Origin of the sequence: Pseudomonas viridiflava, from assembly GCF_001642795.1 — a bacterium.
Classification (GTDB): Bacteria; Pseudomonadota; Gammaproteobacteria; order Pseudomonadales; family Pseudomonadaceae; genus Aquipseudomonas; species Aquipseudomonas viridiflava.
Map to the genome: position 1 here is coordinate 84,260 of NZ_LKEH01000021.1, position 56,949 is coordinate 141,208.

The window sequence follows — 56,949 nt, forward strand, 5'->3', positions numbered from 1 at the left end:
TGCGTGGGAATGCCGCTCAGGACGCTCCGCGTCCGCGCTCGAATGTGGCGCAGATGCGTGGACAAGCTCCAGCGTTATCCACGTCATGCGCTCGGCTCACTGAGTCCGNTGTGCCCTTTGTGACGCTCTGCGTCACATCGAGAGCGAACGTGGAGCGGGAACGATCATTGGGCTGTGTTCTGCAATCCGGCCAGCAGCAGCCTTTGATACAGCTCTTCGCGCAATCCCTGTGGCTGATCAAGCTGCATGCGCTGCAGATGTTCCCTGTACGCATCCGGCTCCGGCGCATCGAGCGTGGCTTTGCCCAGTTCCAGAATCTCGGTGATCTTGAATTTGCCCTTGAGCCAATTCAACGCTCTCAGCAGGTCGCGCTCCTGGGGGGTGAAGTCGCAGCCCAGCGGGTATTCGGTGAACAGCGCGGGATAGCGTGACGCAATGTCCTGCAGGCGCTCCGGCGTGTTCTGCGTAAAGCGCGGATCCAGGCTGAAATTCTTCGGCAGTTTGCCGGCCTTTTGTGCCTGTTCGATCAGGCCTCCCTGAAAGCGCGAATCGCTGATGTTCAACAGCCGCTCGATGACAGTCGCATCCGTCTGACCGCGCAAGTCGGCGATGCCGTATTCAGTCACGACGATGTCGCGCAGGTGCCGGGGAATGGTCGTGTGGCCGTATTCCCAGACAATATTGGAGGTGGTCTCGCCACCCGACTCTCGCCAGCTGCGCAGCATCAGAATCGAGCGAGCGTCTTCCAGCGCGTGGGCCTGGGCCACGAAGTTGTATTGCCCGCCTACACCACTGAGCACACGTCCATCTTCAAGCTGATCGGCCACTGCCGCGCCCATCAGCGTGACGGTGAACGCACTGTTGATGAACCGCGCATCGCGGCGCTGCAAGCGCTTGAGTTCTTCATGGCCATACAGTTCGTTGATGTAGCTGATGGCGGTCATGTTGAATTGCGCCAGCCGCTCGGCAGGCAGCTCGCGCAGTCGCTCGTAGAAGCTGGTCGGGCCGAGGAAGAAGCCACCGTGCACCACGACGCCATCGGGATGGGCGTTTTCATCCAGCGTGCCCATATTGGCCAGCCGCTGCAGCTCGGCGTCGGGGTACACCTTGCGCCGGATGATCCCGGCATCGGCCAGCACCAGCAGACCGTTGACGAACATTTCGCTGCAACCGTACAGACCGCTGGCAAAGGGCTGCATCCCGCCTTCACGGTCAATCAGGGTCTGCCAGTTGCTCATGTTCAACTCGGCCAGCAAGGCGCGCCAGGTTTCGTTGTCAGCCTGACGGGCCAGCAATGCGCCGGTCAGCGCATCGCCCATCGAGCCGATGCCGATCTGCAGCGTGCCGCCGTCACGCACCAGGGTGCTGGCATGCAGGCCGATCAGATGGTCCTGATAGCCCACCGGCATGTTCGGGGTGGAGAACAGCGTGCTGCGCTCCTCTTCCTCCAGCAGCAGGTCGAACGCTACGCTATCCAGTTCCGAGTCGCCGGGCATGTAGGGCAAATCCGCGTGCACCTGCCCAAGTATCAGAATGGTCTCGCCCGCCATCCGGCGCTTGGCGATCATCGGCAGCAGGTCCAGGGTAACGTCCGGGTTGCAGCTGAGGCTCAGCTTGCCGGGCCGTTGATCGTCACGCGCCACCAGCTGCGCGACAAGGTTCAGGCCACAGGCATTGATGTCGCGGGCGGCGTGGCTGTAATTGCTGCTGACATAGTCCTGCTGGGCGGACTCGCTGTTGAGCAGGCTGCCTGGCTGCATGAAAAACTGCTGAACACGGATATTGTCTGGCAGGCTGTCGCGGCGCAGTGCAGCCAGAAAATCGAGTTCGGGATAATCACCGAAGGTGCGTTCCAGAAACGGCTCAAGAAAGCGCGCCTGCAAGCCTTCGCCCGGTGTCGGGCGGCCCAGGCTCAACGCCGTGTAGATGGTCAGCCGCCGCTCGGGCAATTCACTGATCCGTTGATACAGCGCGTTGACGAAACGGTTGGGCTTGCCTAACCCCAGCGGCATGCCGAGATGAATGTGCTCGGGCAACTGCGAAAGAACATGATCAACGGCTTGCTCAATGGAACAGGACTGCGGCATCCCAGCTCTCCTGATGTGTTATTGGATGCAGCTTGGACAGGTGCGGGCGGGAAAGTGCTGCGTGGGGTGTGTGATTTGATCGTGTCATGTTCTGCGCCCGCTCCAGAACCAAAATCAACAATGGCTGACTGAATAGATCTCCCACGGTCCGGTGTTTGCTGCGCGACAGCGCTACGTCGAAGACGTGGTGGCGCCTCCCACAATCCGGTATCTGCTGCGGAACTTGTGTTAACCGACAAGCACGGAATATGAGTGCTATCAGCAGCCAAAAATGATTACTTCAACCCGGACATCTTCTGAATCGCAGCCTTGAGTTCTTCATCAGAGCAATCGCCACAGGTGCCCTTGGGCGGCATGGCGTTGATGCCGGTGATGGCCTTGGCCAGCAGGCCGTCAAGGCCGCCTTCTTTCTGGGAACGCTCGGTCCAGGCCGCCGTGTCGCCGATTTTCGGCGCATTGGGCATGACGCCGCTGTGGCAAACGGTGCAGTGCTTGGCGATCACATCGTCCGCCGACCGTGCACCACCGCCTCCAGCCGAGCCGACAACCTGCACTCCCGGACATTCCTTGCCCTGGATACAGACCTGCCCAACCGGTTCGAGGCGCCTGGCGATCTCTTCATTGCTCGCCGCCTGAGCGTTGAGTGCCCAGAACGCCAGTGCCGCGGCGACGGCCAGAAGCTTGTTTGTCAGGTTCACGCTAACGCCCTCAAGGTGACTGGATCACACCTGCGGAACGGGCTGGCAGGCTGAAAAAGTATAGCGGTCTGCGGGCGGAGCCGAAATGTGCCCGCAGTCGGAAAGATGCGTTCGGCGACGAACACAATCCGCCGCCACAACGCTGCAAAGCGCCTGAAAACGGGGCCTGCGGATCAACGGCGGTCAGAAGTTGGCAGGGGTGGCTGCGCTGATTAGTCGCGCCGGGGCGTCGAACGGATTGCGGAAACGGTGCGGACGGGTGCTTTCAAAGTAATAGCTGTCGCCGACTTCAAGGATGTAAGTGTCCAGACCGACCACGAGCTCCAGGCGCCCTTCGACAATGATCCCGGTTTCCTCACCCTCATGAACCAGCATTTCCTCGCCCGTGTCGGCACCTGGCGGGTAGGTCTCGGTGAGAAAGGCGATGGCACGGCCCTGATGTGATTTGCCGACCAGCTTCATGGTCACCGCACCGTCCGAGATATCGATCAGTTCGCTGGCCTTGTAAACCACCTGAGTCGGGTTCTCGGCTTCGATTTCTTCGGAAAAGAATTCGACCATCGACATGGGAATACCGCCCAGCACCTTGCGCAGGGAGCTGATCGACGGGCTGACGCTGTTTTTCTCGATCATGGAAATGGTGCTGTTGGTCACGCCTGCGCGCTTGGCGAGTTCACGCTGGGACAGGCCCTTGAGCTTGCGGATCGATTGCAGTCGTTCACCCACGTCCAATGCGGTATTCCCCCGGATTCAGTCAGGTCAGGTTGTTATGAACGCCATGATGGCACAGCGTTCGATATTTACAACACTCGACCGGCGACCGGAACCCTCGGGTTATCGGCGCAGGGCAGCCGTCACGGCAAATGCTCAGCCTTCGGAATAGACTCGCGGCACTCGGCGCAGATTGCAGAAGATCTGATAGGGAATGGTGCCCGCGTGCGCGGCTACGTCGCTGGCCAGCACGTTCTTGCCCCAAAGTTCGACGCGACTGCCCAGACCTGCCTGAGGCAGACCGGTCAGGTCGACGCCGAGCATGTCCATAGACACCCGGCCCACAAGTCTCGAGAGCTGGCCATCGATGAATACCGGTGTTCCGGTCGGCGCCTGACGCGGGTAACCGTCGGCGTAACCCATGGCCACAACGCCAATGCGCGAAGGACGATCCGTCACGAAGGTAGCGCCGTAACCCACAGGCTCACCTGCAGCCAGCTCGCGGACGCTGATGATCTTCGATTCCAGCGTCATGACCGGCTGCAGGCGATCCGCCAGCGGCTGCGACTCGCTGAACGGCGTGGCGCCATAGAGCATAATCCCGGGCCGCACCCAGTCGCTGTGAATGGTCGGCCAGCCCAGCACGGCGGGCGAGTTTTTCAGGCTGGTCTCCGCAGCGAGACCTTCGCGGGCCGCCTCAAACACCGCGACCTGTTCATCGCTGGTCGAGCAGTTCAGCTCGTCTGCACGAGAAAAGTGGCTCATCAGCACGATCCTGGCCACCTTGCCGGTTGCCAGCAGACGCTGATACGCGTTGCGATACTCCGAAGGATGCAGGCCCACCCGGTGCATGCCGGTGTCCAGCTTGAGCCACACCGTAATGGGTTTGCCAGGACGCGCCTGCTCGACCGCTTCCAGTTGCCACATCGAATGGACGACCGTCCACAGGTCATGTTGAGCAATCAGCGCCAGCTCATCAGCCTCGAAAAAGCCTTCCAGCAGCAGAATCGGTGCGGTGATACCGGCGGCACGCAGTTCCAGCGCCTCTTCGATGCAGGCCACTGCAAACCCGTCCGCCATCGCTTCCAGCGCCTGCGCGACACGCACGGCACCATGGCCATAGGCATCGGCCTTGATCACGGCGAGCGCTTTCGCACCGGCGCTTTCGCGGGCCAACTGGTAGTTGTGACGCAGGGCTTGAAGATCGACAAGGGCGCGGGCTGGACGCATGAGAAAGGTATTGCCTGAAGAGGTTGTAAAAAAGCCCGACGCCGAGGGTGCGTCGCCGGGCCAGGAAAAACGTTACGGCAGTGCAGCGACCACCGACAGCTCGACCAGAATTTCCGGTTCGCACAGCTTGGCTTCGACGGTAGCGCGGGCCGGGGCGACGCCTTTTGGCAGCCACTTGTCCCACACGCTGTTCATGCCGGCGAAGTCGGCATCAATGTCTTTCAGGTAAATGGTCACGGACAGGATACGGGTCTTGTCGGTGCCTGCCAGATCAAGCAGACGCTCGATGCTGTCCAGCGTCTCCTGGGTCTGTTTCTCGACACCGGCGGTCATGTCATCACCCACCTGCCCCGACAAATAGACGGTGCCGTTGTGGACGACGATCTGACTCATGCGCTCATTGGTGANCTGATCTGGGGTGTCTTGCGGGCCATGAGATCGGCGAGCAAGCGGCCGGAACCGCACGCCATCGTCCAGCCCAACGTGCCGTGGCCGGTGTTGAGGAACAGGTTGCGGAACGGCGTGGCACCCACGATCGGCGTGCCATCCGGCGTGGTGGGACGCAGCCCGGTCCAGAAACTGGCCTGGGTCAGGTCGCCGCCCTGAGGATAGAGGTCACCGACGATCATCTCCAGTGTTTCGCGCCGACGCGGGTTGAGCGACAGGTCAAAACCGGCGATTTCAGCCATGCCGCCGACCCGGATGCGGTTGTCGAAACGGGTGATCGCGACCTTGTAGGTCTCGTCGAGAATGGTCGAGGTCGGGGCCATGGCCGCATTGGTGATCGGGATGGTCAGCGAGTAGCCCTTGAGCGGATAGACCGGAGCCTTGATGCCCAGCGGCTTGAGCAGCTTCGGCGAGTAGCTGCCCAGCGCAAGCACATAGCGGTCAGCGGTTTCCAGCTTGCCGTCGATCCACACACCATTGATGCGGTCACCGGCAAAATCCAGACGCTCGATGCTCTGCCCGTAACGGAACTCGACGCCCAGTTTCTCGGCCATTTCGGCCAGACGCGTGGTAAACAGCTGGCAATCGCCGGTCTGGTCGTTGGGCAGGCGCAGCGCACCGCTGAGTATTCCGGTCACGCCCGCCAGAGCAGGTTCGACGCGGGCGATGCCTTCGCGGTCGAGCAACTCGTAAGGCACGCCGGACTGCTCAAGCACGGCAATGTCCTTGGCGGCATTGTCCAACTGCGCCTGGGTACGGAACAACTGGGTGGTGCCCAGGCTGCGGCCTTCGTAAGCGATGCCGGTTTCCAGACGCAGCTCGTCGAGACAGTCGCGGCTGTACTCGGACAGCCGCACCATGCGCTCCTTGTTCACGGCATACCGGCTGGCCGTGCAGTTGCGCAGCATCTGCGCCATCCACAGGTATTGATCGATATCGGCCGTGGCCTTGATCGCCAGCGGGGCGTGGCGTTGCAGCAGCCACTTGATGGCCTTGAGCGGCACACCCGGCGCGGCCCACGGCGAGGCGTAGCCCGGCGAGACCTGACCGGCGTTGGCAAAACTGGTTTCCATGGCGGCAGCTGGCTGACGATCAACCACTGTGACCTGAAAGCCTGACCGCGCCAGATAATAGGCACTGGTTATACCGATCACACCACTACCAAGGACCAGAACGCGCATGTCGATGACCTCATCGCGGATATCCGCTGACGTTTTGAAGTTTTAAGCAAGGATGTGGCCAGTATATTGAGCATCGAGCAGTGCTTTTAACTGTATAAATGCCTATATTCGGAGGTAATCCACGGCAAAGATCGCTTTCGTAGAGGGGATATCAACCTTGCGCACCCAACACCAGTCAAAACGTGAGCTGGACAAGATTGATCGCAATATCCTGCGAATCCTGCAGGCGGATGGACGCATCTCGTTCACCGAACTGGGCGAGCGGGTCGGCCTGTCGACCACACCCTGCACCGAACGGGTCCGCAGGCTGGAGCGCGAAGGCATCATCATGGGCTACAACGCCCGGCTGAACCCGCAAAGCCTCAAGGCCAGTCTGCTGGTATTCGTGGAGATCAGCCTGGATTACAAGTCTGGCGACACGTTCGAGGAGTTCCGCCGCGCGGTGCTGAAATTGCCCCACGTGCTGGAGTGTCATCTGGTGTCGGGCGACTTCGACTATCTGGTGAAAGCGCGTATTTCCGAGATGGCGTCCTACCGGAAACTGCTGGGCGACATCCTGCTCAAACTGCCGCATGTGCGCGAATCCAAGAGCTACATCGTGATGGAAGAAGTGAAAGAGAGCCTGAACCTGCCGATTGCCGACTGAACCGTACGCTTACACCAGCACCTGCCGGGTCGAAGCGATATAAGTGTGGATCTGCTTTTCGACCCGGGGATGAATCAGCTCGACAGGACGGCGGCCGTTGGGGCATGGCAACGTTTCGGTAGTGCCGAACAGGCGACAGATCAGCGGACGTTCGTCGTACACCGTGCAGCCCTGAGGCCCGAGGTGCACGCAGTTCAGCTCGTTCAATGCCGCTTCCTGCTCGGCGGCAGTCTTGCGCGGCAGGCGGGCCATTTCTTCGGACGAGGTGGTGACCGGACCGCAGCAGTCGTGGCAGCCAGGCACGCACTCGAACGAGGGAATCTGGCGGCGCAGCTCGCGGACTTTCTGAAGGTTGCAGCTCATTGAAACGATCACCCGGACACAATGCAGGGATTTTGCCTGAGTTGGCAGGTCCATGACAGCAGCTTATCCTGCCGAGACTTCACAGCGCCGCCAACAGGACATGTCCATGAACGCCCGCGTTCAGCACCCTACCCATCAAGACTCGCACACCGCTTCGTACTACGCCGCCAGCAGCCATCCGCAGCCGGATCACCCGGCATTGCAAGGCGAGGTGAAGGTCGATGTGTGCGTGGTCGGCGGCGGGTTCTCCGGGCTCAACACGGCGATTGAACTGGCTGAGCGCGGTCTGAGCGTGGCCTTGCTGGAAGCCCGCAGGATCGGCTGGGGTGCCAGCGGGCGCAACGGCGGTCAGTTGATTCGCGGCGTCGGCCATGGCGTCGAGCAATTCGCCAATGTCATCGGTAACGACGGCGTGCGTCAGCTCAAGCTGATGGGCATCGAAGCGGTCGAAATCGTGCGCCAGCGGGTTGAAAGGCATGGCATCGATTGCGCGCTGAAGTGGGGTTACTGCGACCTGGCCAACAAACCGCGTGACATGACTCATCTGGCCGAGGACGCCGAAGAACTGCGCAGCCTGGGATATCGGCATGAGCTGAAACTGGTGCCGCCTGACCAGATGCGCAGCGTGGTCGGCTCGGATCGTTATGTCGGAGGCCTGATCGACATGGGCTCGGGGCATTTGCATCCCTTGAATCTGGCGTTGGGCGAAGCTGCGGTGGCGCAGTCACTGGGCGTGCAGTTGTTCGAACATTCCGAGGTGACGCGCATCGACTACGGCCCGCAGGTTAAGGTGCACACCGCGCAGGGCTCGGTGCTGGCCAAGACTCTGGTGCTGGGTTGCAACGCTTACCTGAAGGACCTCAACCCGGAGATCAGCGGCAAGGTACTGCCCGCAGGCAGCTACATCATCGCGACCGAACCCTTGAGCGAGGCGCAAGCCAATGAACTGTTGCCGCAGGACATGGCGGTCTGCGACCAGCGCGTGACGGTGGATTACTACCGGCTTTCCGCTGACCGGCGTCTGCTGTTCGGCGGTGCCTGTCATTATTCGGGCCGTGACCCGCAGGACATTGCCGCTTACATGCGACCGAAAATGCTGGAGGTGTTCCCGCAACTGGCTGGCGTGAAGATCAATTATCAGTGGGGCGGCATGATCGGCATCGGGGCCAACCGCCTGCCGCAGATCGGGCGGCTAAGGGATCAGCCAAACGTGTACTACGCCCAGGCCTATTCCGGCCACGGCGTGAACGCCACGCACCTGGCGGGCCGCCTGTTGGCCGAAGCCATCGCCGGACAGCACAGCGATGGCTTCGAACTGTTCGCGAAGGTCCCGCACATGACCTTTCCCGGCGGCAAGCACCTGCGCTCGCCGCTGCTGGCGCTGGGCATGCTCTGGCACCGTTTGAAAGCGCTGCGTTGACCCGCGCTATTCCCTCCAGAAAGACTTCATTGCCTCGACTCTGGCCTGCCGAAAGTCGATGCCGATATCGCGAAGCTGGTCATCCGTCAGTTCCAGCAGTGCGCGGCGGGATATCCAGCGATGACGATACAGCGCCCAGCGGCTCATGCCCGTCGGCACGCAGACGCGATTGTTCTGAACGGCCTTGAACATCACTGGCTGGCTCTCGTTCAGTTCCTGGCTGTGAAACGCTAATCGTACGTCGCTGAACCCGTTCATTTCCGGTTCCTCCATCGGGGTGGGTTTCCATCGCTCAACACACGCCAGCCTTTACACCGATCGTTCCAAACGCCCCGCGTTATGCATGCGTCCAGAAGACGCGAAAAACGAGACCAGAACGAAAGAGCCTGACTACATCCATACCCCGTGGGAGGCGGCTTGCCGGCGATACGCTTTCTGAAGCGATAAATCAGCGACTGAACTGACGCCATCGCCGGCAAGCCGCCTCCCACGGTCCGTTGATTGCAGCAAAACGTGTGTAAGACGCTGGGTGGTGAGCGTGAATCCATGATGACGGGGATTGCCAAACCAATACAGATTCAAAATCCTCTTATATTTTCCATACAGAAGATTCAAAACGATCTCTGAATGCTGTATTTTCGCGCCATCTGTATGGTTCTCAAATCAGCACTCAACCGAGAGTACGCCATGACCCTGTACGTCAACCTTGCCGAAATGCTGGGCTCGCGGATCGAAAAGGGGTTCTATCGCCCCGGCGACCGCCTGCCTTCCGTGCGCGCGCTCAGCGTCGAACATGGTGTCAGCCTGAGTACGGTGCAGCAGGCATACAGGGTGCTGGAGGACAGTGGACTGGCGTCACCGAAACCCAAATCAGGCTATTTCGTTTCGGCTTCTCGCCAGGCTCCGGCGCTTCCCGTGGTGGGGCGTCCGGTGCAGCGGCCTGTGGATATCTCACAGTGGGATCAGGTGCTGGACCTGATCCGGGTATCGCCCCGTGAGGCGGTCACCCAACTGGGGCGCGGGATGCCGGACGTGTCCAGCCCGACCCTGAAACCGCTGATGCGCGCGCTGGGCCAGTTGAGTCGCCATCAGGACATGCCCGGTCTGTATTACGACAACATCCACGGCGTGCATACACTTCGCGAACAGATCGCCCGCCTGTTGCTCGACTCCGGCTGCAACCTGACCGCCAATGACCTGATCATTACCTCGGGCTGTCACGAAGCGCTGTCGGCGAGCATCCGCGCTGTCTGCTCGCCCGGTGACATCGTGGCGGTGGATTCGCCGAGCTTTTTCGGCGCCATGCAGACCCTCAAGGGCCTGGGCATGAAGGCGCTGGAAATCCCCACTGACCCGCTGACCGGCATCAGCCTTGAAGCACTGGAACTGGCACTGGAGCAATGGCCGATCAAGGCGATTCAGTTGACGCCCAGCTGCAACAATCCATTGGGCTACGTGATGCCGGAAGAGCGCAAGCGAGCCCTGCTGATGCTGGCGCAGCGCTTCGACGTGGCAATCATCGAAGACGATGTGTACGGCGATCTGTCCTTCTCATACCCGCGCCCGCGTACCATCAAGTCTTTCGACGAAGACGGTCGCGTGCTGCTGTGCAGTTCGTTTTCCAAGACCCTCGCGCCGGGTTTGCGCATCGGCTGGGTCGCGCCGGGCCGTTATCTGGAGCGGGTGCTGCACATGAAATACATCGGCACCGGTTCGACCGCGCCGCAGCCGCAACTGGCGATAGCCGATTTCATCGAAGGCGGGCATTACGAACCACACCTGCGCCGCATGCGCACGCAGTACCAGCGCAGCCGCGACGTAATGATCGATTGGGTCATGCGCTATTTTCCGCAGGGCACGCGGGTCAGCCGTCCGCAGGGCAGCTTCATGCTGTGGGTGGAACTGGCCGAGGACTTCGACACCGTGCGCCTCAATCGCGCGCTGCTGAGCAAGAACGTACAGATCGCGGTGGGCAGTATCTTTTCCGCCTCGGGCAAGTACCGCAATTGCCTGCGCATGAACTACGCTGCCAAGCCGACACCGAAAATCGAGAGCGCAGTACGCATCGTTGGCGAGACGATCTCGCAGCTGATTGCGCAAAATGACTGACGTTGGCAAATTTTTCCCGCTTTTGCCGGTCTTATCGCCAAGTCGAGCCAAGCCTGGTTGTGGATATCAATTTGAAGAACTCATGGGCCTTGCCCTTTTCACTGCTGGTTGCGCTGTGCGTCAGCGGTTGCGCACATCAAGCACCGCTCGGTGAGCCAAGTCAGGCCATTGCGTCTTCAGACTCAGCCTTCGGCCGGTCGATCCAGGCGATGGCGCAGCCTCACGAAGGGCGCTCGGGCTTTCGCCTGCTGCCCGACAGCAGTGACGCGTTCAAGGCACGTGCCGAGCTGATCCGCAATGCCAAAAGCAGCCTTGATCTGCAGTACTACATCGTCCATGACGGCCTGAGCACCCGGGCGCTGATCGACGAACTGCTCAACGCCGCCGACCGTGGCGTGCGCGTGCGCATCCTGCTGGACGACACCACCAGCGACGGCCTGGATCAGGCTATCGCCACCCTCGCCGCGCACCCGAATATTCAGATCCGCCTGTTCAATCCGCAGAACCTGGGACGCGAGACGGGCATCACCCGCAGCCTCGGCAGACTGATGAATCTCTCGCGCCAGCATCGACGCATGCACAACAAGCTGTGGCTGGCGGACAACAGCGTGGCTATCGTCGGCGGGCGCAACCTGGGTGACGAGTATTTCGACGCCGAGCCCAACCTGAATTTCACCGACATCGACATGCTCAGCGTCGGGCCGGTCGCCGAACAGCTCGGACACAGCTTCGATCAGTACTGGAACAGCACGCTGAGCAAGCCGATCGATGACTTCATGTATTTCCTGCCGGACACCAAGGACCTGGCCAAGGCCAGAAAACGGTTGGCGGCCTCGCTGGAGGAGGCGCATCAGCAGCACAGGGCGCTGTACGAACGCCTGATGGCCTACAAGACCGAGCCGCGTATGAAGACCTGGCTCAACGAACTGGTCTGGGCCTGGAACCAGGCGCTTTGGGACGCGCCGACCAAGGTGCTCGCGCAGGGCGAGCCCGACCCGCATCTGCTGCTGACCACCCAACTGGCCCCGGAACTGCTCAATACCCGCAAGGAACTGATGCTGATCTCGGCCTACTTCGTGCCGGGTCAGGAAGGCCTGCTGTACCTCACCGGCCGCGCCGATGCGGGTGTGGACGTCAGCCTGCTGACCAACTCGCTGGAAGCCACCGATGTACCCGCCGTGCACGGAGGTTATGCACCCTATCGCAAGGCGCTGTTGGAACATGGCGTCAAGCTGTTCGAACTGCGCCGCCAGCCGGGCGATGTCGAAACCATGCGCGGCAGCGGTCCGCACCTGTTCAGGAAAAGCCAGTCGCTGGTCAGCTCCGAATCCAGCCTGCACAGCAAGGCGATGATTTTCGATCGCCGCAAGGTGTTCGTCGGCTCGTTCAATTTCGACCCGCGTTCGGTGCTGTGGAACACAGAGGTCGGTGTGCTGGTCGACAGCCCGGAGCTGGCAGAAGAGCTGCGTGAACTGACGCTGCAGGGTATGGCGCCTTCACTCACTTACCAGGCGAAGCTGGAAGATGGCAAGGTGGTCTGGGTGACCGAGGACAATGGCGTCATCCACACGCTGTACACCGAGCCCGGCGACTGGTGGCGCCGCTTCAACGCCTGGATGAGCAAGGCAATCGGCCTGGAGCGGATGCTCTAGGCCTGCGCAGCGCTCGCACCGAACGCCCCGCGCCTCATGGTCAGGACCAGCAGGCCGAACGCCCCTGCCGCCATCAACAGCGGCAAGGCATCGATGCTGATCCACTGACTGCCCGCGCCTGCGGCCAGAGGCCCGAGCAGACAACCGATCCCCCAGAGCTGAGCCACATGCGCGTTGGCCCGCACCAGCGCATCGTCGCGATAGCGTTCGCCGATCAGAATCAACGACAGCGTGAACAGTCCGCCAGCGCTGGCACCGAACAGCACCCACAGCGGCCAGATCACCACGGTGTTGACCAGCAACGGAATGGCCAGACTGGACAGCATCAACGCGCTCGCGCAGCCGGTGAACAGCGTGCGGCGAGAGATCTTGTCTGCCAGCAGACCAATCGGCAGTTGCAGCGCCGCGTCGCCGACCACGACAGCGCTGACCATCATCAAGGCGATTTCAGGTGTGAAGCCATGCCGGATGCAGTAGATCGGCAGCAGCGTCAGGATCAGCGCCTCGAACGCTGCAAACAGCGCAACCGCGCCCGCGATGGCCGGCATGCCGCGACAGAACCCGAGCAGGTCGGCAAAGGTCACGCTGGCTGACTCTGTGGAAGGTGCGCCGGTTCGGCCCAACAGGAGCAACGGGGAGCATGTCATCAGCAGCACGCCAATCCAGAAACCGTAATCGGCCTCGGTGCCGATGACGCCCAGCAACAGCGGGCCTGCCAACTGACTGAGTGCGTAAGTGCTGCCATACAGCGCGACCAGTCGTCCGCGCAGGCGCTCGATCACCAACTGGTTGATCCAGCTTTCACCCAGCACGAAAACGATGGTCAGGATCATGCCCAGCATCAGGCGCAGGACCAGCCAGACCGGGTAGTACGGCAATAAGGCCAGAGCCCCGACCGACACCGCCCCGCTCCACAGACACAGCCGCATCAGGTTGGCCGTCCCGAACCGCGAGGCCAGCGCACTGGCGACGCCTGCGCCAACCAACACACCGACCGCAGGCATCGCCGCCATCACGCCGATGGCAAACGTGCCGTATCCCCAGTCCGCGAGCCTCAGCGAAACCAGCGGCATGCTGACGCCGATGGCCAGACCGACACTCAGGATCGAGGCCAGAACGGCGAAATAAGTACCCCAACGCATTTCCGTGTTCCTGCGGGTGAAGAATTAAAGCCGAAAGCTGATCGTGCCCATCGCTTTGCGTCACATTCGAGAGCGTCCTGGGCGGCGTTACCACGCAGCGTGGGAACGATCATTATCGTATTCCTCCAAGAGGACTTATGTATAACGATGAGCGCAGAGCATGGGAACGATCAAGCGTCCCCGCACTGAACGGGGACGCTTAAGGAGAACAACTGACTTACAGCTTGATCCAGGTCGCTTTCAGCTCGGTGTATTTGTCGAACGCGTGCAGTGACTTGTCACGGCCGTTGCCCGACTGCTTGAAGCCGCCGAACGGCGCAGTCATGTCGCCACCGTCGTATTGGTTGATCCAGACACTACCGGCGCGCAGGGCCTTGGCGGTCAGGTGCGCCTTGGAGATGTTGGAAGTCCAGACAGCAGCGGCCAGGCCGTATTGCGTGTCGTTGGCAATCTCGATGGCCTCTTCGGCGCTGTCGAAGGTCAACACTGACAGCACAGGCCCGAAGATTTCTTCCTGGGCGATTCTCATGGCGTTGTTCACGCCATCGAAGATCGTCGGCTCGACGTAGGTGCCTCCGGTTTCTTCCATGATGCGCTTGCCGCCCGCGACCAGTTTGGCGCCATCGGCATGACCGGCTTCGATGTAGGACAGTACGGTGTCCATCTGCTGGGTATCGACCAGCGCACCGACATTGGTGGCAGGGTCAAGTGGGTTGCCCGGTTTCCAGCCCTTGAGGGCTTCGATGACCAGCGGCAGGAAACGGTCCTTGATGGAACGCTCGACCAACAGACGCGACCCGGCCGTGCACACCTCGCCCTGGTTGAAGGCAATCGCACTGGCGGCAGCATGGGCAGCAGCTTCCAGATCAGGCGCATCGGCAAATACGATGTTCGGGCTCTTGCCGCCCGCTTCCAGCCAGACACGCTTCATGTTCGATTCGCCGGAGTAGATCAGCAACTGCTTGGCGATCTTCGTCGAACCGGTGAACACCACGGTGTCCACATCCATGTGCAGCGCCAGCGCCTTGCCGACGGTGTGACCGTAGCCCGGCAGCACGTTGAGCACGCCCGCAGGAATGCCCGCCTCGATGGCCAGTTGCGCAATACGAATGGCCGTCAGTGGCGATTTTTCCGAAGGCTTGAGCACTACGGAGTTACCCGTCGACAGCGCAGGACCGAGCTTCCAGCAGGCCATCATCAGCGGGAAATTCCACGGCACGATGGCAGCAACCACACCGACCGGCTCGCGCGTCACGAGACCCAATTGATCATGGGGGGTCGCAGCGACTTCGTCATACAGCTTGTCGATGGCCTCGCCACTCCAGCTCAGCGCGTTGGCGGCACCTGGAATGTCGACACCCAGCGAGTCGCTGATCGGCTTGCCCATGTCCAGCGTTTCAAGCAGCGCCAGCTCGTCGGCATTCTGCTTCAGAAGCCCTGCGAAACGGATCATGGCCGCCTTGCGTTTGGATGGTGCCAGACGCGACCAGACGCCCGAGGTGAAGGTGCTGCGAGCACTGGCGATGGCGCGCTCGGCGTCGGCGGCATCGCAACTGGCGATGCTGGCCAGGACGCGGCCATCCACCGGACTGATGCAATCGAAGGTTTCGCCGGACGCAGCGGGTGTGTACTCACCCTGAATGAAGGCGCGACCTTCGATCTTCAGGTTCTGGGCACGCTTTTCCCAGTCGGCGCGGGTCAGAGCGATCATGCAGATGTCCTCCTTGTTGAACAGGCGTGTGTCATGATTGATTAAAGACACATTTCGCAATTTCGGGGTGATCGCCACCCTAAACCAGCCGCGTAGCAAAACCAATATATTTGACACCCGTAACGCTAAATGCGCCTGTTTGTTGATTTTATTAAACGGTCAGACGACTCAAAACGGGGGGGGGCACTATTGCCCGCCACGCCGCTCAAATCCATCACATCAGCCTATGGGACACGCCACTATGAGCATCGAAAGCATTGTCGACTTCAGCGAAGCCAGCACCGCCGCCGAGCACTACCGGCCCGCACCGGAAAAGGTGTTCAAAGGCGATCCGCAACAAACCCTTTATAACCACTACAACAGCCCCTGCGGACAGATGAACGCCGGTGTCTGGCAAGGTGAGATCGGGCAATGGCAGGTCAACTACACCGAGCATGAGTACTGCGAGATCGTGCAGGGCGTGTCGGTGCTGCGCGACGATCAGGGCCGCGCCAAAACGCTGCGGGCCGGAGACCGATTCGTCATCCCGGCAGGTTTCAAGGGCACGTGGGAAGTGCTGGAGGCCTGCCGCAAGATTTATGTGGTGTTCGAGGCCTCAGATATAAATAAGTAACGCCAGGCGGCGGGGCGAATGGATGACTCTGGGATTGTCCATTCCGGACACCATTCATAAGGATCATGTACATGACCAACAAGGAAATCCTCCTGGCCCTTCAGCACCTGATCGGCACCCGCTACGTACCGACCGTGAAAGCCTATATCACCGAATTGACAGGCAGAACCCGTGTCGTAGGCCCTCTGGACGCGAGCGACAGGATGCTTGATCCCAATCGCATCCGGATCGCTGCCGACGATGCAGACCTGATCACGGCATTCAGCTTCGCCTGATCGTCACGATGCCGAGCGATCGCTCAAACGTCAGACACAAAAAAGCCCGCCATAAGCGGGCTTTTTTGTGGGAGACAGAATCAATTACTTGATTTTGCCTTCCTTGTACATCACGTGCTTGCGTACAACCGGATCGAATTTTTTGATTTCGATTTTATCCGGAGTAGTACGTTTGTTCTTGTCGGTGGTGTAGAAATGGCCTGTACCAGCGCTCGACACCAAACGGATCAATTCACGCATGATTCTCTCCTTAAATTTTGCCGTCGCGACGCAGTTCAGCGAGCACAACTTCAATGCCACGCTTGTCGATGATACGCATGCCTTTAGCAGATACGCGCAGACGAACAAAACGCTTCTCGCCTTCAACCCAGAAGCGGTGATGCTGCAGGTTTGGCAGGAAACGACGACGGGTTTTGTTGTTTGCGTGGGAAATGTTATTCCCGGTTACCGGACCCTTACCGGTAACTTGACAGACTCTCGACATGCCTCAGCCCTCTAAAACCACATGCCCAACCCGGCATGGGTTGGCCGCTTAATCTCTCAGTCATTTGGCGCCAGGCGCCGCGTTTCTTTAAGGGTCTTACCGGCTACACCTACAGTGAAGGAACCGGGCCCCTAGAAAAGAGCGCTGCTTTATACCAGAAAGCCTGGCGCGCAACAACAGGCAATGCACTCTACAGCAATCGGGCAAGCCTTGCGCGACGGCTGAATCAAGCGATGCGGGGCGCGCTGGCAAAAAGACCGCTCGTCGCTCTGCGGCGATTGTTCTGCGCCAGCACATGGTCTAGGGTTAGTCCCTCACCAGACTGCGCAGGCAGATGGGGCCCTTTCTGAACAGGAATTTCGCCATGCGCCTTGCTGCACTCCCCTTTTTGCTTGTCCCGCTGTTGCTTCCGATTGCCGCTCAGGCAGCGAACCTTGCGGTCTGCACTGAAGCCAGCCCCGAAGGCTTCGACGTGGTGCAATACAACTCGCTGACCACCACCAATGCCTCGGCCGATGTGCTGATGAACCGCCTCGTGGACTTCGATGCCCAAAGCGGCAAGCTGGTCCCGAGTCTGGCGCAAAGCTGGACCGTCTCCGAGGACGGCCTGACCTACACCTTCAAGCTGCGCCCGAACGTGAAGTTCCACACCACGGATTACTTCACGCCCACCCGCGAACTGACGGCCGACGATGTACTGTTCAGCTTCCAGCGCATGCTCGACCCGCAAAACCCGTGGCACAAGGTCGCCCAGAGCGGCTTCCCGCATGCGCAGTCCATGCAGTTGCCTGCGCTGATCAAGGCCATCGATGCGCCTGACGCTCACACGGTGAGGTTCACCCTCAACCGTGCCGACTCGACGTTCCTCGCCACGCTGAGCATGGGTTTTGCCTCGATCTATTCGGCTGAATACACCGCGCAATTGCTGAAGGCGGGCACGCCCGAGAAACTGAACAGCCAGCCCATCGGCACAGGACCGTTCGTATTCAAACGCTTCCAGAAAGACGCCGTGGTGCGTTACGAAGCGTTCGACGATTACTTCGCAGGCAAGTCCGGTATCGACACGCTGGTGTACGCCATCACGCCGGACGCCAACGTGCGGCTGCAGAAGATCCGCCAGAATGAATGCCAGATCGCCCTTTCGCCCAAGCCTCTCGATATCCAGGCCGCCAGCAAGGACGCTTCGTTGAAGGTCGAGAAGACCGAAGCGTTCATGACCGCGTTCGTGGCGATCAACAGCCAGCATCCGCCATTCGACAAGCCGGAAGTCCGTCAGGCCGTGAACCTGGCTTTCGATAAGGCCAACTACCTCAAGGCTGTCTTTGAAGGCACGGCCGAAACTGCCAAGGGGCCTTATCCACCCAACACCTGGAGTTTCGCCAAGGACCTGCCCGGCTACCCTCACGACGTCGCCAAAGCCAAGGCGCTGTTGGCCAAGGCCGGTTTGAAGGATGGCTTCAAGACTACCCTCTGGACACGTCCGTCCGGGAGCCTGCTGAACCCGAACCCGAGCCTGGGTGCGCAATTGCTGCAGGCTGATCTGAAGCAGATTGGCATTGATGCAGAAATCAGGGTCATCGAGTGGGGCGAGCTGATTCGTCGCGCCAAGGCGGGCGAGCATGATCTGCTGTTCATGGGCTGGGCGGGTGACAATGGCGACCCGGATAACTTCCTGACGCCGCAGTTTTCCTGCGCAGCCGTGCAGTCGGGCACCAACTTCGCCCGCTATTGCAACAAGACGCTGGACACGCTGATCAGCGACGGCAAATCCACCAGCGATCAGGCCGCCCGCAGCAAGCTCTACCATCAGGCACAGACGCAGATCCAGCAACAGGCGCTGTGGATCCCCCTCGCCCACCCGACCGCCGCCGCACTGGTGCGCAAGGACGTGACGGGCTATCAGGTCAGCCCGTTCGGCCGGCAGGACTTCTACAAGGTTCAGGTGAAGTAGCTCTTTCGCAGTTGATCGCGCCCATGCTCCGCGTGGGCGCGCAACACGCGCTACATCAACCCCCGCTCCACCATCGATAACGGCTCGCCGTCGCCCACGATCACGTGGTCGAGCACCTGAACATCCACCAGCAGCAAGGCCTCCTTCAGGCGCCTTGTCAGGTCGATGTCGGAACGACTGGGGTCAGTGATGCCCGAAGGATGGTTGTGGCACAGGATCAGGCTGGCGGCGTTGTGGGCCATGGCGCGCTTTACCACCTGCCGGGGATGTACGTACGCCGAGTTGATTGTGCCGCGAAACAGTATCTCGAAGGTCATGACCCGATGCTTGTTGTCCAGAAACAGGCAGCCAAACACTTCGTGCGGCTCGTGGCGCAGCAATGCCTTGAGGTAGTTGCGGACCTGAAGAGGACTTTCCAGCGCCGAATCACGACGCAACGATTCGGCCATGTGCCGACGCGCCATTTCCATGACCGCCTGTAACTGAGCGAACTTTGCAGGCCCCAGACCCAGTTGTCCGGTGAATTCGTCCAGATTCGCATCCAGTAACGGTCTCAGCCCGCCAAACTGATTCAACAAGTGACGAGCCAGGTCTACAGCGCTTTTTCCGGCCACTCCCGTGCGCAAAAAGATCGCCAGCAACTCGGCGTCCGACAGGCTGTCTGCCCCCAGTTCCAACAAACGTTCCCGTGGGCGTTCGGCCGTGGGCCAACTGCGAATACTCATAGCACTTCCCTGTGGTTGAGCACCTGTTCCGGTGCGGTCGCTGTGCTATCTTAGCCCATCTTTTTTACGCGACGATCTGGCCTGGGGAGGCGTCCTGGCCGTCGCGTCAACACTTGACCAAAAAGGCAGGCCTATGCAGCGGCTGTATCGAAAACGCATCGTTCTGGGCGTCGGCGGCGGCATTGCCGCTTACAAGAGCGCCGAGCTGGTTCGCCGGTTGCGCGACCAGGGTGCGGAAGTCCGTGTCGTCATGACGCGGGGCGGGGCCGAGTTCATAACCCCCCTGACCATGCAGGCGCTTTCCGGCCACCCTGTACACCTGGACCTTCTGGACCCTGCCGCCGAAGCGGCGATGGGGCATATCGAGCTGGCCAAATGGGCAGACCTTATTCTCATCGCGCCCGCGACCGCCGACCTGATCGCACGCCTGGCACAGGGCATCGCCAATGACCTGCTGACCACCGTCGTGCTGGCAACGGATGCGACCGTCGCCATCGCTCCGGCGATGAACAAGGCCATGTGGCGCGATGCGTCGGTACAGGCCAACACCCGCCTGCTGGAAGAGCGTGATTTCCGCGTATTCGGTCCCGCTTCCGGTAGCCAGGCCTGCGGCGATGTGGGCTTCGGACGTATGCTTGAACCCAATGATCTGGCGCAATGTGCGGCCGATTGTTTCCAGCGCCTGAGCCTGACCGGCAAACATGTACTGATTACCGCAGGACCGACCCAGGAAAACATCGACCCGGTGCGCTACATCACCAACCACAGCTCCGGCAAAATGGGTTTCGCCCTCGCTGAAGCGGCTGTGGAAGCCGGTGCGCGCGTCACGCTGATCACCGGCCCCGTGAACCTGCCGACACCGGATCGCGTTTCGCGCATCGACGTGGTCAGCGCCCGCGACATGCTGGCAGCCTGCGAAGCGGCGATTCCCTGCGACCTGTTCATCGCCTCAGCTGCGGTTGCGGACTACCGCCCGGAAGTCATCGCGCCCCACAAACTCAAGAAAGATCCTACGAACGGCGACGGCCTTTTGCTGCAGATGGTCCGCAACCCGGACATTCTGGCCACCATCGCCACCCGCCCGGATCGTCCGTTCAGTGTCGGTTTTGCCGCCGAGACCGAGCATCTTCTCGACTATGCTGCACGCAAGCTCAAGGACAAGAATCTCGACCTGATCGTCGCCAATGACGTGGCCAACCCCAGCATTGGCTTCAACAGTGAAGAGAACGCCTGCAGCGTGATCGACCGAGCGTTGCACGCAACGCTTTTCGCCCAGACCAGCAAGGCCAAGATTGCCCGCCAGCTGATCACTTTTATCGCCGACCGCATGAATCAGGTTTAACTACGAATGCACGCTCTACAAGCCAAGATCCTCGACCCTCGCATTGGCAACGAATTTCCGCTTCCGGCCTACGCCACTGTCGGCTCCGCCGGCCTGGACCTGCGCGCCATGCTCAAGCAGGACACTGTCCTGGAGCCGGGCCAGACCTTGCTGATCCCGACCGGCCTGTCGATCTACATCGGCGACCCGGGCCTTGCCGCGATGATCCTTCCCCGCTCGGGCCTTGGCCACAAACACGGCATCGTGCTGGGCAATCTGGTGGGCCTGATCGACTCCGATTATCAGGGCGAACTGATGGTGTCCTGCTGGAACCGTGGCCAGACTGCATTCACCATTTCGATTGGCGAGCGTATCGCGCAACTGGTGCTGGTGCCTGTGGTACAGGCGCACTTCGAACTGGTTGAAGAGTTCGATGAAAGCCAGCGTGGCGCGGGCGGCTTCGGGCACTCCGGCAGTCACTGATCGCCGACTGAAGCGTCGCACCGGTTCAAGGGATGAAGCGTGGGGAGAGGTCGTTGAAAGGCAGTCAGAACAGTCCGTCAAAACAACCCGTATCGGCCGCCTACCCGCTGCCCGCCGCGAACATGCAATCGCTTTCCCCAGGGCTGATTCCCGCAGCTGCGGGGCTGGTTATCGCGCTGGTCGTCGCATGGCTGGGCGTCTCCAACAACCCGCAGGAGCAGGACCGACTGACTCAGGCCTGGGGCAACGGTCAGGCGCAGGCGGTCAATCTGGCGCTCAGACAGATGAGCGCCGACACCCAGGCAGCTGCTTCCGCTCCGCAACTGGTCCAGGCCCTGCAAGGCAACGACGCTACTGCGTTGATCGCGGCGCAGGGTCGCCTGACGCGCTGGGACGGTCTGGCGGGCGCGCGCCTCAGCCCCAAAGGCCTTGCCGACGTGGACCCGACCGGGCCACTGCCTGTGACCTATGCCACCCTCGACATGCTGAACAAGGCTGCGCGAGGCGAAACGGTTGCCCCCGAGGCGCGCAAGACCGGCGACCGCTGGCTGATCTACAGCGCAGCGCCTGTGCGCTCCGATCCTGGACAGCCGGTCAGTGGAACCCTGCTGCTGGCCTTCGATCCGCAACGCCTGATCAACGCCTTGCCGGTGATTGAAGAGGATGCCGGGCGGGTTGTGCTGAGTCAGCAGTTCGGCAACGGGCCGGCACAGATTTTCCTTGAGCGAGGCCAGGCAGACGGTGGCAGGTCATTGACTTTCGACACAGGCTATCCGGGCTGGAAGCTTGAGTTCACGCCTGGCCCGGCTTCAAAAAATTCGTCCCCGATTCTGTTTCTGTTACTGGCTGCCATCATCGCCGCAGCGGGCGTAATCCTTGGGATGTACCGCAATGAGAGGGCTTTGCAGCGGCTCATTTGCGCTGACGCTCGTCAACTGGATCAGTTGCTTCAAGAACTCTCGAGCGGAAAAGCCGTCAAACCGTTCGGTTTGAGCCTCCCTGCCCTTGGCGGCCTGGCTCAGGCTCTGGCTCGTGTTTCGCTTCGTAATCAACCCCAGGCAATACCTGCGCTGGCTACGGGCAAGGAATACGACCCAAATATCACGACAGGCAGCGAGTCGCCCCCCATCGCTGCTCCCGGCACCGATTGGACGGACCCGCTGTTTCAAGATACCGATATTCTCGATATCGACCTTCTCGACGAAAACCAGGACTTCCTGAGATCGGAGCATCCCATCGCTATGAACAGCCCAGCATCCGTGGCACCCAAACTCCCTGATACCATTTTTCGCGCCTACGACATCCGTGGCGTGGTCGGGGACACCCTCAGCGCTGAGACCGCCTACTGGATCGGCCGCGCCATTGGCTCCGAGAGCCTGGCGCAGAACGAACCCAATGTCAGCGTTGGCCGCGATGGCCGCCTTTCCGGCCCCGAGCTGGTTGAACAACTGATTCAAGGCCTGCACGACAGCGGCTGCCACGTCAGCGACGTCGGCCTGGTGCCGACACCTGCGCTCTACTACGCAGCCAACGTGCTGGCAGGCAAGACCGGCGTCATGCTGACCGGCAGCCACAACCCGAAGGACTACAACGGCTTCAAGATCGTGATCGCGGGCGACACCCTGGCCAACGAGCAGATCCAGGCGCTGCACGAGCGCATCAAGACCAACAACCTGACCTCGCAGAAAGGCAGCGTCACCCAGGTCAACATCCTCGATCGCTATCTCAAGCAGATCAAGGACGACATCGTCATGGCGCGCAAGCTCAAGGTCGTGGTCGACTGCGGCAACGGCGCAGCGGGCGTGATCGCTCCGCAACTGATCGAAGCGCTGGGTTGCGAAGTGATTTCCCTGTTCGCGGAAGTCGACGGTAACTTCCCGAACCACCACCCGGATCCGGGCAAGCTGGAAAACCTTCAGGACCTGATCGCCAAGGTCAACGAGACTGGCGCCGATCTGGGCCTGGCTTTCGACGGTGACGGCGACCGTGTCGGCGTCGTGACCAACAAGGGTAACGTGGTCTATCCGGACCGCCTGCTGATGCTGTTCGCGCTGGATGTACTCAAGCGCAATCCGGGTGCCGACATCATTTTCGACGTCAAATGCACACGCCGACTGACGCCGCTGATCAGCGAACACGGTGGCCGTCCGGTCATGTGGAAAACCGGTCACTCGCTGATCAAGAAAGAAATGAAGAAAAGCGGTGCCCTGCTCGCTGGCGAAATGAGCGGCCACATCTTCTTCAAGGAGCGCTGGTTCGGTTTCGACGACGGTATCTACAGTGCGGCACGCCTGCTGGAGATTCTCAGCCAGGAGTCGACCTCCGCCGAAGACCTGTTCGAGACTTTCCCGAACGACATTTCGACACCTGAGATCAACATCAAGGTGACGGATGTAACGAAGTTCAGCATCATCGAAGCCCTTGAAAAAGACGCCCAGTGGGGCGACGCCAAACTGACCAGCATTGACGGAGTCCGCGTAGACTATCCGAAAGGCTGGGGCCTGGTTCGCGCGTCAAACACCACTCCGGTTCTGGTGCTGCGCTTCGAAGCCGAAACCGAGGCCGAACTGCAGCGCATCAAGGATGTGTTCCACGCCGAGCTCAAGAAAGTTGCGCCGGACCTCGATCTTCCTTTTTGATTGCTTTCCCATTTGACTGGAGCCCTGAATGACCCTCGAACGTGATGCCGCCTCTAATGTAGCCAAGGTCCTTTCCGAAGCGCTGCCTTACATTCGCCGCTTTGTTGGCAAGACGCTGGTTATCAAGTACGGCGGCAACGCCATGGAAAGCGACGAGCTGAAGACTGGCTTCGCTCGCGACATCGTGTTGATGAAAGCAGTGGGCATCAACCCGGTGGTCGTCCATGGCGGGGGGCCTCAGATCGGTGATCTGCTCAAGCGCCTGTCGATCGAAAGCCACTTCATCGATGGCATGCGCGTCACTGATGCCCAGACCATGGACGTTGTGGAAATGGTCCTGGGCGGTCAGGTCAACAAGGACATCGTCAATCTGATCAACCGTCATGGCGGCAGCGCCATCGGCCTGACCGGCAAGGACGCGGAGCTGATTCGTGCGAAGAAGCTGACCGTCACCCGTCAGACGCCGGAAATGACCAAGCCTGAAATCATCGACATTGGCCATGTGGGCGAAGTGGTCGGCATCAATACCGACCTGCTAAACATGCTGGTCAAAGGTGATTTCATCCCGGTCATCGCGCCTATCGGCGTGGGTGCCGACGGTGAGTCCTACAACATCAACGCCGACCTGGTCGCGGGCAAGGTTGCCGAGGCCCTCAAGGCCGAGAAACTGATGCTGCTGACCAACATTGCCGGCCTGATGGACAAGCAGGGCCAGGTCCTGACGGGCCTGACCACCGAGCAGGTGAACACGTTGATTGCCGACGGCACGATCTACGGCGGCATGCTGCCAAAGATCAAATGTGCGCTGGAAGCCGTGCAGGGTGGCGTGACCACTTCGCACATCATCGACGGGCGCGTTCCGAACGCCGTGTTGCTGGAAATCTTCACCGACACCGGCGTAGGCACCCTGATCAGTAACCGCAAGCGCTACTGATCACATCGCCTCAGCTACAAAAAAGGCCCCGCCAGCAGACGCTGACGGGGCCTTTGTTTTTCATGCGACTCAGCGGGTCAGTTGCTGCACGCGCACCCTGTCTGCTGCAAAATCTGCCTCGGCCCTGGTGCGTGCGGCCTGATAGCCTGCGATGTCGGCCTGCAACTTTTGCTGTTGGCTGCGCAGGTCATCCAGTTGCTCGATGATCGCTTGCGGAACCGGACGCCCTGCCCGCTCCTGATCAGCGGCCTGGCCTTGAAGGGAACGCTGTTGATTGGCAAGACCCTGAATATTGCCCTGGGCAACATCGATCAGGGTATCCAGCTCGGCCAGCTTGCGGGTTTTTACCCGGTCCACTTCTTCGACGCTGCCGTACAGGCTGAGAAGCTTCGCATTGGCCTCGGCCTGAAGTTTGGCGGCTTCGGTCTGGCGAATCTGTTCGGCAGTGGGCGCGGGCGGGATCACCTGCACCACACGGCCCCGGGCGTTGAGCACTTCGTAGCCTTTGGCGACGTACTCGGCCGGCACACCCAGACGGTCGATGACCGTGACGCCGCGACTGTCGATGTACCGGTAAAGCCGCACCTCGGGAACGTCGGCAGCCTGCACGATAGTGCTCGCGACCGACAGCCACAGCATCAACGCGCCCGATCCGCGTACAAGCCTCTGCAATGCGCCTGACGGGCATTGCTTCTGCGCCCGCCAGAACGGCATGTCAGATACCGTACTGTGCGCGGTAGGCTTCGACAGCAGGCAGGTGCTGCTTGAGCTGAGGATCGTCAGCGAGGAATTCCAGTACCTGATTCAACGACACGATGCTCACCACCGGAATGCCGAAGTCGCGCTCGACTTCCTGAATGGCCGACAATTCGCCGTTGCCACGTTCCTGACGGTTGAGCGCGATCAGCACACCCGCTGCCTTGGCGTCCTGCGCACTGATGATCTGCATGACTTCACGAATGGCGGTACCGGCCGTGATCACGTCGTCGATGATCAGAACATCACCAGCCAGCGGTGCGCCGACCAGACTGCCACCCTCGCCGTGCGCCTTGGCTTCCTTGCGGTTGAAGCACCAGGGCAGATCACGATCATGATGCTCGGCCAACGCCACAGCCGTAGCGGCTGCCAGCGGGATACCCTTGTAGGCCGGCCCGAACAGAACATCGAAGGAAATGCCGCTCTCGACCACCGCTGCAGCGTAGAAACGTCCGAGCTGCGCCAGGGCCGAGCCGCTGTTGAACAGACCGGCATTGAAGAAATATGGGCTGGTGCGTCCAGACTTGAGCGTGAACTCACCGAAGCGCAGCACGCCGCGATCTATGGCAAAACGAATGAAATCGCGTTGATACGCCTGCATAAAAAAAGCCTCGAAAGCACGGATTTAGCTAATTGGGTAGAGCTCGGGTATCATACACGCACGTGATTTTTGGGGCCATTTATGCGGATCATCAGTGTGAACGTAAATGGCATTCAAGCTGCGGTCGAGCGCGGGTTGCTCAGCTGGCTGCAAGCTCAGAATGCCGACGTCATCTGCTTACAGGACACCCGCGCCTCCGCCTTTGAACTGGATGATCCAGCTTTTCAGCTGGATGGCTACTTCCTCTATGCCTGCGAAGCCGAAGTCCCCGCTCAGGGTGGCGTGGCGCTTTATTCGCGGTTGCAACCGAAGGCGGTGATCAGCGGCCTCGGCTTCGAGACAGCCGACCGCTACGGGCGTTACCTGCAAGCCGATTTCGACAAAGTCAGTATTGCAACCCTTCTCTTCCCTTCCGGGATGAACGGGGATGAAGACCTGAATCAGAAGTTCAAGCTCATGGACGACTTCGGCAAGTACATGGACAAGCAGCGCCGCAAGCGTCGCGAGTACATTTACTGCGGTTCGCTCTATGTGGCGCAGCAGAAGCTCGACATCAAGAACTGGCGCGACAGCCAGCAATCTCCTGGCTTCCTGGCGCCCGAACGCGCCTGGATGGACGAGATCGTGGGCACCATGGGCTATGTCGATGCCCTGCGTGAAGTCAGTCGCGAAGGCGATCAGTACAGCTGGTGGCCGGATAACGAACAGGCCGAGATGCTGAATCTGGGCTGGCGCTTTGACTACCAGATCCTGACTCCAGGTCTGCGCCGCTTCGTGCGTAGCGCCCGTCTGCCTCGCCAGCCGCGCTTCTCGCAGCACGCGCCGCTGATCGTGGATTACGACTGGACCCTCACGATCTGATCGTCACGCGACACCCGAACACGAAAAAGCCGACTTGAAGTCGGCTTTTTGCGCTGCCTGCGATTTTGCCTACTTCAGCAGACGCCATGTGAACGGGTAGCGATAATCCACCCCTTCGTTGGCCTTCACGCCGGCAATGATCGTCAGCACCAGAGCACCAAGACCCACCAGCATCAACAATGCGAAGCCGATCACCACGACCATCAGCAGGATGCTGATCGTGGCCGCAATCGCGACCGTGATCTGAAAATTGAGCGCTTCCTTGCCCTGCGCATCGATAAACGGGTCACTTTCCTTCTTCATCTGCCAAAGGATCAACGGCCCCAGCAGATTGCCGAACGGAAAGAGCATCCCGAAGAACGCAGACAAGTGACAGAACATCGCCCATTGACGGGCACTTTGAGCCGGTTTCTGCACAGGATGCTGGCTGTCACTCATGGTCACGCTCCAGGATTATCAGTCGGCCAGTGCGGCGCGCTGCAATTCGAACAGTTCGGTCATGCCCTTCTGCGCCAGTGCCAGCATCGCGTTCAGCTCTTCAGGCTGGAACGGCGCGCCTTCGGCGGTGCCCTGCACCTCGATGAAACCACCTGCACTGGTCATGACCACGTTCAGGTCGGTCTCGGCAGCGGAGTCTTCCAGGTAGTCCAGATCGAGCACTGGCTCGCCCTGATACATGCCGACCGACACCGCAGCAATCATCTGCTTGAGTGGATCGCCGCCTTTCAGACCGCCACGCTTCTTGATCACTTTCAAGGCATCAGCCAGCGCAACCATCGCGCCGGTGATGGATGCGGTACGTGTACCACCGTCGGCCTGGATGACATCGCAATCGACGTACAGGGTGACATCGCCCAGCTTGGACATGTCCAGCGCAGCGCGCAGCGAACGACCGATCAGGCGCTGGATTTCCAGCGTACGGCCGCCCTGCTTGCCGCGGCTCGCTTCACGCTGGTTACGCTCGCCGGTGGCGCGCGGCAGCATGCCGTATTCGGCCGTCAACCAGCCCTGGCCCTGGCCTTTCAGGAAGCGCGGCACGCCATTCTCGACGCTGACGGTGCAGATCACCTTGGTGTCACCGAACTCAACCAGCACAGAACCCTCGGCGTGTTTGGTGTAGTTGCGGGTGATGCGGATCGAGCGGAGCTGATCGGCGGCGCGACCACTTGGACGTTTCATCTGGGATACCTGTACTGAGACGGAAAACTGCCGAGCATTATAGAGGCCATCGTCCGGACAGGGCATCTCTTAAAGTCGGCGCCGCCCGACCGCCAAGGCTGAAAGGCTCTGAAACGGGGCTTTGAGCCACTATTCGTGCAGGCAAAAAAAGTCTTGCACGGTTTGTCACACTGCCGGATTGGGAGCCTGCGCCGCACTGCGCTACAATCCTGCGCCTTTGCAGCCTGTCGGCTTTCACGACACCCACGGCAGCTGTCCGCCCCATGAGCGGACTCGACCGCCCGGACTGAATCAAGAGGTATTCCCATGGTGCACAGCATGACTGCCTTCGCCCGAGTAGAACGGGCCGGTGCCCAGGGCACACTGAGCTGGGAACTGCGCTCGGTCAATCATCGCTACCTTGAGCCCCATCTGCGCCTGCCCGAGTCATTCCGGGACCTGGAAGGCGGGATTCGCGAGGCGCTGCGCCAGGGTCTGTCGCGGGGCAAGGTCGAATGCACCTTGCGCTTTGTCGAAGAAACCGCAGGCAAGCCCCTGCAGGTTGATCGCGAGCGGGCCAGCCAGTTGATCGCCGCCGCGGAATCGGTTGCCAGCCTGATCAAGCAGCCCGCGCCGCTCAACCCGCTTGAAGTGCTGGCCTGGCCCGGTGTTCTGGTGGCCGATGCCAACGATCCGCAGGCCCTGAACAACGAAGCCCTGACGCTGTTCAACGAGGCACTCACCGAATTGAAGAACGGCCGCGGCCGCGAAGGCGCGGACCTGGGGAAACTTCTCGACGAACGGCTGACCTCCATCACTGAAGAAGTCGTCACCCTGCGCACCCTCGTGCCGCAGATGCTCGCCACCCAGCGCCAGAAAGTGCTGGATCGCTTCGCCGACATGAAGGCCGAGCTGGATCCGCAGCGTCTGGAGCAGGAAATGGTCCTGCTGGCGCAGAAAAGCGATGTCGCCGAAGAACTGGATCGCCTGAGCACCCACGTCACCGAAGTACGCCGCGTGCTCAAGACCGGCGGCCAGGCGGGTCGCCGCCTGGACTTCCTGATGCAGGAACTGAATCGCGAAGCCAACACACTGGGCTCCAAAGCCTTCGACCCACGCAGCACGCAAGCGGCCGTCAACCTGAAAGTGTTGATCGAGCAGATGCGTGAACAAGTGCAGAATATTGAGTAAGGCTGAACCTGACATGACCCACAAATCCGGCACCCTGTACATCATTTCCGCGCCCTCCGGCGCAGGCAAGACCAGTCTGGTCAATGCCCTGATCCAGGCTCAGCCGCAGATCCGCGTCTCGGTGTCGCACACCACCCGCGCCATGCGTCCGGGCGAGCAGGACGGGGTGAATTACCACTTCGTCGACCGTGCGGAATTCGCACGAATGATCGAACATGGCGACTTCCTGGAACAGGCCGAAGTCTTCGGCAACCAGTACGGCACTTCGCAAAGCCATCTGCAACAGACGCTGGATGAAGGCCACGACCTGATTCTGGAAATCGACTGGCAGGGCGCCCAGCAGGTTCGCGCACAGATGCCTCACGCCCGCTCGATCTTCATTCTGCCGCCCAGCCAGCAGGCCCTGCGTCAGCGCCTGACCAACCGCGGCCAGGACAGCGACGAGATCATCGAAAACCGGATGCGTGAGGCCGTCAGCGAGATGAGCCACTACATCGAGTACGAATACATCGTGGTCAACGATGATTTCGCCGGCGCACTGGAAGACCTGAAGTCCATCTTCCGTGCCAATCGCCTGACCCAGCAGCATCAGCAAGAGCAATACAGCGAGCTTTTTCAGCAATTGCTGGCTTGATCGGGACGTTTCAACGCGGCAGACTGCAGGTCAGACAAAGACCGTTTGTGGCATGCCGCTTGCTGCTTGCAGCAGTCCGCTTGTAAACTACCGAGTCCGCTCGCCCATCCGGGCACCGCGCATACGCATTTGCTACGAGGAATACCCATGGCCCGCGTGACCGTTGAAGACTGCCTAGAACACGTCGATAACCGCTTCGAGCTGGTCATGCTCGCTACCAAGCGTTCGCGTCAACTCGCCACCGGCGGCAAAGAGCCGAAGCTGGCGTGGGAAAACGACAAGCCTACCGTCGTGGCCCTGCGTGAAATCGCGGCCGGCCTGATGGATTATGCCGTTATTGCAGAAGCCGAAATCGTTGAAGATGAACCATTGTTCGCAGCGTTCGAGGACGAGTCCAACGAGGCCGTCTAAGCCTATGCCGGGTCGACGTAGTACGGCGCAGGGTAAAAGCCATCGGCAGGGGGTAGCGCCTTGCCGAGCATAGACGCCCTCGCCGACAGACTGTCGGCCTACCTCGGCAAGGACCAGGTCAATCTGGTCCGCCGAGCGTATTTCTACGCCGAACAAGCCCACGATGGTCAGCGCCGTCGAAGCGGCGAAGCCTACGTCACGCATCCTCTTGCGGTGGCGAATATTCTTGCCGACATGCACATGGACCATCAGAGCCTGATGGCGGCGATGCTGCATGACGTGATCGAAGACACCGGGATTGCCAAGGAAGCGCTCAGCGCACAGTTTGGCGAAACCGTGGCCGAACTGGTCGATGGGGTCAGCAAACTGACCCAGATGAACTTCGAGACCAAAGCCGAAGCACAGGCCGAGAACTTCCAGAAAATGGCCATGGCCATGGCGCGCGACATTCGCGTGATCCTGGTCAAGCTCGCCGACCGCCTGCACAACATGCGCACTCTGGAAGTCCTTTCCGGTGAAAAGCGCCGCCGCATCGCGAAAGAAACCCTCGAAATCTACGCACCCATTGCCAACCGCCTGGGCATGCACAGCGTGCGTATCGAATTCGAGGACCTGGGCTTCAAGGCCATGTACCCGATGCGTTCCTCGCGGATCAATCAGGCGGTCAAGCGCGCCCGAGGCAATCGCAAGGAACTGGTCAACAAGATCGAAGAGTCCCTGAGCCATTGCCTTGCCGTCGACGGCATCGAGGGCGATGTCAGCGGGCGACAGAAGCACCTGTACGGCATCTACAAGAAGATGCGCGGCAAGCGTCGGGCCTTTAACGAGATCATGGACGTTTACGCGTTCCGCATCATCGTCGACAAGGTAGACACCTGCTATCGCGTGCTGGGCGCTGTGCATAATCTGTACAAACCGTTGCCCGGCCGTTTCAAGGATTACATCGCAATTCCCAAGGCCAACGGCTACCAGTCGCTGCACACCACCTTGTTCGGCATGCACGGTGTGCCCATCGAAATCCAGATCCGCACCCGCGAAATGGAAGAGATGGCCAACAACGGGATCGCGGCGCACTGGCTGTACAAATCCAGCGACGATGAACAGCCCAAGGGTACGCATGCCCGTGCCCGTCAGTGGGTCAAGGGCGTGCTGGAAATGCAGCAGCGTGCCGGCAACTCGCTGGAATTCATCGAGAGCGTCAAGATCGACCTGTTCCCGGACGAGGTCTACGTCTTCACGCCCAAGGGCCGGATCATGGAGCTGCCCAAAGGCTCCACGGCCGTGGACTTCGCTTATGCGGTTCACACCGACGTCGGCAACAGCTGCATCGCCTGCCGGATCAATCGCCGACTGGCGCCGCTCTCGGAACCGCTGCAGAGCGGTTCGACCGTCGAGATCGTCAGCGCACCCGGCGCACGCCCCAACCCGGCCTGGCTGAACTTCGTTGTCACCGGCAAGGCGCGCACGCACATTCGCCACGCCCTGAAGCTGCAACGCCGCTCCGAATCCATCAGCCTGGGCGAACGCCTGCTGAACAAGGTCCTCAATGGCTTCGAAAGCAGCCTGGACAAGATTCCTGCCGAGCGCGTGCAACTGGCCTTGAACGAATACCGCGTGGAAGTGCTGGAAGACCTGCTCGAAGACATCGGACTGGGCAATCGCATGGCCTACGTCGTTGCCCGCCGCCTGCTGGGCGAGGGCGATCAATTGCCGAGCCCGGAAGGTCCGCTGGCGATTCGCGGCACCGAAGGCCTGGTGCTGAGCTACGCCAAGTGTTGCACGCCGATACCGGGCGATCCGATCGTGGGCCACCTGTCTGCGGGCAAGGGCATGGTCGTGCACCTGGACAACTGCCGCAACATCAGCGAAATCCGCCACAACCCGGAAAAATGCATCCAGCTGTCTTGGGCCAAGGATGTGACCGGCGAATTCAATGTCGAGCTGCGTGTCGAACTGGAACATCAGCGTGGCCTGATCGCCTTGCTGGCCAGCAGCGTCAACGCCGCCGACGGCAACATCGAAAAAATCAGCATGGACGAGCGCGATGGCCGCATCAGTGTGGTCCAGCTCGTCGTCAGCGTGCACGACCGTGTGCATCTGGCCCGCGTGATCAAGAAACTACGTGCACTGACCGGGGTCACACGCATCACCCGGATGCGCTCGTAGGCAATCCCATTCGCAGGAGTTCTTCATGACCAAGACTGTCATCACCAGTGAAAAAGCCCCGGCGGCCATCGGCCCTTACTCGCAGGCGATCAAGGCTGGCAATACCGTCTACATGTCCGGCCAGATCCCTCTGGACCCGAAAACCATGGAGCTGGTCGACGGCATCGAAGCCCAGATCACCCAAGTCTTCGAAAACCTGAAGTCCGTCGCTGAAGCGGCTGGCGGTTCGTTCAAGGACATCGTCAAGCTGAACATCTTCCTGACCGACCTGGGCCATTTTGCCAAGGTCAACGAGATCATGGGCACCTACTTCGCACAGCCTTACCCGGCGCGTGCAGCCATCGGCGTTGCCGCACTGCCACGTGGTGCGCAGGTCGAGATGGACGCGATTCTCGTCATCGAATAAATCCCCCAGCGGAGCGTTGCTGCGTTCCGCTCTCCCTGAAGGAAGGAATCTGTTATGCGTTCCGCGCTCGCCATTTCACTGCTGGCCGTTGTTCTCGGCGGCTGCTCCAGCTTTGCCGACCGCAACCCGGACGGCACCTGGATCAACCAGACCGCCATCGATGCCGCGGTCAAGCAGGGCAACCTGCGTCAGGCGCTGCTCGCCAACGGTCCGAATCTGGAGTGGCAGATCAACTCCAAGGCCAATCAGGCGGTGTACTCCAACGGCTTCGAGCTGGGTGAAGGCAAGATTGTCAGTGCCGCTGAAGGCAAGCTGCACATCGACTTCTACGGCAACTTCTTCGAAGACCTGAGCGTCAAGGGTGACGAACTGGTACAGGCAGCCAGCGAATCCGGCCCTGAGCAGCACTTCGAAAAACCGAAGAACACCGTGCCCGAAGGCGCACAGCCGGGCAGCACCTTTGAAAAAGCGCTGTATGCGGCCTACATGGGTGGCAAATGGACCATCGTTGAAGGCGACGGTCAGGGCAGCACCGTGCAGTTCATGCCGGACGGCAGCGTCCAGGGTCTTCCGGAAAACGATCGCTTCGCGCTGTGCCTGGCTGGCGATTGCGCCGCCATGAGCGGTGAGTACGACAGCATGTGGCTGGAAAAGGCCGAGCAGGGTAATCCCTGGATTTTCGCTCGCAAGGGCAAGCAACTGGAGATTTTCCAGGCAGTGAATAACGCAGGGGCCGATCAAATGCCCGAACTGCGTCCGGGCACTCGCCGCTGGTTGCTTGAGCAGCAGTAAATCCGGCATTGTGCAGTGGATCAGCAAAAAAGCGCCCTTCATGGGCGCTTTTTCGTTCACGCGGTTCGGCACTCTCGGAGCGTCAGCCGCCCTCCATAAACGAGTCGTCAGGGGTGAGACATGATAACGATATCCAGCCACTTCACGCCCTGGACCTCGCTGACCGGAGGGCTGTTGATTGGTCTCGCAGCCAGTCTGTTCATTCTGCTCAATGGCAGAATCATGGGTATCAGCGGGCTGCTTGGCAGCGTCCTTTCCCGCGTTGCCGAAGGCCGTACCGAAAAGCTGCTTTTTCTCTCGGGTCTGCTGGGGTCCCCCTTGGTCTGGTCGCTGGGCTCGTCGCTTCCCGAGGCGTCGTTCGATGCCAACGTCCTGACGCTGCTGGCCGCCGGGCTGATGGTCGGGATCGGTACCCGCTACGGCGCCGGATGCACCAGTGGACACGGCATATGCGGACTGTCACGCCTGTCGCCGCGATCCCTTGTGGCCGTCTGCTGCTTCATGGGCAGCGGTTTCGCCAGCGTTTATCTGATTCGTCATCTGGCCGGGGTCTGACCATGCGCAAACTGACTGCACTGCTTACCGGTCTGATCTTCGGTCTGGGGCTCTACCTCAGCGGCATGACGAACCCGGCGAAGGTGCTGGCATTTCTGGACATCGCAGGCGACTGGGATCCGTCACTGGCTCTTGTCATGGCCGGCGCACTCGTGCCGAGCAGCCTTGCATTTTATGTGGCAAGGCGCCGCCAGACATCGCTGCTCGGCGCGGCCCTTCAAATACCGACGCTCAGGGTGATCGACCGCAGGCTCGTTTGGGGCAGCCTGCTGTTCGGTGCCGGCTGGGCCCTGGCAGGACTGTGTCCTGGCCCGGCGCTGGCGCTGCTACTGACCGGGCGATGGCAACCCGTGGTGTTCACCCTGGCACTGGTGGCGGGCATGCTGATCTTTGCGCGACTTCAGTCCCGCAAGGCAACCTGAGCGCCTGACTGGCGATCAACCCAGCAGGGCGGCGTAACCCGCCTTGTAGTCGGGGTACACCGGTACCCAGCCCAGCGCACGGGCGCGCGCATTGCTGCAGCGTTTGCTGCCGACCCGCTGCACGCTGACGTCGTCAGACCATTCGGTAACGCCCAGGTACTCACGAATCCACGACACCACGTCAGCCAATGCAGCCGGGTCGTCGTCCACGCCCAGATAGCAGCTCTCCAGTGCAACGCCCCGATCATCGGCCTCAAGCAGATGCGCCAGCAGACCCGCTGCGTCGTCGGCGTGAATGCGATTGGCGTAGACCGGGGGATCTATTCTGACGCTGTGGCCCTGACGCACCCGGTTGGACAGATCTGCACGGCCCGGCCCGTAGATACCGGTCAATCTCACGGCCGTGGCGGGAAGGCCGCTGTTCAGCGCCAGCTGTTCAGCCTCAAGCATGACCGTGCCGGTATAGCCGACAGGTTCGGTTGCGGACGTTTCATCGACCCATTCACCCTCCTGCTGGCCGTAAACACCGCTGCTGGACACGAAAAACAGACGTTTGGGCCGTTGACCCTGCTCTTTGAGCCAGCCAAGCACATGGCGCAACCCGTTGACATAGGCGTCTCGATAACCGGCTTCGTCACGCTGCGAGGGCGTGGCGCAATACACCACGTAGTCGATCTGGCCCGTCGGCCAGTCAGCGGGTCTCGCGGTCGCGAACAGATCGCCCCGGATTGGCAAGACACCCTCGGGCAGCTCGGAAACCGTGCGCCGCAGCCCATGGACAGACCAGTCATGAGCCAGCAGGCGCGTGGCCAGTCGGGAGCCGATATCGCCACAACCAGCGATCAAAACGGATGGGGCAGACATTGCATATCTCCACAGGAAGGTGATCAGACACCGTGTAAGTCATCAGAAAACGTCAAATATTCGGGCCAATATGTAAAAAAGATACAGTATTACTTTTGTTAACAAGAACGATTTGCAATAATGGCGACCCATTTGTTCCCCTGGAACGCCGAACGCAACGCACGGCGACTGGAACGATCACTTTCTATTCTCCCAGGTCAGGCCAGCATGACACGTATCCAATCAATCGCTTCGCCAACCAAGCTATTCAGCCTGCCTCGCGCATGGCGCGGCATCGCGGCTCTCGTCCTGAGCCTGATGCTCGCACCCGTTGCACTCGCCGACCAGTCGGCACCTGCAACGCCGCCTGCCGCCACGGCCCCTGCAGCGACCAACGCCGCACCGGCGCCGGTTCAGGCTGACGCCGCAGCGCCTATGGAGACGCTGGAACCTGCCGCCGAAGACAACAGCCTGGGCATGTCGCACGACCTGTCGCCATGGGGCATGTATCAGAACGCCGATGTGGTGGTGAAAGCAGTCATGATCGGTCTGGCCATCGCCTCGATCATCACCTGGACCATCTGGATCGCCAAGGGTTTCGAACTGCTGGGCGCCAAGCGCCGCCTGCGTACCGAAATCGCCAACCTGAAGAAGGCCCGCACCCTGTCCGAAGCCGGTGAAACCGCTGCGAAGGAAGGCACGCTGGCCAACCTGCTGGTTCACGACGCGATGGAAGAGATGCGCCTGTCCACCAACAGCCGCGAGCGCGAAGGCATCAAGGAACGCGTCAGCTTCCGCCTGGAGCGTCTGGTTGCAGCCTGCGGTCGCAACATGAGCTCCGGCACCGGCGTGCTGGCAACCATCGGTTCCACCGCGCCATTCGTGGGCCTGTTCGGTACCGTATGGGGCATCATGAACAGCTTCATCGGCATCGCCAAGACCCAGACCACCAACCTCGCCGTCGTCGCTCCAGGCATCGCTGAAGCCTTGCTGGCAACCGCGCTGGGCCTGGTTGCCGCGATTCCTGCGGTGGTCATCTACAACGTTTTCGCCCGTTCCATTGCCGGTTACAAGGCACAGGTTGCCGATGCCTCGGCGCAGGTACTGCTGCTGGTCAGCCGCGATCTGGACCACCAGCCAGCTGCCGAACGCAGCCAGTCGCCACACATGGTCAAGGTGGGCTGAACCTTGGGCATGCATCTGAAGGAAGGCGACGACGATCTCGCCGAAAACCACGAAATCAACGTCACGCCGTTCATCGACGTCATGCTGGTGCTGCTGATCATCTTCATGGTCGCGGCACCTCTGGCCACGGTGGACATCAAGGTTGACCTGCCTGCGTCTACCGCGACGCCGCAACCCCGGCCCGAAAAGCCGATCTTCCTCAGCGTCAAGACCGACAAGAGCCTGTACCTGGGCGAAGAGAAGGTCGCACGCGAGCAGATCGGTCAGGTGCTGGATGCGCGCACCAAGGGCAAGAAAGACACCACGATCTTCTTCCAGGCCGACAAGGGCGTGGATTACGGCGATCTGATGGACGTCATGAACTCGCTTCGGGGTGCGGGCTACCTGAAAGTAGGTCTGGTAGGCCTTGAGACGGTTGGTAAGAAATGATCACTACGCGCCAAAAACTGACGCGCTATAGCGGTAGTCTGTTGTTGGTGCTGGCCGTGCACGCGATTGCGATCATCGTCGCTCTTCGCTGGCCGGCCTCTCAAGCCATCGAACTGCCTCCGGCAGCCATGATGGTCGAGCTGGCGCCCTTGCCGGAACCCGCACCGCCGCCACCGCCTCAGGTCGTCCAGCCGCCTCAGCCGCCCGCACCGGAAGAACAGGTGCAGGTGCCAGAGGTCGTTGAAGCGCCGAAGCCGGAAATCGTCGTGCCCAAGAAGGTGGAAAAGCCCAAGCCGAAACCGCAGCCGCCAAAGCCGCAGAAGAAGCCTGAGCCGCCAAAGCCCGAGGAAAAACCTGCCGAAGAGAAACCGGTAGACACGCCTCCGACCACGGCCAAACCCGAGAAGTCGGCTGCTCCGACACCGCCGGCACCTGCCTCGCCGCCAAGCAATGCGCTGCCAAGCTGGCAGGGCGACCTGCTGCGCCATCTGGGCAAATACAAGAAGTACCCTGAGGACGCCCGTCGTCGCGGCATGCAGGGTGTGGCTCGTCTGCGCTTCGTGGTGGATGCACAGGGCAATGTTTCGTCGTACGAGATTGCCAGCAGCTCCGGCAGTCCGGCACTGGATCGGGCGACCATGGAGATGATCCGTCGCGCGCAGCCTCTGCCGAAGCCGCCTGCAGAAATCCTCAACAACGGCACCATCGAAATCCTCGCACCGTTCGTTTATTCGCTGGATAAACGCTGAATCGCACTTTTGTTACTCAAGAGTGCTTCTGATAACGTGCGTCTATCGATTGCACCCGCTATGCTGGGGCCGCAACTTCATGGACGCACGTTATGACTCTTACAGAATTGCGCTACATCGTTACGCTTGCCCAGGAACAGCACTTCGGCCACGCCGCCGAGCGCTGTCATGTCAGCCAGCCTACGCTGTCGGTGGGTGTCAAAAAGCTCGAAGACGAACTCGGTGTGCTGATTTTCGAGCGCAGCAAGAGCGCCGTGCGCCTGACGCCAGTGGGCGAAGGCATCGTCGCCCAGGCGCAAAAGGTACTTGAACAGGCTCAGGGTATCCGCGAGCTGGCCCAGGCTGGCAAGAACCAGCTGACGGCACCGCTGAAAGTCGGCGCCATCTACACCGTCGGCCCTTACCTGTTTCCCCATCTGATTCCGCAACTGCATCGCGTTGCCCCGCAGATGCCGTTGTACATCGAGGAAAACTTCACTCACGTGCTGCGCGACAAGCTGCGCAACGGTGAGCTGGATGCCGTCATCATCGCGCTGCCATTCAACGAAGCCGACGTGCTGACCCTGCCTCTGTATGACGAGCCGTTTTCTGTCCTGATGCCTGCCGACCACCCGTGGACTCAAAAAGAGACCATCGACGCCTCGGCCCTGAATGACAAGAGCCTGCTGTTGCTGGGTGAAGGCCACTGTTTCCGCGATCAGGTGCTGGAAGCCTGTCCTACACTGACCAAAGGCAGCGAGGGCGCCAGGCACACCACCGTGGAATCCAGCTCGCTGGAAACCATCCGCCACATGGTCGCGTCAGGACTGGGGATTTCGATTCTGCCGTTGTCGGCCGTCGACAGTCACCACTACGCGCCCGGCGTGATCGAAGTACGTCCGCTGACGCCGCCCGTACCGTTCCGCACGGTTGCCATCGCCTGGCGTGCAAGTTTCCCAAGGCCCAAGGCTATCGAGATTCTCGCTGACTCCGTGCGCCTGTGTTCAGTGGCACGTCCCAAGACAGAAGCGAGCTAGGCAGGAAGAAAATGAGCGAGCTTTCCAAAGTCTCGGTCACCGCGCTCAAGGGCGTCGGCGAGGCCATGGCTGAAAAGCTGGCAAAGGTCGGTCTGGAAAACCTGCAGGATGTGCTGTTTCATCTGCCGTTGCGTTATCAGGATCGGACTCGCGTCGTGCCTATTGGCGCGTTGCGGCCAGGCCAGGACGCGGTGATCGAAGGCGTCGTAAGCGGCGCCGATGTAGTGATGGGCAAACGTCGCAGCCTGCTGGTGCGCCTGGGCGATGGCACAGGTGTCGTCAGCCTGCGCTTCTATCACTTCAGCAATGCCCAGAAAGAAGGCATGAAGCGCGGTACTCACCTGCGCTGTTTCGGCGAAGCACGCCCTGGCGCGTCCGGCCTTGAAATCTATCACCCCGAATACCGTGCGATCACGGGCGACGAGCCTGCGCCTGTCGAACAGACCCTGACGCCGATCTATCCCTCGACCGAAGGCCTGACGCAGCAGCGTCTGCGCCAGCTCTGTCAGCAAAGCCTGGCGATGCTCGGCCCCAAAAGTCTGCCGGACTGGCTGCCGGATGAGCTGGCCCGAGATTATCAACTGGCTCCGCTGGACGATGCGATTCGCTACCTGCATCACCCACCGGCCGACGCCGACGTCGAAGAGCTGGCTCTGGGTCATCACTGGGCCCAGCATCGTCTGGCGTTCGAGGAGCTGCTGACTCACCAGCTCTCCCAACAACGGCTTCGCGAAAGCCTGCGCTCGCAACGTGCACCGGCCCTGCCGCTGGCGAAAAAACTGCCAAAGCAATTTCTTGCCAACCTCGGCTTTCCGCCCACCGGCGCGCAGCAGCGGGTCGGCAAGGAAGTGGCCTACGACCTCAGTCAGCCCGAACCCATGCTGCGCCTGATTCAGGGCGACGTCGGCTCGGGCAAGACCGTGGTAGCCGCGCTCGCGGCCTTGCAGGCGCTGGAGGCCGGTTATCAGGTGGCGTTGATGGCACCGACCGAGATTCTCGCCGAGCAGCACTACATCAACTTTCAGCGCTGGCTCGAGCCGCTGGGCATCGGTGTGGCGTGGCTGGCCGGCAAACTCAAGGGCAAAGCCCGCGTGACCTCGCTTGAACAGATCGCCAGCGGCACACCGATGGTGGTCGGCACACACGCGCTGTTTCAGGACGAAGTGCAGTTCAAGAATCTGGCACTGGTCATCATCGACGAACAGCACCGCTTCGGCGTTCAGCAGCGTCTGGCGCTGCGCAAGAAGGGCGTAGGCGGCCTGATGTGTCCGCACCAGCTGATCATGACGGCCACACCGATTCCCCGCACGCTGGCCATGAGTGCCTATGCGGACCTGGACACGTCGATTCTCGACGAACTGCCGCCGGGTCGTACGCCGGTCAACACCGTGCTGGTCGCCGACAGTCGCCGAATGGAAGTGATCGAGCGGGTGCGCTCCGCCTGTGCGGAGGGTCGGCAGGCGTATTGGGTGTGCACGCTGATTGAAGAGTCCGAAGAACTGACCTGCAAGGCGGCCGAAACGTCGTTCGAAGAATTGAGCAGCGCGCTGGGCGAGTTGCGTGTCGGGCTGATCCATGGGCGCATGAAGCCTGCCGAGAAAGCAGCGATCATGGCCGAGTTCAAACAGGGCGCACTGCAGCTGCTGGTGGCGACCACGGTGATCGAAGTCGGCGTCGATGTGCCCAATTCCAGCCTGATGATCATCGAGAACCCCGAGCGACTGGGCCTTGCCCAGCTCCACCAGTTACGTGGTCGAGTCGGCCGGGGCAGCGCTGTCAGTCACTGCGTGCTGCTTTACCATCCGCCGCTGTCGCAAATCGGGCGACAGCGACTGGGAATCATGCGTGAGACCAACGACGGTTTCGTCATCGCCGAAAAGGATCTGGAGCTGCGCGGCCCAGGCGAAATGCTCGGAACCCGACAAACGGGCCTGCTGCAATTCAAGGTCGCCGACCTGATGCGTGATGCCGATCTATTGCCTGCCGTTCGCGACGCAGCCCAAGCCCTGCTTGAGCGTTGGCCGCAACATGTCAGTCCATTGCTCGAACGCTGGCTGCGTCATGGCCAGCAGTATGGCCAGGTGTGATACAGGCTATGCTTTGGAAACCGCATGCGACCCAACTTGAATAAGGTGGTTATACTTCGGCCACTGTAGGAATTTGGACAAAGACCATGACAGAAGTTGCTCACGTCGATGATTCGCATCACGCCCCGTCGGTTATCCGGCAGTTGCTTGAAAAGTTGGCGATCAGCTACAACGAAGTCGTCGATGACAAAAACCTGCAACCGACGCGCAAGGTTCAGGCCGTCCTGGTCGAAGACGCCGTCGGCGCTCTTCTCATTCTGTTTCCGCAAAGTCAGTTGCTGGACCTCAGCCGGATCACCGAGCTGACGGGTCGGCAATTGACCGCTGTCCCGCACGAGCGGCTGCTGCGCATGCTGGCGAAACACAGCCTGCATGTGCTGCCGGGCCTGCCCGCGCTGACCAGTTCACCCTGCCTTTACGATGAGCGCCTGCTGCAGGAACCCTCGCTGTTGGTAGGTTCGGGCGAACCCGGCGTGTTACTGGAAATCAGCAGCGAAGACTTCAAAGGCATGCTCAGCAAAGCCAGCGCCGCCGTTTTCGGGCAGCCTGTCAGTGCAATTCATCCCAACCTCGATCGTCCTGATGATGACCCGGCAGAAATTACCAAAGCCATGAGTAATTTCACGGCGCGCCGTATCCAGCAACGCCTGGAAGCGACACTGGAAATTCCGCCGCTGGCCGGGACTGCGCAAAAGATCATCAAGTTGCGGGTCGATCCCGATGCGACCATCGACGACATCACCGGCGTGGTCGAAACCGATCCTGCGCTGGCAGCACAGGTCGTCAGTTGGGCTGCTTCGCCTTACTACGCGTCGACCGGCAAGATTCGCTCGGTGGAAGACGCCATCGTCCGCGTGCTGGGTTTCGATCTGGTGATCAACCTGGCACTGGGCCTGGCGCTGGGCAAGACCCTGAGCCTGCCCAAGGATCAGCCGCAACAGACCACGCCTTACTGGCAACAGTCGATCTACACCGCAGCCGTCATCGAGGGCCTGACCCGCGCCATCCCGCGCGCCAAGCGACCTGAAGGCGGCCTGACGTATCTGGCCGGTCTGCTGCACAACTTTGGCTACCTGCTGCTCGCGCACGTCTTCCCGCCGCACTTCTCGCTGATCTGCCGTCAGTTGGAAGTGAACCCGCACCTGCATCACAGCTACATCGAGCACCATCTGCTCGGCATCAGCCGTGAACAGATCGGCGCCTGGCTGATGCGTTACTGGGACATGCCGGACGAACTCGCCACTGCGCTGCGCTTTCAACATGATCCCCATTACGCAGGCGAACATCACGCCTACGCCAATCTGGTGTTTCTGGCCGTGCGTCTGTTGCGTGCCAACGGCGTCGGCGCAGGGCCACAGCAGGAGATTCCGGACGAGCTGTTCGAGCGTCTTGGTCTGACCCGCGAAAAGGCCAACGAATCCGTCAAGAAAGTACTCGAAGCCGAAGTGCTGCTGCGCGAACTGGCGTCTCAGTTCAGCCAATAAGCGCTCACTCTGCCCATCGCGTGGGCATGCACCCTGTGCGCTCTGCGTCACTTCGAAAGCGGACGCGGAGCGTCCTGAGAGGCATTCCCACGCAGAGCGTAGGAACGATCAGCGTGATCTCAAGCACGCCGATCATTCCCTCAGCGTTATACCCGAGTCTTGCTGCGACCACGGACTGTGGGAGGCGGCTTGCCGGCGATGCTTTTTCNACGACCTATCAGTGACTGAACGGACGCCATCGCCGGCAAGCCGCCTCCCACGGGGTATGCATTCCGTCAGTCACTTTCGTTTTAGCCCCCGTTTTGCGCGTCTTGCGGACTTGTGTATAACGATGAGCGCAGCGTGGGAACGATCAATTCCGTACCCTTTTCAATCCGACTCTCCCTCACGCCCCGGCAAATGCTCGTCCAGGTGCAGCCACGGCAATCGGTTTTCGATGAAGATGTGCCGCGAGGGCGCTGCCAGCTCCGGGTGGTCGAGCGTGGCAATGACCACGTCGATCTGCTGCGGACTGTTGCGGGTGAACAGCGCCGCATGTGCTCCGCAGTTGCCGCAGAAGTAGCGGATGCAGGTCGGGCCAGAGTCATAGGTCGCCGGGCTGCCCGCCAGCCACTGGAAAGACGCCAGTGGCACGGAGGTCCAGGTCATGACCGTCCCGCCGGACGTTCGTCGGCAGATGGAACAGTGGCAATGGGCGATGTCCTCCAGAGGCGCATCGAACTGATAACGCAGGTTGCCGCAATGGCAGCCGCCGGTGTGGATCTGGCTCATGACCGCGTCTCCCTGTTGTGCGTCGATAAGCGTGTGGCCTTAAAGTGACCACAAACACTGAATAAAGTGACCACAAACACCGATTGAAAGGTCGGTGAAAGCTTGCGCAATTAGCATCGCCTCACTTCCGGCAAAAAGACCGGCCAGCCCGGGTATCGCTCCACGCGTTCCCTGGCCCAATTAACAACAATAATGGTGATTGCAATGCTTGCTGACTTTCCGATCCGTACCCTCCTTGCGCCCCCTCTCCACGTACCGCTCCTACTGAGCTGACTCGTTCGTTTCCATCGTTCTGTAGCCGTATTACGTCTGGAGTATTCCCATGCTGACTTTCCTTGGCTTTGCCATGGTCATTGCGTTCATGTACCTGATCATGAGCAAGCGACTGACCGCGCTGATTGCCCTGATCCTGGTGCCTATCATTTTCGCCCTGTTCGGCGGCTTCGCGTCGCAGATCGGCCCGATGATGCTGGCCGGTATTACCAAGCTGGCGCCGACCGGCGTCATGCTGATGTTCGCCATTCTGTACTTCGCGCTGATGATCGACTCCGGCCTGTTCGACCCGGCCGTGCGCAAGATCCTGAAAATGGTGAAAGGCGACCCGATGCGCATCTCGGTCGGCACCGCTGTGCTGGCCCTGGTGGTCTCGCTGGACGGTGACGGCGCAACCACCTACATGATCTGCGTGGCCGCCATGCTGCCGCTGTACAGCCGCGTCGGCATGAGCCCGCGCATTATGGCAGGCCTGATCATTCTGGCCGGTGGCGTGATGAACATGACCCCGTGGGGCGGCCCGACCGCTCGTGCGGCCAGCGCCCTGCATGTCGATGCCTCGGACATTTTCGTCCCGATGATTCCTGCAATGCTGGCTGGCGTGGTGGCGATCCTGGCAATTGCCTACTTCTACGGCAAACGTGAGCGTGCCCGTCTGGGTGAGCTGCACCTGAAAGGCGATGAAGTCGATCACAGCGAAATCAGTGTTTCGCAGTTCCCGGATGCCCGTCGCCCGAAACTGATCTGGTTCAACGGTGGCCTGACGCTGGTATTGATGGTCGCCCTGATCATGGGTCTGCTGCCGCTGCCGGTGCTGTTCATGATTGCGTTCAGTATCGCGATGATCATCAACTACCCGAATCTGCAGGATCAGAAAGACCGCGTTTCGGCTCACGCCGGTAGCGTTCTGGCGGTGGTCGGTCTGATCTTCGCTGCCGGCATCTTCACCGGCATCCTGTCGGGCACCGGCATGGTCGATGCCATGTCCAAGAGCCTGCTGGCCGTGATCCCTGACGCACTGGGCCCTTACCTGGCGGTCATCACCGCGCTGGTGAGCATGCCGTTCACCTTTTTCATGTCCAACGACGCGTTCTACTACGGCGTACTGCCCGTGCTGTCCGAGGCCGCCGCCCATTACGGCATCAGCCCGGTGGAAATGGCTCGCGCCTCCATCGTCGGCCAGCCGGTTCACCTGCTCAGCCCGCTGGTGCCTTCGACCTACCTGCTGGTCGCACTGGCCGGGATCGAGTTCGGCGATCACCAGCGTTTCACCCTGAAGTGGGCGATTCTGGTGTGCATGTGCATTCTGGTCGCAGCGCTGGTCATGGGCATTTTCCCGCTCTATAGCAGTCTATAAACTCAGGCTGTGACAGGCCCGCCATTGACCCGAAGGTTGATGGCGGGCTTTTTCATGTTTGAGGACACCCCATGGAATGGCTGACCAATCCCGAGATCTGGGCTGCATTTTTTACCCTGACCGCCCTGGAAATCGTTCTGGGCATCGACAACATCATCATGATTTCCATCCTCGTCGGGCACATGCCCAAGGCGATGCAGCCACGCACCCGGATCGTCGGGCTGGCGCTGGCGATGGTGACGCGGATTCTGCTGTTGCTCTCCATCACCTGGGTCATGCGCCTGACCGATGATCTGTTTTCGGTGCTGGGCAAAGGCTTTTCCGGGCGTGATCTGATCCTGTTCTGCGGCGGACTGTTTCTGCTCTGGAAAGGCTCGCAGGAGATCTATCACGGGCTGGAAGGCGAGGAAGAGGGCGCAACGCCCAGGGGCGGAAACGGGCAGTTCTTCTACACCATCATTCAGATCGCCATTCTCGACATCGTGTTCTCACTGGATTCGGTCATCACCGCCGTGGGCATGGTCTCCGATATTCCGGTCATGATCGCGGCCATCGTGACGGCGGTCCTGGTGATGATGCTGTGCTCGGGCGCCATCAGCGACTTCATCAATCGGCATCCGTCATTGAAGATGCTCGCCCTGTCATTTCTGATTCTGGTCGGCACCGTCCTGATCGCGGACGCGTTCGACGTGCACGTGCCCAAGGGCTATGTGTACTTCGCAATGGCGTTTTCGCTGGGAGTGGAAACCATCAATATCCGGATGCGCATGGCCAGGGCTGTCCGTAAGGAGCGCATGAGTGACTCAAGCGATAGGCGCTGACTGGAAGTACAACCTGTGGGAGTCTGCGTCACTCAGTAAGAGGGTGATTTATGACACTTTTATTTCAATGAAACCAAGGCTGTGCGATGCTGGCGTCAAGGCCAAAGGCCGACTAAAGCTTAGTAGAGCGTTACAAAACACTTCCCCGCTCGCTACACGCTGCACCTTCAATCCAATGCCTGTATGGGCAAACCTCAGGGGCTCTCAGTATGCTGACCCTGCTCGATTTGCTATCCGCCGTGGCCCTGCTGATCTGGGGCACGCACATCGTGCGCACTGGCATCCTTCGTGTATACGGCGCGCAATTGCGGCGCGTGCTCAGCCAGAACATGTCCAAACGTCCACTGGCCTTTATCGCCGGTATTCTCGTGACCGCCATGGTGCAGAGCAGCAACGCCACGGCAATGCTGGTGACCTCGTTCGTGGGCCAGGGTCTGATGACGCTGACGCCAGCACTCGTGATCATGCTCGGCGCCGACGTCGGCACCGCACTGATGTCGCGAGTGCTGACCTTCGACCTATCCTGGTTGTCGCCGCTGCTGATTTTCCTCGGCGTGGTGTTCTTCCTGTCGCGCAAGCAGACCCGAGCAGGGCAGTTGGGCCGCGTCGGTATCGGCCTGGGGCTGATCGTGCTGGCGCTGCAACTGATCGTCGAAGCGGCCGCTCCGATTACCCAGGCGGCAGGGGTGAAGGTGCTGTTCGCGTCATTGACGGGCGATCTGCTGCTGGATGCACTGGTCGGTGCCATGTTCGCCCTGATCTCCTATTCAAGCCTTGCAGCCGTGCTGCTGACCGCAACGCTGGCGGGGGCGGAAATCATCGGGCTGCCCGTGGCCATCGGTCTTGTGATCGGCGCCAACATCGGCAGCGGCCTGTTGGCGTTCCTGAGCACCAGCATGCAGAACGTGGCTGGCCGACAGGTCGCGCTGGGCAGCCTGCTGTACAAGCTGCTCGGATTGCTGCTGATCATTCCGGTGCTCGATCCGCTCGTAGCCTGGATCGACACCCTGGGCTTCAGCCCTCAAGAGCTGGTGATCGGCTTCCACCTGATCTACAACACTGCGCGCTGCCTGGTCATGCTGCCCACTGTCGGCCCGATGGCACGCCTGTGCACAGCGTTGCTGCCACAGCAGAACGAAGTCGGCGGCTTGGCCAAACCGCGCCATCTGGACCTTACCGCACTGGCAACGCCCAGCCTGGCGCTGGCCAATGCCGTACGCGAAACGCTGCGCATGGGCGATCTGATCGAAAGCATGCTCGGCTCGATGCTGGCCGTGCTGCGCGGCACACAGACCGCCGTCACGCAGGAGGTACGTCGTCTCAACGATGACGTGGAAGCGCTCTATAACGCGATCAAGCTTTACCTGGCGCAGATGCCGCGTGAAGAGCTGGGCGAGCACGATAATCGTCGCTGGGCGGAGATCATCGAGCTGACCATCAACCTGGAGCTGGCCGCCGGTCTGATCGAGCGCATGCTGCGCAAGATCCAGCAGCAAAAGACCTCGCAACGTCGCTCGTTTTCGGAAGTCGGACTGGAAGAGCTGGCCGACCTGCATATTCAGTTGCAGTCCAACCTGCGTCTGGGGCTTTCGGTCTTTCTCAGCGGCGACGAAGAAAGCGCCCGCCAACTGCTGCGTGAAAAACGTCGTTTTCGGGCGCAGGAACGACGTCTGGCGCATGCTCATGTCAGTCGTTTGCAGCGGAAAGTCGTGCAGAGCATCGAGACCAGTTCGCTGCACCTGGAGCTGATCGCCGACATGAAGCGCCTCAATTCACTGTTCTGCAGCAGCGCCTACGCAGTACTGGAAACCTCCGATACCGGCGCGCTTGCCAGCGAAACCGCAGTGGAACAATCGTTATGAACGTAAGGGGAGTGTCGAAGTCTGTTAAACATACCGGCCCGCAAGGAAAGCTGCGTTATGCGTTGCCTGCTGTTCGCTTGTCTGTTTCTCGTCACACTCCCTTCGTTTGCCCTTGACCGCTTCAAGGTCGAGGGCTATCTGCTGCCCAATGGTCTGCAAGTTCTTCTGAAACCAGGTTACGAAAAAGGCCACGTTGCCATCCGCCTGGTGGTAGGCATCGGCTTCGATGATTTTCAGTGCCAGGACAAGGAACTGCCGCACCTGCTGGAACACCTGCTGTTCAGCGGCATCGACGACACCGGAGAAGGCGGTCTGGAAGAGCGCATGCAGGCGTTGGGTGGCGAGTGGAATGCCTTCACCAGCAACACCGATACCACCTTCGTGCTCGAAGCGCCCGCCCGTAATCAGCGCAAGGTGCTGGACCTGTTGCTGGACGTCATGACAAAGACCGAGCTCACTCAGGACCGGCTCGACAATGTGAAGCGCATTGTCGAGCGTGAGGACGGGGGGCACTTTTCCCATTTGCAGCGCCTGCTTGATAATCGCGGCTCAAGCCACGGCGCCAGTAGCCAACTGGCGATAGAAATGGGGCTCAAATGCGCTGAACGTCCTGAAGTGGACAACATTGCGCTGGAACATATCGAAGAGGTTTTTTCCAGCTGGTATGCCCCTAACAACATGACCCTGATCGTGGTCGGCGATCTCGACAAGCTGCTGCCAGCCTATCTTGAACGCACCTACGGCAAGCTGGCCCCGACCGATCCCATCGATCATCCACCACTGGCCGAGAGCAACGGCTCTGCCGAGCCACGACGCGAGCTGGAGCGCGGCGGGCTGGGAGATAACGCCAGACTGCATCTGTTCTACACCGAACCCGAACTCGACGATCAGCACGATGAGACCTGGGATCTGGTCAAGGCCTACCTGGACTGGTCGCTCTACACCGAGCTACGCCTCAAGCATGGCCTGTCCTACGGCCCTTCCGCCGAGCGCGAAGTATTCGGCGATGTTGGCTTTCTGAGTCTGAATGCCGATGTGGAACGCGAAGACGCCGATGAGGCCGAGCGGGAAATGCGCGCGCTGGTCGAGCGTCTGCAGAAGGACGGCATGCAGCCCGAAACCTTTGCACGTCTGCAGGAAGCTGCGATTGCGCGTCAGGCATGGGCCGTTCAAGGCAACAGCGCACTGGCCGATTACTATTGGGGCGCGATCAACGATTACGAGGACGGACGCTTTGTCGATCCGGCCAAACGCATCAAGGCCGTGAGCCTGGAAACCGCCAACCGGGCGATGCGCCAGTTGTTGGCTCAGCCGGGCTACATGCGTATCGAAAAACCGCTGCTCAGCTATGACGGCCTGTACTGGGTGATTGCTGCATTGCTGGGCCTGATCGTGGTCCTGCTGGCGCTGTGGCGCTGGCGGGCGCGGCGTAAATAAGAGCCGAACCGGTGCATTGCACCTCTTCGCACAGGGACCCGCGCTGCGTTGTTATGCTGCGCGGGTTTTTGATCGTTTTGAACCGAGTGAACTGCCCAGATGCCTGACCTGAACCGCTTTGTGACACCCGTGCTCGACCTGATGCAACGCTATCCGGGGCTTATTGCGGCTTTTGGTTTCGCCTCCGGTATTGCCAGCTTCATTCTGGTGGATCGTCAGGAAGGTCTGGCCACCTGGATCGCGGTGGTCATGCTGATCAGCTGGCTGTGGCTGATGGTCGAAAACACCATGGTCGGGATGCTCAATAAGGCCATCGGGCGAGAGATTCCCCAGGGGCTGCTGCGTTACGGCACGCAGATGATTCACCAGGAAAGCCTGTTCTTCGTCCTGCCATTCTTTTTCATCACCACCACCTGGAACAGCGGCCAGGCCGTGTTCACGGCGCTGTTGGGCGCTGCAGGGCTGATCTCGATCATTGATCCGCTGTATTACAAATGGCTCGCGCCACGCCGCTGGCTGTTTATGGCCCTGCACACGCTGACCCTGTTCGCGGCGCTGCTCACCGCGCTGCCGATCATTGTGCACCTGACCACCGCCGAGAGTTACAAGCTGGCGCTGGGTGTCGCGATGCTGCTTTCGTTTCCAAGCCTGGCGTCGAGCTTCCCGCTGACCAACTGGCGCAACGCGCTGATGGTCATCACGATGATTGTAGTGGCGGGCGGCGCGGGCTGGCTGCTGCGTTCCTGGGTACCGCCTGCGACCCTGTGGCTGACCGAAGTGGCCGTCAGCCCGGACTTCGACGACAAGAACCGTACACCGGGCGACAGCATCCGCCAGATCAGCGCCAGTCAGCTGCGCGCGAGCGGCCTGTATGCGTACACCGCGATCAACGCGCCACGGGGCCTTGAGGAGCGCATCTATCACGTGTGGCGACATGACGGTAAGGAGATGGACCGGATCGCCCTGGACATCCATGGCGGACGCAAGGAAGGCTACCGCGCCTGGACCCACAAACAGAATTTCCCGCAGGACGTGGTCGGGCGCTGGCAGGTGAGGGTGCTGACTGAAGACGGACAGATGATCGGTGTGCTGCGCTTCAACGTCACCGAGGGTAATGAGCCTGCCGTCAAACGCCCGACCGGCAGAATCATCAAACTCAAGCCGGGGGGCGATACCGGCGAAGAGACGACACCGGAATCGACACCTGAAAAATCCGCGCCTGCTCAGTCCAAGCAGGAGGCGCCCGCCACTGAAGCGGCGCCCGAGACGCCCGCCCAATAATCCTTCAGGTGGCGGTGGCGCCGAAGAACCAGTAGCAGACGAAGATAGCCGCCACTACACCCGCGAACTCGGCAAACAGCGCACACCCCACGGCGTGGCGGGCGCGCTGAATGCCGACTGCACCGAAGTACACCGCCAGCACGTAGAACGTGGTTTCGGTGCTGCCCTGAATCGTTGCGGCAGCCAGCGCGGCGAAACTGTCCACACCCTGGGTCTGCATGGTCTCGATCAGCAAGGCCCGTGCAGCACTGCCGGAGAACGGCTTGACCATCGCCGTCGGCAGCGCATCGACGAAGCGGGTGTCCCAGCCCAGCCACTCGACCATGTGCCTGATGCCTTCCAGGCCAAAGTCCAGCGCACCTGAGGCACGCAACACCCCGACGGCACACAGCATGGCCACCAGATAGGGCAGCAGGCTCTTGGCGACGTCGAAGCCTTCCTTCGCACCTTCGACAAACGCCTCGTACACCTGCACCTTGCGCAGTGAGCCGACGATCAGAAACATCATGATCAGGCCAAACAGCGTGAGGTTACCGAGAATGGACGACAGACCCGCCAGTGCCGCCGCTGAAAGGGTCGCCAGAAAGGCCATGAAACCGCCGAGCAGCAGCGCGCCGGGAATCAGATAGGCCAGCACGACCGGGTCCCACAGCCGCAGACGCTGCATGAATGCAACCGACAGCAGCCCCACAACCGTCGAGGCGCTGGTGGCCAGCAGGATTGGCAGGAAGACCAACGTAGGGTCCGCAGCCCCTTGCTGGGCGCGGTACATGAAGATCGTCACCGGCAGCAGGGTCAGGGACGAGGCGTTCAATACCAGAAACAGAATCTGCGCGTTGCTGGCGGTGTCCTTGCTGGGGTTGAGCTCCTGCAGGGAGCGCATGGCCTTGAGCCCGATGGGCGTGGCGGCGTTATCCAGCCCGAGTGCGTTGGCAGCGAAGTTGAGGGTAATCAGACCCAGCGCAGGATGGCCGGGCGGCACTTCGGGCATCAGCCGCAGAAACAGCGGTCCGAGCACCTTGGCCAGCCAGTCGACGATCCCGGCCTTCTCGGCAATGCGCAGAAAGCCGAGCCAGAGGGTGAGGGTGCCGAACAACAGCACCATGACCTCGACCGACAGCTTGGCCATGGCGAAGATGCTTTCGACCATCGCCGCAAAGATGCCCGCATTGCCGCCAACCAGCCACTGCGCCATCGCGGAAATCGCCGCCACGACAAAAAAACCAAGCCACAGGCCATTGAGCATCGGATAAGTCCTTCACAAGATGCGGGGGATGATAACGGCGGGGTGGGCTGGAGGGAAATCGGCGGCCTGTATCCATGGCGCTGCGCGTCGTAGTCAGGCGCCGATGTTCGACGTTCATCGTCATACAATAGTCTGGAAGACGCGAAAACGGGGCCAACAACGGAAGCGTCTGACTGAATGCGGACCCGTGGGAGGCGGCTTGCCGGCGATTCATTTTCTGAAGCGACAGGTCGTTGACTGAACTGACGCCATCGCCGGCAAGCCGCCTCCCACAGTCCGTAGATTGCAGCAAGACCTGTGCACTACGCTGAGCGCTCTGCGTCACCTTCCAGAGCGGACGCGGAGTGCCCTGAGCGGCGTTACCACTCGGAGTGGAACGATCATCATGCCTTTCAACATCGGTAGAAACACAAAACCCCGGAAATCCGGGGTTTTGTGTTTGCCATTAGCGATTACTCAGCAGCAGGGCTGCCCAGCGGGACCGGTTCCTTGCTGCGCCAGTGCGGCAGGGAGTCCCAGTAGGCCTGGCCCTTGGCGTCGTCGTACATGCCTTCCCAGCGAGAGATGACCAGTACGGCCAGGGCGTTGCCGATCACGTTCAGGGCGGTGCGTGCCATGTCCATGATGCGGTCGACACCGGCGATGAACGCCAGGCCTTCCAGCGGAATACCCGCGCTGCCCAGTGTGGCCAGCAGCACCACGAAGGACACGCCAGGAACGCCAGCAATGCCTTTGGAGGTCACCATCAGGGTCAGGACCAGCATCAGTTGCGCGCCAATCGAAAGATCAATGCCGTAAAGCTGTGCAATGAAGAGCGCCGCGATGCTCTGGTACAGCGTCGAGCCGTCGAGGTTGAAGGAATAACCGGTCGGCACCACAAAGCTGCAGATCGCTTTCGGCGCGCCATAGGCTTCCATCTTCTGGATGACGCGTGGCAATACGGTCTCGGAGCTTGCGGTGGAGTAGGCCAGGATCAGCTCGTCCTTGAAGATGCGCATCAGTTTGATGACCGAGAAGCCGAAGGCGCGGGCGATCAGGCCAAGTACCACAAAAGCGAAGAAGGCGATGGCCACGTAAACCAGAATCACCAGCTTGGCCAGCGGCAGCAGCGAAGCAAAACCGAAGTTGGCGACGGTCACGGCGATCAGTGCGAAAACGCCGATCGGTGCGTAGTTCATGATCATGTGGGTAACCTTGAACATGGTCTCCGACACGCCCTGGAACATTTTGACCAACGGATCACGCACATCAGCCTGCAGGCTGGAAAGACCCAGACCGAACAGCACCGAGAAGAAGATGATCGGCAGCATCTCGCCACGCGCCATGGCGGCGAAGATGTTGGATGGAATCAGGTTGAGGATCGTCGCGATGAACGCGTGATCGTGCTGAACCTCGGCGGTGGTCTGCTGATATTTGGAGATATCGACCGTACCCAGCGTGCTCATGTCGATGCCGGTGCCAGGGTGGAACACGTTGGCCAGGACCAGACCGACCAGAATTGCGATAGTCGTGACCACTTCGAAATAGATGATGGTCTTGAGGCCGATACGTCCCAGCTTCTTGGCATCGCCTACGCCTGCAATGCCCACGACAAGCGAGGCGACAACGATAGGGATGACGATCATCTTGATCAGGCGAATGAAAATGTCACCCGCTGGTTGCAGGATATTGGTGATCCACCAGGCCTTTTCGGCGCCGAAGTGATTGAGCAGTGCGCCAACAGCGATACCCAGCGCCAGACCGATCAATATCTGCCAGGCCAGACTCAGCTTTGCCTTCTTCATATTATTACCCTTGTTGAAAGTGGCTTGGGCAACTCCAAAACCGACACGCTGAAAAGGGCTTTTTCCACAGCCTTTTCAAGGGGCGGATACCTTTGGGCTGTCCACAGAAGGTCACCGCAGTCGAGCATCCCGGCTCTGTAGCAGGCGAAAAAAGTCGCAACTATTCCCACCACATGGATCCACGTCTAATGCCGTAAACGACTACCTCATGCACAATCGGCATACAAAAACGACAAAAAGGATTGATTTACGACATGGCGGATGCCGCTATTCGGCGCAAAGGTGGCTAAAACGTCGTCTTCGTTGTAAAGAGGGTCGAACAATCGGAAGGGGTGTTTTGCGGGGTTGGAACGATGTTGTTACAGGATTTAATAGATATACGGTTGACCAGAATTGAACTAAACAGGAAAAACGTAAAGCGCCGCACGAGCGGGGCGGTTCCCGACCGACGAAGTCGATGCATGGAACCTTCCACTGTGCGGCAGCTTGCCTGACCCGGCCCTCAACGGAGGTACTCCCTGTACCCCTAGGTCGCGCCGATCATTTCAATCAACACAACCCGGCCCCCTGGTCATGCGCGTACCTTCCTCAGGTCGCGCAATAAGGAAGAGCCATCAAGCTCTTCCTCTCTGGATCAATACCAGTTCGGATCCTTGCGCAATTGCTCGTTGAGCAGTTGCTGCATGCCCTCGTCGGGCTTGCCCAAGTACCGGTAGGTGGCATGGCGCGTTGGCGACTTGTCCGCAGGCAGACCGGCGGGCACTTCAACCAGCATTGCGTAGGCATCTTCCTTGTCGAGACTGAAAGCCACGATCAGGCGCTTGCTTTTGCACGTATCGGCGGTCTCGCAAAGCGGACCCACCAGATACGGATCACCATCCTCGGTCACTGCCGTCATCTGCTCGGAAGTGCCAGAAAGATTGATCACCCAGTCGGGCAGTCGCTCTTCCTTCTTCACAACCTTCGCCCAGGTCTGGCGGTATTCGGGCGCTGAAGACAGCAACTCGTTTACACGCGCCTGACCATCATTGGCGGCAATCACTACAGCACTGCCGCCCATCAACAGGGCGGCAGCCAGCGCACGGAGCGACGTATGCATCGTTAGCCTCGACCGCGACGACCGAAGAAGAACGAAACAACGAACATCACCAGGAAGACAACGAACAGGATCTTGGCGATGCCTGTAGCTGTACCGGCGATACCACCGAAGCCAAGTACTGCAGCGACAATGGCGATGATCAGAAACGTGATAGCCCAACTCAACATGGTGATACTCCTTTTTTTACAGCTGTTTGAATGTATTGGATGCAGTCATTTCAAGTCGGATCAGAAGACCCATTTTTGCTGCGGCGCTACGTCATTCGAAGAGATGACACCCTCTACAGGGCGCAGGCTCAATGCAGTGTTCTGGGCCGCTGGAGCGCTGACGCTCCGATACGAGACGCTGCTGTGAATGATTTGCTGTCTGGTTTCAGTCGCTTCGTTGGCTTGAGACCAACGCTGGAACTGCTGAATGGCGATCAGGGTGACGAGCAGGGCGAGAAGCAGAAACAGACCTTGCTGTACGTGCAGAGGGGAGATACGCAACTGTGCGATACGCTGGCCGTTCATCCGCAAACTCCCTCCGCCCCCTGGGGCATTCGATCAATCGTATGGGCCGCATGTACCGGCCTTCGTTGAAAGGGATATTGCAGACTGCATGCCAGTTTTCAGATGCCAAATAAACTCAATAAAATCAACGGCTTGAAAGATCTTTAAAAGAGGACCTGCGAGCAAGCTGCACGATTGCACCTTTGCAATCGTGCGTTCTGCACGAAGCGCAGCGACGCTGCGCCGCCGATTATCAACCTGCGCTGCGGGCCATGACTTTCAAGGCGTCGGCATTTACGCCCTTCACGCCCCGAATGTTGCGTGCAATCTCGACCGCCAGTTCCTTTTCGGCGAAGTTGGCCACCACACCGTTAAGCGTCACCAGCCCCTCCTTGGTATCGACCTTGATGTTCAGACCGTCGAGGTTGCGGCTGTAGATCAGGCTGGATTTCACTTTGCTGGTGACCCAGGCGTCGCTGAGTTGCTCGACAGGGTTGAGGTTCTGCGGCTGGGTCTTGGCAGCGATGGAGTCCGCCGCACTCAGGCTGATGAGGTTATTGACGCTGACCACGCCATCCGTGTTGCTGGCGAGGCTGCCTGCAAGCTCCTTGGCTTCCGGGCTTTGAGCGCGACCCTTGAGCGTGACCACGCCATCCTTGCTGTCCACATCAATGTTCAGTGCCTCGGTCACGCTGCTCCACAGCAGCTTGGACTTCACAGTCGCCACCAGTGTGGCGTCTTCAAAGCGCTGAGCCATATTGGCTTTGGTGCCGGGCTCACTGGCGAGGGCTGCGTCGGTCTCAAGCTGGTTATCGACCTTGTCGATACCTTTGATGTCCAGCGCAATACGCTCAGCCAGTTCGCGGTCGACTTCGTTTTCTACCTTGCCTTTGAGCGTCGCGGTGCCTTGCTCGACATCCACATCGATCTTGAAAGGGCTCAGATGTTTGTTCAACGCGAAAGCGGTCCAGATCGAACCTTCCTGACGCGCTTCAGCCAACTGGGTGGGCAGATCGCCTTGAGTCTGCGCGAGCAATGGACTGCTGCCCAACACCGCAGCGGTCGCGGTGATCAACGCGATCTTTTTCAGTGAGTGCATGGCGTTCTCCTTCTGAGGTTGGCGTTTCGTCTTTGAACAGACGGTTTTAGCGACATAAACACGGATTAATCGGTCTGTTCGTCATTAGATGAACAGATCGCTAGCATGCATGCCGCAGAATCAATCAGAATTGACCATGCAACTTGCCCGATGATTCCGAGACTAACCAAGACAATTCACTAAGGAGCGTAGGAAAAATGGAAGCAGCCACTGAGAATCAGGGCCGTATTCTGCTTGTGGACGATGAGTCCGCCATCCTCCGCACTTTCCGGTACTGTCTGGAAGACGAAGGCTACAGTGTCGCCACTGCCAACAGCGCAGCGCAGGCGGACACATTGATGCAACGCCAGGTATTCGACCTGTGCTTTCTCGATTTACGCCTGGGCGAAGACAATGGCCTGGATGTGCTGGCACAGATGCGGGTTCAGGCACCATGGATGCGCGTGGTCATCGTGACCGCTCATTCGGCGGTGGACACAGCGGTTGATGCCATTCAGGCCGGCGCGGCCGATTACCTGGTCAAACCCTGCAGCCCTGACCAGCTGCGACTGGCGACTGCCAAGCAGCTGGAAGTCAGGCAGTTGTCGGCTCGCCTGGAAGCACTGGAAGGGGAGATTCGTAAACCCAAGGACGGTCTGGATTCCCACAGCCCGTCGATGATGGCGATTCTGGAAACAGCCCGTCAGGTGGCCGTGACCGATGCCAACATTCTGATCCTCGGCGAGTCGGGCACCGGTAAGGGTGAGCTGGCGCGCGCGATTCACGGCTGGAGCAAGCGGGCCAAGAAATCCTGCGTGACCATCAACTGCCCGTCGCTAACTGCAGAGCTGATGGAAAGCGAACTGTTCGGTCACAGCCGC

General features: G+C 60.3%; 56 protein-coding genes and 1 pseudogene (1 of these 57 running past the window's edge). 32 read left to right on the top strand and 25 right to left on the bottom strand.

Annotated features, from left to right (window positions below; all coding sequences use genetic code 11):
- Window positions 1–164: 164 nt before the first annotated feature.
- From AO065_RS08460 to dadA, 6 genes and pseudogenes are all read right to left on the bottom strand, one after another.
- Entirely contained in the window at window positions 165–2,087 is a 1,923-nt protein-coding gene (locus tag AO065_RS08460) for an acetyl-CoA hydrolase/transferase C-terminal domain-containing protein (protein ID WP_004887122.1), read from the bottom strand.
- 275 nt (window positions 2,088–2,362) lie between these two features.
- Window positions 2,363–2,785, bottom strand: coding sequence for a c-type cytochrome (locus AO065_RS08465; RefSeq protein WP_004887124.1), 423 nt, complete (start codon window positions 2,783–2,785; stop codon window positions 2,363–2,365).
- A gap of 183 nt (window positions 2,786–2,968) precedes the next feature.
- Entirely contained in the window at window positions 2,969–3,517 is a 549-nt protein-coding gene (locus tag AO065_RS08470; protein ID WP_004887127.1) for a cupin domain-containing protein, read from the bottom strand.
- 135 nt (window positions 3,518–3,652) lie between these two features.
- Complete coding sequence (alr, locus tag AO065_RS08475) at window positions 3,653–4,726, bottom strand: alanine racemase (protein WP_004887129.1); 1,074 nt, start codon at window positions 4,724–4,726, stop codon at window positions 3,653–3,655.
- A gap of 72 nt (window positions 4,727–4,798) precedes the next feature.
- Window positions 4,799–5,119: a RidA family protein gene (locus AO065_RS08480; RefSeq protein WP_063921064.1), complete on the bottom strand. Its 321-nt coding sequence runs from the start codon at window positions 5,117–5,119 to the stop codon at window positions 4,799–4,801.
- 11 nt (window positions 5,120–5,130) lie between these two features.
- A pseudogene (dadA, locus tag AO065_RS08485) lies at window positions 5,131–6,354 on the bottom strand (D-amino acid dehydrogenase); the annotation flags it as partial.
- Window positions 6,355–6,511: 157 nt separating this feature from the next.
- Here dadA and dadR point away from each other — a divergent pair.
- On the top strand, window positions 6,512–7,000 hold the full coding sequence (dadR, locus tag AO065_RS08490) for a transcriptional regulator DadR (protein ID WP_004887134.1): 489 nt from the start codon (window positions 6,512–6,514) through the stop codon (window positions 6,998–7,000).
- Window positions 7,001–7,009: 9 nt separating this feature from the next.
- Here dadR and AO065_RS08495 read toward each other — a convergent pair whose 3' ends face one another.
- The gene (locus AO065_RS08495) at window positions 7,010–7,363 is read right to left on the bottom strand and encodes a YkgJ family cysteine cluster protein (protein ID WP_004887135.1); all 354 of its coding nucleotides are present in this window, start codon (window positions 7,361–7,363) and stop codon (window positions 7,010–7,012) included.
- Between the two features lie 106 nt (window positions 7,364–7,469).
- Between AO065_RS08495 and AO065_RS08500 the strand changes: the two genes are divergently transcribed.
- Entirely contained in the window at window positions 7,470–8,783 is a 1,314-nt protein-coding gene (locus tag AO065_RS08500; RefSeq protein ID WP_004887138.1) for an NAD(P)/FAD-dependent oxidoreductase, read from the top strand.
- Between the two features lie 6 nt (window positions 8,784–8,789).
- On the opposite strand, the gene AO065_RS08505 is transcribed toward AO065_RS08500, so the two are convergent.
- Complete coding sequence (locus AO065_RS08505; protein WP_032652279.1) at window positions 8,790–9,041, bottom strand: DUF1127 domain-containing protein; 252 nt, start codon at window positions 9,039–9,041, stop codon at window positions 8,790–8,792.
- A 429-nt stretch (window positions 9,042–9,470) separates the two neighbouring features.
- Here AO065_RS08505 and AO065_RS08510 point away from each other — a divergent pair, with 429 nt between their 5' ends.
- A complete protein-coding gene (locus AO065_RS08510) occupies window positions 9,471–10,892 on the top strand; it encodes an aminotransferase-like domain-containing protein (protein WP_004887142.1) in 1,422 nt (473 codons plus the stop codon).
- Window positions 10,893–10,963: 71 nt separating this feature from the next.
- Window positions 10,964–12,544: a phospholipase D family protein gene (locus AO065_RS08515; protein ID WP_032652270.1), complete on the top strand. Its 1,581-nt coding sequence runs from the start codon at window positions 10,964–10,966 to the stop codon at window positions 12,542–12,544.
- On the opposite strand, the gene AO065_RS08520 is transcribed toward AO065_RS08515, so the two are convergent.
- Together AO065_RS08520 and AO065_RS08525 are read right to left on the bottom strand one after the other, a co-directional pair.
- Window positions 12,541–13,686: an MFS transporter gene (locus AO065_RS08520; protein WP_004887145.1), complete on the bottom strand. Its 1,146-nt coding sequence runs from the start codon at window positions 13,684–13,686 to the stop codon at window positions 12,541–12,543. The two genes, AO065_RS08515 and AO065_RS08520, sit on opposite strands and share 4 nt — an antisense overlap.
- Before the next feature lie 217 nt (window positions 13,687–13,903).
- Window positions 13,904–15,397, bottom strand: a complete 1,494-nt coding sequence (locus AO065_RS08525; protein WP_004887147.1) for an aldehyde dehydrogenase — start codon at window positions 15,395–15,397, stop codon at window positions 13,904–13,906.
- A gap of 241 nt (window positions 15,398–15,638) precedes the next feature.
- Here AO065_RS08525 and AO065_RS08530 point away from each other — a divergent pair, with 241 nt between their 5' ends.
- On the top strand, window positions 15,639–16,010 hold the full coding sequence (locus AO065_RS08530; RefSeq protein WP_004887149.1) for a cupin domain-containing protein: 372 nt from the start codon (window positions 15,639–15,641) through the stop codon (window positions 16,008–16,010).
- 71 nt (window positions 16,011–16,081) lie between these two features.
- On the top strand, window positions 16,082–16,285 hold the full coding sequence (locus AO065_RS08535; RefSeq protein WP_004887152.1) for a hypothetical protein: 204 nt from the start codon (window positions 16,082–16,084) through the stop codon (window positions 16,283–16,285).
- 84 nt (window positions 16,286–16,369) lie between these two features.
- Here the strand turns inward: AO065_RS08535 and rpmG are convergent, their stop codons facing one another.
- Together rpmG and rpmB are read right to left on the bottom strand one after the other, a co-directional pair.
- On the bottom strand, window positions 16,370–16,525 hold the full coding sequence (gene rpmG, locus AO065_RS08540) for a 50S ribosomal protein L33 (RefSeq protein WP_004887154.1): 156 nt from the start codon (window positions 16,523–16,525) through the stop codon (window positions 16,370–16,372).
- A 10-nt stretch (window positions 16,526–16,535) separates the two neighbouring features.
- Window positions 16,536–16,769 carry a 50S ribosomal protein L28 gene (gene rpmB, locus AO065_RS26535; RefSeq protein ID WP_002551514.1) on the bottom strand — a complete coding sequence of 78 codons (234 nt, stop codon included), beginning with the start codon at window positions 16,767–16,769 and terminating at the stop codon, window positions 16,536–16,538.
- 364 nt (window positions 16,770–17,133) lie between these two features.
- On the opposite strand from rpmB, the gene AO065_RS08550 reads away from it, so the two are divergent.
- Window positions 17,134–18,720: an ABC transporter substrate-binding protein gene (locus AO065_RS08550; RefSeq protein ID WP_004887156.1), complete on the top strand. Its 1,587-nt coding sequence runs from the start codon at window positions 17,134–17,136 to the stop codon at window positions 18,718–18,720.
- A gap of 50 nt (window positions 18,721–18,770) precedes the next feature.
- Here the strand turns inward: AO065_RS08550 and radC are convergent, their stop codons facing one another.
- Window positions 18,771–19,445 carry a RadC family protein gene (gene radC / locus AO065_RS08555; protein WP_004887159.1) on the bottom strand — a complete coding sequence of 225 codons (675 nt, stop codon included), beginning with the start codon at window positions 19,443–19,445 and terminating at the stop codon, window positions 18,771–18,773.
- A 133-nt stretch (window positions 19,446–19,578) separates the two neighbouring features.
- Here radC and coaBC point away from each other — a divergent pair, with 133 nt between their 5' ends.
- From coaBC to argB, 4 genes are read left to right on the top strand one after another with little or no spacing between them, the layout of a single operon-like run.
- Window positions 19,579–20,787, top strand: a complete 1,209-nt coding sequence (coaBC, locus tag AO065_RS08560; RefSeq protein WP_004887161.1) for a bifunctional phosphopantothenoylcysteine decarboxylase/phosphopantothenate--cysteine ligase CoaBC — start codon at window positions 19,579–19,581, stop codon at window positions 20,785–20,787.
- Between the two features lie 6 nt (window positions 20,788–20,793).
- Entirely contained in the window at window positions 20,794–21,249 is a 456-nt protein-coding gene (gene dut / locus AO065_RS08565) for a dUTP diphosphatase (protein WP_004887162.1), read from the top strand.
- A 53-nt stretch (window positions 21,250–21,302) separates the two neighbouring features.
- Window positions 21,303–23,888, top strand: a complete 2,586-nt coding sequence (locus AO065_RS27635; RefSeq protein ID WP_032652274.1) for a phosphomannomutase/phosphoglucomutase — start codon at window positions 21,303–21,305, stop codon at window positions 23,886–23,888.
- A gap of 28 nt (window positions 23,889–23,916) precedes the next feature.
- Window positions 23,917–24,822 (top strand): acetylglutamate kinase, encoded by a 906-nt coding sequence (gene argB, locus AO065_RS08575; RefSeq protein WP_004887166.1) that lies wholly within the window; start codon window positions 23,917–23,919, stop codon window positions 24,820–24,822.
- Between the two features lie 69 nt (window positions 24,823–24,891).
- Here argB and AO065_RS08580 read toward each other — a convergent pair whose 3' ends face one another.
- Together AO065_RS08580 and pyrE are read right to left on the bottom strand one after the other, a co-directional pair.
- Complete coding sequence (locus AO065_RS08580) at window positions 24,892–25,461, bottom strand: hypothetical protein (protein WP_004887168.1); 570 nt, start codon at window positions 25,459–25,461, stop codon at window positions 24,892–24,894.
- Between the two features lie 76 nt (window positions 25,462–25,537).
- Window positions 25,538–26,179 carry an orotate phosphoribosyltransferase gene (pyrE, locus tag AO065_RS08585; RefSeq protein ID WP_004887170.1) on the bottom strand — a complete coding sequence of 214 codons (642 nt, stop codon included), beginning with the start codon at window positions 26,177–26,179 and terminating at the stop codon, window positions 25,538–25,540.
- A gap of 81 nt (window positions 26,180–26,260) precedes the next feature.
- On the opposite strand from pyrE, the gene AO065_RS08590 reads away from it, so the two are divergent.
- Complete coding sequence (locus tag AO065_RS08590) at window positions 26,261–27,040, top strand: exodeoxyribonuclease III (protein ID WP_004887172.1); 780 nt, start codon at window positions 26,261–26,263, stop codon at window positions 27,038–27,040.
- Between the two features lie 69 nt (window positions 27,041–27,109).
- Here AO065_RS08590 and AO065_RS08595 read toward each other — a convergent pair whose 3' ends face one another.
- The gene (locus tag AO065_RS08595; RefSeq protein ID WP_004887173.1) at window positions 27,110–27,478 is read right to left on the bottom strand and encodes a DUF4870 domain-containing protein; all 369 of its coding nucleotides are present in this window, start codon (window positions 27,476–27,478) and stop codon (window positions 27,110–27,112) included.
- Between the two features lie 18 nt (window positions 27,479–27,496).
- Window positions 27,497–28,219 (bottom strand): ribonuclease PH, encoded by a 723-nt coding sequence (rph, locus tag AO065_RS08600; RefSeq protein ID WP_003313989.1) that lies wholly within the window; start codon window positions 28,217–28,219, stop codon window positions 27,497–27,499.
- Between the two features lie 306 nt (window positions 28,220–28,525).
- Between rph and AO065_RS08605 the strand changes: the two genes are divergently transcribed.
- From AO065_RS08605 to AO065_RS08640, 8 genes are all read left to right on the top strand, one after another.
- Window positions 28,526–29,389, top strand: coding sequence for a YicC/YloC family endoribonuclease (locus tag AO065_RS08605; protein WP_004887175.1), 864 nt, complete (start codon window positions 28,526–28,528; stop codon window positions 29,387–29,389).
- Between the two features lie 13 nt (window positions 29,390–29,402).
- Window positions 29,403–30,023 (top strand): guanylate kinase, encoded by a 621-nt coding sequence (gene gmk, locus AO065_RS08610; RefSeq protein WP_004887178.1) that lies wholly within the window; start codon window positions 29,403–29,405, stop codon window positions 30,021–30,023.
- Between the two features lie 147 nt (window positions 30,024–30,170).
- Complete coding sequence (gene rpoZ, locus AO065_RS08615; RefSeq protein WP_004887180.1) at window positions 30,171–30,434, top strand: DNA-directed RNA polymerase subunit omega; 264 nt, start codon at window positions 30,171–30,173, stop codon at window positions 30,432–30,434.
- A gap of 60 nt (window positions 30,435–30,494) precedes the next feature.
- On the top strand, window positions 30,495–32,600 hold the full coding sequence (gene spoT, locus AO065_RS08620) for a bifunctional GTP diphosphokinase/guanosine-3',5'-bis pyrophosphate 3'-pyrophosphohydrolase (protein WP_004887181.1): 2,106 nt from the start codon (window positions 30,495–30,497) through the stop codon (window positions 32,598–32,600).
- Window positions 32,601–32,625: 25 nt separating this feature from the next.
- Window positions 32,626–33,006 (top strand): RidA family protein, encoded by a 381-nt coding sequence (locus tag AO065_RS08625; RefSeq protein ID WP_004887183.1) that lies wholly within the window; start codon window positions 32,626–32,628, stop codon window positions 33,004–33,006.
- A 54-nt stretch (window positions 33,007–33,060) separates the two neighbouring features.
- On the top strand, window positions 33,061–33,798 hold the full coding sequence (locus AO065_RS08630; RefSeq protein WP_004887185.1) for a hypothetical protein: 738 nt from the start codon (window positions 33,061–33,063) through the stop codon (window positions 33,796–33,798).
- 120 nt (window positions 33,799–33,918) lie between these two features.
- The gene (locus tag AO065_RS08635; RefSeq protein WP_004887187.1) at window positions 33,919–34,353 is read left to right on the top strand and encodes a YeeE/YedE family protein; all 435 of its coding nucleotides are present in this window, start codon (window positions 33,919–33,921) and stop codon (window positions 34,351–34,353) included.
- 2 nt (window positions 34,354–34,355) lie between these two features.
- Window positions 34,356–34,775 (top strand): DUF6691 family protein, encoded by a 420-nt coding sequence (locus AO065_RS08640; RefSeq protein WP_004887189.1) that lies wholly within the window; start codon window positions 34,356–34,358, stop codon window positions 34,773–34,775.
- Between the two features lie 15 nt (window positions 34,776–34,790).
- On the opposite strand, the gene AO065_RS08645 is transcribed toward AO065_RS08640, so the two are convergent.
- On the bottom strand, window positions 34,791–35,639 hold the full coding sequence (locus tag AO065_RS08645; protein ID WP_004887190.1) for an SDR family oxidoreductase: 849 nt from the start codon (window positions 35,637–35,639) through the stop codon (window positions 34,791–34,793).
- Window positions 35,640–35,846: 207 nt separating this feature from the next.
- Here AO065_RS08645 and exbB point away from each other — a divergent pair, with 207 nt between their 5' ends.
- The 6 genes from exbB (at window position 35,847) to AO065_RS08675 (ending at window position 42,568) form a co-directional block, all read left to right on the top strand.
- Complete coding sequence (gene exbB, locus AO065_RS08650) at window positions 35,847–36,803, top strand: tonB-system energizer ExbB (protein ID WP_004887192.1); 957 nt, start codon at window positions 35,847–35,849, stop codon at window positions 36,801–36,803.
- 3 nt (window positions 36,804–36,806) lie between these two features.
- Window positions 36,807–37,232 (top strand): TonB system transport protein ExbD, encoded by a 426-nt coding sequence (exbD, locus tag AO065_RS08655; protein ID WP_004887194.1) that lies wholly within the window; start codon window positions 36,807–36,809, stop codon window positions 37,230–37,232.
- Window positions 37,229–37,981 carry an energy transducer TonB gene (locus AO065_RS08660; protein WP_004887195.1) on the top strand — a complete coding sequence of 251 codons (753 nt, stop codon included), beginning with the start codon at window positions 37,229–37,231 and terminating at the stop codon, window positions 37,979–37,981. Before exbD ends, AO065_RS08660 begins: the two co-directional genes overlap by 4 nt.
- Window positions 37,982–38,073: 92 nt before the next feature.
- A complete protein-coding gene (locus AO065_RS08665) occupies window positions 38,074–38,997 on the top strand; it encodes a hydrogen peroxide-inducible genes activator (protein WP_004887197.1) in 924 nt (307 codons plus the stop codon).
- A gap of 11 nt (window positions 38,998–39,008) precedes the next feature.
- On the top strand, window positions 39,009–41,084 hold the full coding sequence (gene recG, locus AO065_RS08670) for an ATP-dependent DNA helicase RecG (RefSeq protein WP_004887199.1): 2,076 nt from the start codon (window positions 39,009–39,011) through the stop codon (window positions 41,082–41,084).
- Window positions 41,085–41,170: 86 nt separating this feature from the next.
- Window positions 41,171–42,568 carry an aminoacyl-tRNA deacylase and HDOD domain-containing protein gene (locus AO065_RS08675; RefSeq protein ID WP_004887201.1) on the top strand — a complete coding sequence of 466 codons (1,398 nt, stop codon included), beginning with the start codon at window positions 41,171–41,173 and terminating at the stop codon, window positions 42,566–42,568.
- A gap of 369 nt (window positions 42,569–42,937) precedes the next feature.
- Here the strand turns inward: AO065_RS08675 and AO065_RS08680 are convergent, their stop codons facing one another.
- A complete protein-coding gene (locus AO065_RS08680) occupies window positions 42,938–43,339 on the bottom strand; it encodes a GFA family protein (RefSeq protein WP_004887678.1) in 402 nt (133 codons plus the stop codon).
- Between the two features lie 322 nt (window positions 43,340–43,661).
- Here AO065_RS08680 and AO065_RS08685 point away from each other — a divergent pair, with 322 nt between their 5' ends.
- From AO065_RS08685 to AO065_RS08705, 5 genes are all read left to right on the top strand, one after another.
- A complete protein-coding gene (locus AO065_RS08685; protein ID WP_004887675.1) occupies window positions 43,662–44,969 on the top strand; it encodes a CitMHS family transporter in 1,308 nt (435 codons plus the stop codon).
- 71 nt (window positions 44,970–45,040) lie between these two features.
- Entirely contained in the window at window positions 45,041–45,790 is a 750-nt protein-coding gene (locus AO065_RS08690) for a TerC family protein (protein ID WP_004887672.1), read from the top strand.
- 209 nt (window positions 45,791–45,999) lie between these two features.
- Window positions 46,000–47,652 (top strand): Na/Pi cotransporter family protein, encoded by a 1,653-nt coding sequence (locus AO065_RS08695; RefSeq protein WP_004887670.1) that lies wholly within the window; start codon window positions 46,000–46,002, stop codon window positions 47,650–47,652.
- A 57-nt stretch (window positions 47,653–47,709) separates the two neighbouring features.
- Window positions 47,710–49,089, top strand: a complete 1,380-nt coding sequence (locus AO065_RS08700) for a M16 family metallopeptidase (RefSeq protein WP_004887669.1) — start codon at window positions 47,710–47,712, stop codon at window positions 49,087–49,089.
- Between the two features lie 99 nt (window positions 49,090–49,188).
- Window positions 49,189–50,370 (top strand): DUF5924 family protein, encoded by a 1,182-nt coding sequence (locus tag AO065_RS08705; RefSeq protein ID WP_004887667.1) that lies wholly within the window; start codon window positions 49,189–49,191, stop codon window positions 50,368–50,370.
- A 4-nt stretch (window positions 50,371–50,374) separates the two neighbouring features.
- Here AO065_RS08705 and AO065_RS08710 read toward each other — a convergent pair whose 3' ends face one another.
- The 6 genes from AO065_RS08710 to AO065_RS08735 all read right to left on the bottom strand — a co-directional run bounded on the left by AO065_RS08710 (window position 50,375) and on the right by AO065_RS08735 (window position 56,089).
- Window positions 50,375–51,616, bottom strand: a complete 1,242-nt coding sequence (locus tag AO065_RS08710; protein WP_004887666.1) for a nucleoside recognition domain-containing protein — start codon at window positions 51,614–51,616, stop codon at window positions 50,375–50,377.
- A 452-nt stretch (window positions 51,617–52,068) separates the two neighbouring features.
- Entirely contained in the window at window positions 52,069–53,400 is a 1,332-nt protein-coding gene (gltP, locus tag AO065_RS08715; RefSeq protein WP_004887664.1) for a glutamate/aspartate:proton symporter GltP, read from the bottom strand.
- 634 nt (window positions 53,401–54,034) lie between these two features.
- Window positions 54,035–54,499 (bottom strand): inhibitor of vertebrate lysozyme family protein, encoded by a 465-nt coding sequence (locus AO065_RS08720; RefSeq protein WP_004887662.1) that lies wholly within the window; start codon window positions 54,497–54,499, stop codon window positions 54,035–54,037.
- 2 nt (window positions 54,500–54,501) lie between these two features.
- Window positions 54,502–54,666, bottom strand: a complete 165-nt coding sequence (locus tag AO065_RS08725) for a DUF1328 domain-containing protein (RefSeq protein ID WP_002555679.1) — start codon at window positions 54,664–54,666, stop codon at window positions 54,502–54,504.
- Window positions 54,667–54,726: 60 nt separating this feature from the next.
- The gene (locus AO065_RS08730; protein WP_004887660.1) at window positions 54,727–55,011 is read right to left on the bottom strand and encodes a hypothetical protein; all 285 of its coding nucleotides are present in this window, start codon (window positions 55,009–55,011) and stop codon (window positions 54,727–54,729) included.
- A gap of 232 nt (window positions 55,012–55,243) precedes the next feature.
- Window positions 55,244–56,089, bottom strand: a complete 846-nt coding sequence (locus AO065_RS08735; RefSeq protein WP_004887658.1) for a BON domain-containing protein — start codon at window positions 56,087–56,089, stop codon at window positions 55,244–55,246.
- Between the two features lie 197 nt (window positions 56,090–56,286).
- Between AO065_RS08735 and algB the strand changes: the two genes are divergently transcribed.
- Window positions 56,287–56,949 carry the beginning of a sigma-54-dependent response regulator transcription factor AlgB gene (gene algB, locus AO065_RS08740; RefSeq protein ID WP_004887656.1) on the top strand. 684 nt of this gene lie beyond the right edge of the window, so only the first 663 of its 1,347 coding nucleotides appear in the window; its start codon is at window positions 56,287–56,289; its stop codon lies off the right edge, out of view.

Coding starts and splice junctions, on each gene's coding strand:
- AO065_RS08690 (WP_004887672.1), top strand. CDS start 45,041: ATGGAATGGCTGACCAATCCCGAGATCTGGGCTGCATTTTTTACCCTG.
- AO065_RS08680 (WP_004887678.1), bottom strand. CDS start 43,339: ATGAGCCAGATCCACACCGGCGGCTGCCATTGCGGCAACCTGCGTTAT.
- AO065_RS08630 (WP_004887185.1), top strand. CDS start 33,061: ATGCGTTCCGCGCTCGCCATTTCACTGCTGGCCGTTGTTCTCGGCGGC.
- recG (WP_004887199.1), top strand. CDS start 39,009: ATGAGCGAGCTTTCCAAAGTCTCGGTCACCGCGCTCAAGGGCGTCGGC.
- AO065_RS08520 (WP_004887145.1), bottom strand. CDS start 13,686: ATGCGTTGGGGTACTTATTTCGCCGTTCTGGCCTCGATCCTGAGTGTC.
- AO065_RS08710 (WP_004887666.1), bottom strand. CDS start 51,616: ATGCTCAATGGCCTGTGGCTTGGTTTTTTTGTCGTGGCGGCGATTTCC.
- AO065_RS08665 (WP_004887197.1), top strand. CDS start 38,074: ATGACTCTTACAGAATTGCGCTACATCGTTACGCTTGCCCAGGAACAG.
- coaBC (WP_004887161.1), top strand. CDS start 19,579: ATGCAGCGGCTGTATCGAAAACGCATCGTTCTGGGCGTCGGCGGCGGC.
- rpmG (WP_004887154.1), bottom strand. CDS start 16,525: ATGCGTGAATTGATCCGTTTGGTGTCGAGCGCTGGTACAGGCCATTTC.
- AO065_RS08700 (WP_004887669.1), top strand. CDS start 47,710: ATGCGTTGCCTGCTGTTCGCTTGTCTGTTTCTCGTCACACTCCCTTCG.
- AO065_RS08495 (WP_004887135.1), bottom strand. CDS start 7,363: ATGAGCTGCAACCTTCAGAAAGTCCGCGAGCTGCGCCGCCAGATTCCC.
- argB (WP_004887166.1), top strand. CDS start 23,917: ATGACCCTCGAACGTGATGCCGCCTCTAATGTAGCCAAGGTCCTTTCC.
- exbB (WP_004887192.1), top strand. CDS start 35,847: ATGACACGTATCCAATCAATCGCTTCGCCAACCAAGCTATTCAGCCTG.
- AO065_RS08725 (WP_002555679.1), bottom strand. CDS start 54,666: ATGTTGAGTTGGGCTATCACGTTTCTGATCATCGCCATTGTCGCTGCA.
- AO065_RS08525 (WP_004887147.1), bottom strand. CDS start 15,397: ATGATCGCTCTGACCCGCGCCGACTGGGAAAAGCGTGCCCAGAACCTG.
- AO065_RS08695 (WP_004887670.1), top strand. CDS start 46,000: ATGCTGACCCTGCTCGATTTGCTATCCGCCGTGGCCCTGCTGATCTGG.
- radC (WP_004887159.1), bottom strand. CDS start 19,445: ATGAGTATTCGCAGTTGGCCCACGGCCGAACGCCCACGGGAACGTTTG.
- AO065_RS08685 (WP_004887675.1), top strand. CDS start 43,662: ATGCTGACTTTCCTTGGCTTTGCCATGGTCATTGCGTTCATGTACCTG.
- AO065_RS08640 (WP_004887189.1), top strand. CDS start 34,356: ATGCGCAAACTGACTGCACTGCTTACCGGTCTGATCTTCGGTCTGGGG.
- AO065_RS08500 (WP_004887138.1), top strand. CDS start 7,470: ATGAACGCCCGCGTTCAGCACCCTACCCATCAAGACTCGCACACCGCT.
- AO065_RS08505 (WP_032652279.1), bottom strand. CDS start 9,041: ATGAACGGGTTCAGCGACGTACGATTAGCGTTTCACAGCCAGGAACTG.
- AO065_RS08720 (WP_004887662.1), bottom strand. CDS start 54,499: ATGCATACGTCGCTCCGTGCGCTGGCTGCCGCCCTGTTGATGGGCGGC.
- pyrE (WP_004887170.1), bottom strand. CDS start 26,179: ATGCAGGCGTATCAACGCGATTTCATTCGTTTTGCCATAGATCGCGGC.
- AO065_RS08550 (WP_004887156.1), top strand. CDS start 17,134: ATGCGCCTTGCTGCACTCCCCTTTTTGCTTGTCCCGCTGTTGCTTCCG.
- rpmB (WP_002551514.1), bottom strand. CDS start 16,769: ATGTCGAGAGTCTGTCAAGTTACCGGTAAGGGTCCGGTAACCGGGAAT.
- AO065_RS08595 (WP_004887173.1), bottom strand. CDS start 27,478: ATGAGTGACAGCCAGCATCCTGTGCAGAAACCGGCTCAAAGTGCCCGT.
- AO065_RS08660 (WP_004887195.1), top strand. CDS start 37,229: ATGATCACTACGCGCCAAAAACTGACGCGCTATAGCGGTAGTCTGTTG.
- rph (WP_003313989.1), bottom strand. CDS start 28,219: ATGAAACGTCCAAGTGGTCGCGCCGCCGATCAGCTCCGCTCGATCCGC.
- rpoZ (WP_004887180.1), top strand. CDS start 30,171: ATGGCCCGCGTGACCGTTGAAGACTGCCTAGAACACGTCGATAACCGC.
- AO065_RS08705 (WP_004887667.1), top strand. CDS start 49,189: ATGCCTGACCTGAACCGCTTTGTGACACCCGTGCTCGACCTGATGCAA.
- AO065_RS08625 (WP_004887183.1), top strand. CDS start 32,626: ATGACCAAGACTGTCATCACCAGTGAAAAAGCCCCGGCGGCCATCGGC.
- AO065_RS08590 (WP_004887172.1), top strand. CDS start 26,261: ATGCGGATCATCAGTGTGAACGTAAATGGCATTCAAGCTGCGGTCGAG.
- AO065_RS08645 (WP_004887190.1), bottom strand. CDS start 35,639: ATGTCTGCCCCATCCGTTTTGATCGCTGGTTGTGGCGATATCGGCTCC.
- AO065_RS08510 (WP_004887142.1), top strand. CDS start 9,471: ATGACCCTGTACGTCAACCTTGCCGAAATGCTGGGCTCGCGGATCGAA.
- AO065_RS08580 (WP_004887168.1), bottom strand. CDS start 25,461: ATGCTGTGGCTGTCGGTCGCGAGCACTATCGTGCAGGCTGCCGACGTT.
- alr (WP_004887129.1), bottom strand. CDS start 4,726: ATGCGTCCAGCCCGCGCCCTTGTCGATCTTCAAGCCCTGCGTCACAAC.
- gltP (WP_004887664.1), bottom strand. CDS start 53,400: ATGAAGAAGGCAAAGCTGAGTCTGGCCTGGCAGATATTGATCGGTCTG.
- AO065_RS08460 (WP_004887122.1), bottom strand. CDS start 2,087: ATGCCGCAGTCCTGTTCCATTGAGCAAGCCGTTGATCATGTTCTTTCG.
- AO065_RS08535 (WP_004887152.1), top strand. CDS start 16,082: ATGACCAACAAGGAAATCCTCCTGGCCCTTCAGCACCTGATCGGCACC.
- AO065_RS08735 (WP_004887658.1), bottom strand. CDS start 56,089: ATGCACTCACTGAAAAAGATCGCGTTGATCACCGCGACCGCTGCGGTG.
- AO065_RS08675 (WP_004887201.1), top strand. CDS start 41,171: ATGACAGAAGTTGCTCACGTCGATGATTCGCATCACGCCCCGTCGGTT.
- AO065_RS08730 (WP_004887660.1), bottom strand. CDS start 55,011: ATGAACGGCCAGCGTATCGCACAGTTGCGTATCTCCCCTCTGCACGTA.
- dut (WP_004887162.1), top strand. CDS start 20,794: ATGCACGCTCTACAAGCCAAGATCCTCGACCCTCGCATTGGCAACGAA.
- AO065_RS08480 (WP_063921064.1), bottom strand. CDS start 5,119: ATGAGTCAGATCGTCGTCCACAACGGCACCGTCTATTTGTCGGGGCAG.
- AO065_RS08530 (WP_004887149.1), top strand. CDS start 15,639: ATGAGCATCGAAAGCATTGTCGACTTCAGCGAAGCCAGCACCGCCGCC.
- AO065_RS08635 (WP_004887187.1), top strand. CDS start 33,919: ATGATAACGATATCCAGCCACTTCACGCCCTGGACCTCGCTGACCGGA.
- AO065_RS08605 (WP_004887175.1), top strand. CDS start 28,526: ATGGTGCACAGCATGACTGCCTTCGCCCGAGTAGAACGGGCCGGTGCC.
- gmk (WP_004887178.1), top strand. CDS start 29,403: ATGACCCACAAATCCGGCACCCTGTACATCATTTCCGCGCCCTCCGGC.